Origin of the sequence: Asticcacaulis benevestitus DSM 16100 = ATCC BAA-896, assembly GCF_000376105.1 — a bacterium.
Classification (GTDB): domain Bacteria; phylum Pseudomonadota; class Alphaproteobacteria; order Caulobacterales; family Caulobacteraceae; genus Asticcacaulis; species Asticcacaulis benevestitus.
The window spans coordinates 573961-628796 of sequence record NZ_AQWM01000001.1 but is presented as its reverse complement, the minus strand read 5'-3'; the positions used below and the strand labels follow the sequence as shown (position 1 = coordinate 628796).

64 protein-coding genes and 1 tRNA gene (2 of these 65 only partly in view) are annotated in these 54836 nt (G+C 59.5%); 45 read left to right on the top strand and 20 right to left on the bottom strand.

What is annotated here, in order from left to right:
- Positions 1-708, top strand: the 3' portion of a protein-coding gene (gene dapA / locus B060_RS0103155) for a 4-hydroxy-tetrahydrodipicolinate synthase (RefSeq protein WP_018080297.1). The gene continues 222 nt to the left of window position 1, outside the view; only the last 708 of its 930 coding nucleotides appear in the window; its start codon lies off the left edge, out of view; the stop codon is at positions 706-708.
- Positions 708-1178: an SsrA-binding protein SmpB gene (smpB, locus tag B060_RS0103150; protein WP_018080296.1), complete on the top strand. Its 471-nt coding sequence runs from the start codon at positions 708-710 to the stop codon at positions 1176-1178. Before dapA ends, smpB begins: the two co-directional genes overlap by 1 nt.
- 2 nt (positions 1179-1180) lie before the next feature.
- On the opposite strand, the gene B060_RS0103145 is transcribed toward smpB, so the two are convergent.
- The 3 genes from B060_RS0103145 to B060_RS0103135 are packed head-to-tail and all read right to left on the bottom strand — an operon-like array spanning position 1181 to position 2923.
- Positions 1181-1501 (bottom strand): hypothetical protein, encoded by a 321-nt coding sequence (locus tag B060_RS0103145; protein WP_018080295.1) that lies wholly within the window; start codon positions 1499-1501, stop codon positions 1181-1183.
- Positions 1498-2277, bottom strand: coding sequence for an SDR family oxidoreductase (locus B060_RS0103140; protein WP_018080294.1), 780 nt, complete (start codon positions 2275-2277; stop codon positions 1498-1500). The genes B060_RS0103145 and B060_RS0103140 overlap by 4 nt, the downstream gene beginning before the upstream one ends.
- Before the next feature lie 55 nt (positions 2278-2332).
- Complete coding sequence (locus B060_RS0103135) at positions 2333-2923, bottom strand: LabA-like NYN domain-containing protein (RefSeq protein ID WP_018080293.1); 591 nt, start codon at positions 2921-2923, stop codon at positions 2333-2335.
- 33 nt (positions 2924-2956) lie between these two features.
- Here B060_RS0103135 and folK point away from each other — a divergent pair, with 33 nt between their 5' ends.
- Positions 2957-3484: a 2-amino-4-hydroxy-6-hydroxymethyldihydropteridine diphosphokinase gene (gene folK / locus B060_RS0103130; RefSeq protein WP_018080292.1), complete on the top strand. Its 528-nt coding sequence runs from the start codon at positions 2957-2959 to the stop codon at positions 3482-3484.
- Here folK and B060_RS23790 read toward each other — a convergent pair.
- Entirely contained in the window at positions 3460-4461 is a 1002-nt protein-coding gene (locus tag B060_RS23790) for a DMT family transporter (protein WP_155847625.1), read from the bottom strand. The genes folK and B060_RS23790 overlap by 25 nt on opposite strands.
- Before the next feature lie 286 nt (positions 4462-4747).
- Between B060_RS23790 and B060_RS0103115 the strand changes: the two genes are divergently transcribed.
- On the top strand, positions 4748-5194 hold the full coding sequence (locus tag B060_RS0103115) for a thermonuclease family protein (protein ID WP_236621566.1): 447 nt from the start codon (positions 4748-4750) through the stop codon (positions 5192-5194).
- A 67-nt stretch (positions 5195-5261) separates the two neighbouring features.
- On the opposite strand, the gene B060_RS0103110 is transcribed toward B060_RS0103115, so the two are convergent.
- The 3 genes from B060_RS0103110 to B060_RS27550 all read right to left on the bottom strand — a co-directional run bounded on the left by B060_RS0103110 (position 5262) and on the right by B060_RS27550 (position 7949).
- On the bottom strand, positions 5262-5723 hold the full coding sequence (locus B060_RS0103110) for a hypothetical protein (RefSeq protein ID WP_018080288.1): 462 nt from the start codon (positions 5721-5723) through the stop codon (positions 5262-5264).
- A gap of 91 nt (positions 5724-5814) precedes the next feature.
- Positions 5815-7491, bottom strand: a complete 1677-nt coding sequence (gene leuA, locus B060_RS0103105; RefSeq protein ID WP_018080287.1) for a 2-isopropylmalate synthase — start codon at positions 7489-7491, stop codon at positions 5815-5817.
- A gap of 242 nt (positions 7492-7733) precedes the next feature.
- Positions 7734-7949, bottom strand: a complete 216-nt coding sequence (locus B060_RS27550; protein ID WP_155847627.1) for a hypothetical protein — start codon at positions 7947-7949, stop codon at positions 7734-7736.
- On the opposite strand from B060_RS27550, the gene rpoZ reads away from it, so the two are divergent.
- Together rpoZ and B060_RS0103095 are read left to right on the top strand one after the other, a co-directional pair.
- Entirely contained in the window at positions 7948-8307 is a 360-nt protein-coding gene (rpoZ, locus tag B060_RS0103100) for a DNA-directed RNA polymerase subunit omega (RefSeq protein ID WP_018080286.1), read from the top strand. The two genes, B060_RS27550 and rpoZ, sit on opposite strands and share 2 nt — an antisense overlap.
- A gap of 153 nt (positions 8308-8460) precedes the next feature.
- Positions 8461-10722: a RelA/SpoT family protein gene (locus tag B060_RS0103095; protein ID WP_018080285.1), complete on the top strand. Its 2262-nt coding sequence runs from the start codon at positions 8461-8463 to the stop codon at positions 10720-10722.
- A gap of 31 nt (positions 10723-10753) precedes the next feature.
- On the opposite strand, the gene B060_RS25955 is transcribed toward B060_RS0103095, so the two are convergent.
- A complete protein-coding gene (locus B060_RS25955; RefSeq protein ID WP_018080284.1) occupies positions 10754-11764 on the bottom strand; it encodes an alpha/beta fold hydrolase in 1011 nt (336 codons plus the stop codon).
- Between the two features lie 200 nt (positions 11765-11964).
- Between B060_RS25955 and pyrE the strand changes: the two genes are divergently transcribed.
- From pyrE to parC, 10 genes are all read left to right on the top strand, one after another.
- Entirely contained in the window at positions 11965-12552 is a 588-nt protein-coding gene (pyrE, locus tag B060_RS0103085) for an orotate phosphoribosyltransferase (RefSeq protein ID WP_018080283.1), read from the top strand.
- A gap of 5 nt (positions 12553-12557) precedes the next feature.
- The gene (locus B060_RS0103080) at positions 12558-13322 is read left to right on the top strand and encodes a pyridoxine 5'-phosphate synthase (protein ID WP_018080282.1); all 765 of its coding nucleotides are present in this window, start codon (positions 12558-12560) and stop codon (positions 13320-13322) included.
- Positions 13319-13708, top strand: a complete 390-nt coding sequence (gene acpS / locus B060_RS0103075; RefSeq protein WP_018080281.1) for a holo-ACP synthase — start codon at positions 13319-13321, stop codon at positions 13706-13708. Before B060_RS0103080 ends, acpS begins: the two co-directional genes overlap by 4 nt.
- A 192-nt stretch (positions 13709-13900) precedes the next feature.
- A complete protein-coding gene (gene lepB / locus B060_RS0103070; RefSeq protein ID WP_018080280.1) occupies positions 13901-14779 on the top strand; it encodes a signal peptidase I in 879 nt (292 codons plus the stop codon).
- Positions 14780-14912: 133 nt separating this feature from the next.
- Positions 14913-15647 carry a ribonuclease III gene (gene rnc, locus B060_RS0103065; RefSeq protein ID WP_018080279.1) on the top strand — a complete coding sequence of 245 codons (735 nt, stop codon included), beginning with the start codon at positions 14913-14915 and terminating at the stop codon, positions 15645-15647.
- Entirely contained in the window at positions 15644-16684 is a 1041-nt protein-coding gene (gene era, locus B060_RS0103060) for a GTPase Era (protein WP_018080278.1), read from the top strand. The genes rnc and era overlap by 4 nt, the downstream gene beginning before the upstream one ends.
- 97 nt (positions 16685-16781) lie before the next feature.
- Positions 16782-17507, top strand: a complete 726-nt coding sequence (recO, locus tag B060_RS0103055) for a DNA repair protein RecO (protein ID WP_018080277.1) — start codon at positions 16782-16784, stop codon at positions 17505-17507.
- Between the two features lie 84 nt (positions 17508-17591).
- The gene (locus B060_RS0103050) at positions 17592-18056 is read left to right on the top strand and encodes a hypothetical protein (RefSeq protein ID WP_018080276.1); all 465 of its coding nucleotides are present in this window, start codon (positions 17592-17594) and stop codon (positions 18054-18056) included.
- Between the two features lie 102 nt (positions 18057-18158).
- Positions 18159-19100 carry a GGDEF domain-containing protein gene (locus tag B060_RS23780; RefSeq protein ID WP_081606783.1) on the top strand — a complete coding sequence of 314 codons (942 nt, stop codon included), beginning with the start codon at positions 18159-18161 and terminating at the stop codon, positions 19098-19100.
- A gap of 60 nt (positions 19101-19160) precedes the next feature.
- Positions 19161-21377, top strand: a complete 2217-nt coding sequence (gene parC, locus B060_RS0103040) for a DNA topoisomerase IV subunit A (protein WP_018080274.1) — start codon at positions 19161-19163, stop codon at positions 21375-21377.
- A 77-nt stretch (positions 21378-21454) separates the two neighbouring features.
- On the opposite strand, the gene B060_RS0103035 is transcribed toward parC, so the two are convergent.
- Positions 21455-22183, bottom strand: a complete 729-nt coding sequence (locus tag B060_RS0103035) for an arginyltransferase (RefSeq protein ID WP_018080273.1) — start codon at positions 22181-22183, stop codon at positions 21455-21457.
- A gap of 109 nt (positions 22184-22292) precedes the next feature.
- Positions 22293-23198: a flagellar motor protein MotB gene (locus tag B060_RS0103030; RefSeq protein ID WP_018080272.1), complete on the bottom strand. Its 906-nt coding sequence runs from the start codon at positions 23196-23198 to the stop codon at positions 22293-22295.
- Positions 23199-23367: 169 nt separating this feature from the next.
- On the opposite strand from B060_RS0103030, the gene B060_RS0103025 reads away from it, so the two are divergent.
- Both B060_RS0103025 and B060_RS0103020 read left to right on the top strand, forming a co-directional pair.
- Positions 23368-23853: a flavin reductase family protein gene (locus B060_RS0103025; RefSeq protein ID WP_018080271.1), complete on the top strand. Its 486-nt coding sequence runs from the start codon at positions 23368-23370 to the stop codon at positions 23851-23853.
- Entirely contained in the window at positions 23850-24716 is an 867-nt protein-coding gene (locus B060_RS0103020; protein ID WP_018080270.1) for an NAD(P)-dependent oxidoreductase, read from the top strand. The genes B060_RS0103025 and B060_RS0103020 overlap by 4 nt, the downstream gene beginning before the upstream one ends.
- 8 nt (positions 24717-24724) lie before the next feature.
- Here the strand turns inward: B060_RS0103020 and B060_RS0103015 are convergent, their stop codons facing one another.
- From B060_RS0103015 to B060_RS0103000, 4 genes are all read right to left on the bottom strand, one after another.
- A complete protein-coding gene (locus B060_RS0103015) occupies positions 24725-25660 on the bottom strand; it encodes a polysaccharide deacetylase family protein (RefSeq protein WP_018080269.1) in 936 nt (311 codons plus the stop codon).
- Positions 25661-25685: 25 nt separating this feature from the next.
- A complete protein-coding gene (locus tag B060_RS0103010) occupies positions 25686-26231 on the bottom strand; it encodes a hypothetical protein (RefSeq protein WP_031220330.1) in 546 nt (181 codons plus the stop codon).
- A gap of 2 nt (positions 26232-26233) precedes the next feature.
- The gene (gene hemB / locus B060_RS0103005) at positions 26234-27235 is read right to left on the bottom strand and encodes a porphobilinogen synthase (RefSeq protein WP_018080267.1); all 1002 of its coding nucleotides are present in this window, start codon (positions 27233-27235) and stop codon (positions 26234-26236) included.
- 186 nt (positions 27236-27421) lie between these two features.
- On the bottom strand, positions 27422-27967 hold the full coding sequence (locus B060_RS0103000; RefSeq protein WP_018080266.1) for a DUF1697 domain-containing protein: 546 nt from the start codon (positions 27965-27967) through the stop codon (positions 27422-27424).
- Positions 27968-28162: 195 nt separating this feature from the next.
- On the opposite strand from B060_RS0103000, the gene hemA reads away from it, so the two are divergent.
- From hemA to B060_RS0102935, 13 genes are all read left to right on the top strand, one after another.
- Positions 28163-29386 carry a 5-aminolevulinate synthase gene (gene hemA, locus B060_RS0102995; RefSeq protein WP_018080265.1) on the top strand — a complete coding sequence of 408 codons (1224 nt, stop codon included), beginning with the start codon at positions 28163-28165 and terminating at the stop codon, positions 29384-29386.
- Between the two features lie 115 nt (positions 29387-29501).
- Positions 29502-29702, top strand: coding sequence for a DUF6898 family protein (locus B060_RS0102990; RefSeq protein WP_018080264.1), 201 nt, complete (start codon positions 29502-29504; stop codon positions 29700-29702).
- A 121-nt stretch (positions 29703-29823) separates the two neighbouring features.
- Entirely contained in the window at positions 29824-31128 is a 1305-nt protein-coding gene (gene glyA, locus B060_RS0102985) for a serine hydroxymethyltransferase (RefSeq protein WP_018080263.1), read from the top strand.
- 13 nt (positions 31129-31141) lie between these two features.
- Positions 31142-31669: a transcriptional regulator NrdR gene (gene nrdR / locus B060_RS0102980; RefSeq protein ID WP_026172551.1), complete on the top strand. Its 528-nt coding sequence runs from the start codon at positions 31142-31144 to the stop codon at positions 31667-31669.
- 130 nt (positions 31670-31799) lie between these two features.
- Positions 31800-32447, top strand: coding sequence for a RibD family protein (locus B060_RS0102975; RefSeq protein WP_018080261.1), 648 nt, complete (start codon positions 31800-31802; stop codon positions 32445-32447).
- A gap of 237 nt (positions 32448-32684) precedes the next feature.
- Positions 32685-33275, top strand: coding sequence for a riboflavin synthase (locus tag B060_RS0102970; protein WP_026172550.1), 591 nt, complete (start codon positions 32685-32687; stop codon positions 33273-33275).
- A 5-nt stretch (positions 33276-33280) separates the two neighbouring features.
- On the top strand, positions 33281-34435 hold the full coding sequence (ribB, locus tag B060_RS0102965; RefSeq protein WP_018080259.1) for a 3,4-dihydroxy-2-butanone-4-phosphate synthase: 1155 nt from the start codon (positions 33281-33283) through the stop codon (positions 34433-34435).
- A 12-nt stretch (positions 34436-34447) separates the two neighbouring features.
- Entirely contained in the window at positions 34448-34915 is a 468-nt protein-coding gene (locus B060_RS0102960; protein WP_018080258.1) for a 6,7-dimethyl-8-ribityllumazine synthase, read from the top strand.
- Entirely contained in the window at positions 34912-35454 is a 543-nt protein-coding gene (gene nusB / locus B060_RS0102955) for a transcription antitermination factor NusB (protein ID WP_018080257.1), read from the top strand. Before B060_RS0102960 ends, nusB begins: the two co-directional genes overlap by 4 nt.
- Positions 35455-35627: 173 nt before the next feature.
- A complete protein-coding gene (thiL, locus tag B060_RS0102950; RefSeq protein WP_018080256.1) occupies positions 35628-36602 on the top strand; it encodes a thiamine-phosphate kinase in 975 nt (324 codons plus the stop codon).
- 46 nt (positions 36603-36648) lie between these two features.
- Positions 36649-37086, top strand: a complete 438-nt coding sequence (locus tag B060_RS0102945) for a hypothetical protein (RefSeq protein WP_018080255.1) — start codon at positions 36649-36651, stop codon at positions 37084-37086.
- Between the two features lie 279 nt (positions 37087-37365).
- Positions 37366-39528 carry a sodium-translocating pyrophosphatase gene (locus tag B060_RS0102940; protein WP_018080254.1) on the top strand — a complete coding sequence of 721 codons (2163 nt, stop codon included), beginning with the start codon at positions 37366-37368 and terminating at the stop codon, positions 39526-39528.
- Between the two features lie 105 nt (positions 39529-39633).
- Entirely contained in the window at positions 39634-40086 is a 453-nt protein-coding gene (locus B060_RS0102935) for a GNAT family N-acetyltransferase (RefSeq protein WP_018080253.1), read from the top strand.
- Between the two features lie 150 nt (positions 40087-40236).
- Here B060_RS0102935 and B060_RS0102930 read toward each other — a convergent pair whose 3' ends face one another.
- Complete coding sequence (locus tag B060_RS0102930; protein WP_018080252.1) at positions 40237-40749, bottom strand: outer membrane protein assembly factor BamE; 513 nt, start codon at positions 40747-40749, stop codon at positions 40237-40239.
- A gap of 182 nt (positions 40750-40931) precedes the next feature.
- Between B060_RS0102930 and B060_RS25950 the strand changes: the two genes are divergently transcribed.
- From B060_RS25950 to B060_RS25945, 8 genes are all read left to right on the top strand, one after another.
- Positions 40932-41597, top strand: coding sequence for a ubiquinol-cytochrome C chaperone family protein (locus B060_RS25950; RefSeq protein ID WP_018080251.1), 666 nt, complete (start codon positions 40932-40934; stop codon positions 41595-41597).
- Positions 41597-42154 (top strand): YceD family protein, encoded by a 558-nt coding sequence (locus B060_RS0102920; RefSeq protein ID WP_023447290.1) that lies wholly within the window; start codon positions 41597-41599, stop codon positions 42152-42154. The genes B060_RS25950 and B060_RS0102920 overlap by 1 nt, the downstream gene beginning before the upstream one ends.
- A gap of 166 nt (positions 42155-42320) precedes the next feature.
- Complete coding sequence (gene plsX / locus B060_RS0102915; RefSeq protein WP_461781715.1) at positions 42321-43457, top strand: phosphate acyltransferase PlsX; 1137 nt, start codon at positions 42321-42323, stop codon at positions 43455-43457.
- 3 nt (positions 43458-43460) lie between these two features.
- Positions 43461-44441, top strand: coding sequence for a beta-ketoacyl-ACP synthase III (locus tag B060_RS0102910; RefSeq protein WP_018080248.1), 981 nt, complete (start codon positions 43461-43463; stop codon positions 44439-44441).
- 264 nt (positions 44442-44705) lie between these two features.
- Positions 44706-45008, top strand: a complete 303-nt coding sequence (locus tag B060_RS0102905; RefSeq protein ID WP_018080247.1) for an integration host factor subunit alpha — start codon at positions 44706-44708, stop codon at positions 45006-45008.
- A 15-nt stretch (positions 45009-45023) separates the two neighbouring features.
- Complete coding sequence (locus tag B060_RS0102900; protein ID WP_031220336.1) at positions 45024-45536, top strand: MerR family transcriptional regulator; 513 nt, start codon at positions 45024-45026, stop codon at positions 45534-45536.
- 106 nt (positions 45537-45642) lie between these two features.
- Positions 45643-45719 (top strand) — tRNA-Pro (locus B060_RS0102895).
- Between the two features lie 255 nt (positions 45720-45974).
- Positions 45975-46748: a glycine-rich domain-containing protein gene (locus tag B060_RS25945; protein ID WP_018080245.1), complete on the top strand. Its 774-nt coding sequence runs from the start codon at positions 45975-45977 to the stop codon at positions 46746-46748.
- Here B060_RS25945 and B060_RS0102885 read toward each other — a convergent pair.
- From B060_RS0102885 to B060_RS0102870, 4 genes are read right to left on the bottom strand one after another with little or no spacing between them, the layout of a single operon-like run.
- Positions 46745-47104, bottom strand: coding sequence for a hypothetical protein (locus B060_RS0102885; RefSeq protein WP_018080244.1), 360 nt, complete (start codon positions 47102-47104; stop codon positions 46745-46747). The two genes, B060_RS25945 and B060_RS0102885, sit on opposite strands and share 4 nt — an antisense overlap.
- A gap of 34 nt (positions 47105-47138) precedes the next feature.
- Positions 47139-47744, bottom strand: a complete 606-nt coding sequence (locus B060_RS0102880) for a TMEM175 family protein (RefSeq protein WP_018080243.1) — start codon at positions 47742-47744, stop codon at positions 47139-47141.
- On the bottom strand, positions 47741-47977 hold the full coding sequence (locus B060_RS0102875; RefSeq protein WP_018080242.1) for a DUF2842 domain-containing protein: 237 nt from the start codon (positions 47975-47977) through the stop codon (positions 47741-47743). Before B060_RS0102875 ends, B060_RS0102880 begins: the two co-directional genes overlap by 4 nt.
- On the bottom strand, positions 47978-48235 hold the full coding sequence (locus tag B060_RS0102870; RefSeq protein ID WP_018080241.1) for a hypothetical protein: 258 nt from the start codon (positions 48233-48235) through the stop codon (positions 47978-47980).
- Between the two features lie 199 nt (positions 48236-48434).
- Between B060_RS0102870 and B060_RS0102865 the strand changes: the two genes are divergently transcribed.
- A complete protein-coding gene (locus tag B060_RS0102865) occupies positions 48435-49484 on the top strand; it encodes a COX15/CtaA family protein (protein ID WP_026172545.1) in 1050 nt (349 codons plus the stop codon).
- A gap of 184 nt (positions 49485-49668) precedes the next feature.
- Here the strand turns inward: B060_RS0102865 and B060_RS0102860 are convergent, their stop codons facing one another.
- Complete coding sequence (locus B060_RS0102860) at positions 49669-51108, bottom strand: alkaline phosphatase PhoX (protein WP_018080239.1); 1440 nt, start codon at positions 51106-51108, stop codon at positions 49669-49671.
- A gap of 226 nt (positions 51109-51334) precedes the next feature.
- On the opposite strand from B060_RS0102860, the gene rplM reads away from it, so the two are divergent.
- The 5 genes from rplM to proS all read left to right on the top strand — a co-directional run.
- Positions 51335-51808, top strand: coding sequence for a 50S ribosomal protein L13 (gene rplM / locus B060_RS0102855; RefSeq protein WP_018080238.1), 474 nt, complete (start codon positions 51335-51337; stop codon positions 51806-51808).
- 2 nt (positions 51809-51810) lie between these two features.
- Positions 51811-52299 (top strand): 30S ribosomal protein S9, encoded by a 489-nt coding sequence (rpsI, locus tag B060_RS0102850; RefSeq protein WP_018080237.1) that lies wholly within the window; start codon positions 51811-51813, stop codon positions 52297-52299.
- Positions 52300-52494: 195 nt separating this feature from the next.
- On the top strand, positions 52495-53451 hold the full coding sequence (argC, locus tag B060_RS0102845; protein ID WP_018080236.1) for an N-acetyl-gamma-glutamyl-phosphate reductase: 957 nt from the start codon (positions 52495-52497) through the stop codon (positions 53449-53451).
- 248 nt (positions 53452-53699) lie between these two features.
- Positions 53700-53954, top strand: a complete 255-nt coding sequence (locus tag B060_RS0102835; protein ID WP_018080234.1) for a DUF1467 family protein — start codon at positions 53700-53702, stop codon at positions 53952-53954.
- Positions 53955-54122: 168 nt separating this feature from the next.
- Positions 54123-54836, top strand: the 5' portion of a protein-coding gene (proS, locus tag B060_RS0102830; protein ID WP_018080233.1) for a proline--tRNA ligase. 600 nt of this gene lie beyond the right edge of the window; 714 of the gene's 1314 nt are visible here — the first part of the coding sequence; its start codon is at positions 54123-54125; its stop codon lies beyond the right edge, outside the window.

Genomic DNA, 54836 nt, shown 5'->3' with positions numbered 1-54836 from the left:
AAGGTGGCGGGGCGTATCAAGGTGATCGCCGGCGCCGGCTCGAACAATACCGCCGAGACGCTGGAACTGGCCCATCACGCCAAGGAGGTCGGCGCCGATGCCGTCCTGGTCGTCGCGCCCTATTATAACAAGCCGTCGCAGGAAGGCCTGTACCAGCACTTCAAGGCGCTGAATGACAATGTCCAGATTCCGGCCCTGCTGTACAATGTGCCAGGCCGCACCGTCGTGGATATGAGCAACGAGACCGTGGCGCGCCTCGCCAAACTGCCGAACATCGTCGGCATCAAGGACGCCACCGGCGATCTGGAACGCATCAGCCAGATGCGTCTGATGATTGAAGGCAGCTTCTCCTATATCTCCGGCGATGACCCGACCCTGCTCGGCTATCTGGCGCATGGCGGCCACGGCGTCATTTCGGTGACCTCGAACGTCGCGCCGGCGCAGGTGGTGGCCATGTATGAGGCGGTCGCCCAGAACGCTTATGAGACGGCGCTGCAGTGGCAGGACAAGCTGATCACCCTGCACAAGGTTTTGTTCGCCGATTCCTCGCCATCGCCCACCAAGTATGCCATGAGCCGCCTTGGTCTCTGCACCGATGAGGTGCGTCTGCCGATCGTCGCCTGTTCGCAAGCCGTGCGCCCGCTGGTTGATCAGGCACTGACTCTTGCCGGGGTGCCGCTGGCGGGACAGGAACGGGTCACCGCCTAATGGATGTCATCAGCACCTATAAGGTGATCGCCGATAACCGTCGGGCGAAGTTCGATTATTTCCTCGAACAGAATACCGAGGCGGGGATCGCCCTGACCGGCACCGAGGTCAAGGCGCTGCGTCAGGGACGGGCTAATATTGCTGAATCCTATGTCAGCATCGAGAATGGCGACGAACTGTGCCTGATCAATGCCGATATCCCGATTTACGGCCACGCCAACCGCTTTAACCATGAGCCGCGCCGACCGCGCAAACTGCTGCTCCATCGGAAAGAAATCAGCCGTTTCATGGTGGCCATCCAGCGTGAAGGCATGACGATCATCCCGACCAAGCTGTTCTTCAATGACAAGGGTCTGGTGAAGCTGGAAATCGCCCTCGCCAAGGGCAAGAAACTGCACGACAAACGTGAAGCCAGCGCCGACCGCGACTGGGCACGCGATAAGGCCCGTCTGATGCGGGATAAGGGGTAAGGTTATTCGCGAGAATAAAGTTTGATCTTATCATCGCGAATTTTATGTAGCCTGTCGCGGGTTGCTTGAAGTGTTTGCTCTAAAAAGTACCGCGCGCTTTTCGCATTTCCAAACCAGATGTCACTGATCGTTTTACGCAGCAAACTTTTGAGACTTATATCCTCGCGTACCAAGATAGTCTCAAGATAGACTTGCAATGCCTTCAAATTTTCTAGCCTGAGATCGGCAACATTGCCCGCGGTGGCATTTTCCAAGCTACCGTACTCCTCGAAAATATCTTGATGGAAAAGGCTGCAGTATTCGTCGAAAGCATCAGGCATCATAGCACACCCGGAAAAGCGCCGCCGTCGATCAGCAGGCTCTGTCCGGTGATATAACCGGCTTGAGCCGAGCATAAAAACGCGCAGGCCGCGCCAAATTCTGAGGGCTCGCCAAAGCGCTTAGCCGGAATACCTGCTTCGCTCTCGGCCTTGACCGTGGCGACATCTACCCCGCGATCAGCAGCCTTCTTGCTCAGACCGCTGGTCTGGCGCGCGGTATCGAACGAACCCGGCAGCAGGAAGTTGATCGTCACATTGGCGTGCGCCACGCTGCGCGCCACACCCGCCAGAAAGCCGGTCAGGCCAAGGCGGGCGCCGCTCGACAGATCAAGACCGCTCAGCGGCATTTTCACCGACCCCGAGGTGATGTTGACGATCCGGCCGAAACCACGCGCCACCATACCGTCGATCACCTTCTGCACCAGTTCGATTGGCGTCACCATATTGCCGGTCACGCCTTCCAGCATGGCGGCGCGGTCGATCTGGCGGAAATCGCGGTAGGGCGGGCCGCCATTGTTATTGACCAGAATATCGACCTGCGGCACCGCGCTTATCAGCGCGCTTTGCGTTGCCGCCAGACTGACATCACCGGCCACCGTGATGATGATAGCACCCGTCGCGGCGCGTATTTCCTCGGCCACCGCTTCCAGCTTGTCCGCGTCGCGGCCGTTGATCACCACCGTGCAGCCGGCTTTCGCCAGTTCGAGCGCGCAGGCCTTGCCCAGTCCCTGACTGGAGGCGCACACAAGCGCGTAACGTCCGCTGATACCGAGATCCATCGTCAAACCTTAGGGGTAAAAAGGGCGGGGAAGATGCGCCTGCGCCGATAAGCCATCAAATCGTGTCGTCGTCATCATCCTCGGTGCCGAGGAATTTCGGCGGATTGGCGTGGCTGGAACGTGGACGACCGACAACCGTAGCGAGATCGGCCAGATCGACGAAGGTATCGGCCTGCCGGCGCAGTTCGTCGGAGGTCATGGGCGGCGACGACTTGACGGTGGAAACGACGGTGACGCGCGCGCCCTTACGTTGTACGGACTCGATCAGGCGGCGGAAGTCACCATCGCCGGAGAACAGCACCAGATGGTCGGCGTGTTCGGCCATTTCCATCATGTCACAGGCGATTTCGATATCCATGTCACCGCGCCAGCGCTTGCGCCCTTGCGCGTCGGTATATTCCCGGGCCGATTTGGTGATCAGGGAGAAGCCGTTGTAATCGAGCCAGTCGACAAGCGGGCGGATCGGCGAGTAATCGTCGCCCTCGACCAGGGCGGTATAATAGTAGGCACGGATCAGAATACCGCGCTTTTTGAATTCATCGAGCAGCTTGCGATAGTCGATGTCGAAATTGAGCGCCTTGGCGGCCGAATAGAGGTTGGCACCATCAATAAAAAGCGCGATACGGTCGGTGGGATAAAAGCTCATAGTGAAATAATTCCACGAGAATGTGCGGTTAAAATGGCGGGAAGCGTCAGCAATACGGCGATTTTTATCGCCTATGGTTCAAACCTGTCGGCGGGTCAACAGACTGCATCGCAAGCTTTCGCGCGCCTTGTCAAGGATTTGGAAGCGCGTGGATTAATTGTGAACAAAATTTCACGTCTGTGGTCGTCGCAGGCCTGGCCGGATCCGAGTGATCCGCCCTATCTCAATGCCATCTTGCAAATTGCAACTGATCTGCAACCAAATGATTTAATGCAGCTTTTGCATGGCATCGAAGAAGATTCCGGGCGTGTGCGTGATGGTCGCCTGAACACGCCGCGCGTGCTGGATCTCGATTTAGTCGCCTATGGCGACCTGGTGCTGGAAGGCGAAAGCGGGCTGGTCCTGCCGCATCCGCGCGCCGCCGAGCGCGCCTTTGTCATGGGGCCGCTGGCCGAGATCGCACCGGACTGGGTGCACCCGATAAGGGGGCTGACGGCGCAAGACCTCTATGCAAGCGCCACCGTCGCCCGCGACGCTTATCCTTTGGATGTCGCGAGCTGAGCTTCCGCCTCGCGCCGCGTTGCACGCTGGTCGATCCAGATATAGAGACCGACCCCGGTCAGAACCAGCAGGGTGCCGATGAGATCCGACGGGCTGATGCGCTGGTTAAGGATCAGGGCGCTCATGGCCAGGGTGAAGATCGGATTGATGAAACTGATCACGGCATTGGCCTGTGACGAAATGCGGCTGAGCGCGAAATTGGTCAGGTAGCTCGGCAGGACGGTGGCGCCGATCGCCAGTCCGATCACCAGAGTGAGCAGCGGCGGCGTCATGTGTATGTCGCTGATCTTGTGCACCAGCAGGAAGTGCGTGCCGGTGGCGATGGCGGCGCCGCTCATCGCCCATGAGGTAAAGAGCGATGGTCCCATGCGCTTGATCAATGGCTTGGCCAGCAGCAGGTACATGGCAAACGCCACCGACGACACCATGCACCACAGGGCGCCGACCACGATGGCCGAGCCGTGCGCGTTCAGGTCGGTGATGAAGACCATCGCCAGCCCGGCATAGCTGATCGCAAACGCCCATACGGCCTTCAGGCGGAAAGGCTGCTTGAAGAACATGGCGCCGAACAGAATGACGAACAGGGGGTAGGTGAAGAGGATCAGGCGCTCGAATTGCGGCGACAGCGTTGTCAGGCTTTCGAAATCGGTATAGCTGGCCAGCCAGTAGCCAAGCGCGCCGACCAGCAGTGTGCGGATATACAATCCCGGCTGGCGGTCGATCGGCGGCAGGGTGTTGGTGCCCTTGGATTTGGCGCGCAGGAAGGTCAGGATGCCGAAGACGACGAAGAACGGCGTGGCAATCGACAGGCGCAGCGCCATCAGGGCCGAGGCGTCGATATCGTAGGCATAGGCCAGCTTGATCCAGATGCCCTTGCTGGCGAAAAGGAACGCGCCCAGCATGGCCAGGATATAGCCGCCCCAGGTCAATAACCATGGGGCTGAAAGCGGGCTTTTCGGTGCGGGCTGGTCGGACATCTGGGCCTTTGCGGGCGCCTTTGTGTCTCTCAAGCGCCCCGTGAAACGGGTAGGGGCGCGATCGTTCGGATCAGTCGCCTAGGAGGTCTTGCGCGAAGCGGACTTGACGCCAAGCGACTTGACGTTAAGCGATTGGCACGCCCAAATAAGCTTGGACATGATGTCAATGTGTGTGAGCGCGAAGGCGTTGGCGAAGTTGGTAATCATGGGCGGGCAAGTAGAGGGTTTGGACGTTTTGCGCAACCGTAAACACATGTTTCAGATGTCACGTTCGGTTACGCTCTGTTTGACCTTAAGTGTTCTGGCGTGGCCGGTGCTGGCGAAACCGCCGGTCGTGACCGGCAGCGCCTATGCCATTGATGGCGACACCCTGGTGATCAAACGCCGGCATGTGCGCCTGTTCGGGATAGATGCCTTCGAGCATGATCAGACCTGTGGCCGCTTTCGCTGCGGCGTCGAGGCGACGTCTGCTTTGCGTGGGTTGATGGAAGGCCGGATCATCACCTGTCGGCAGCAGGATCATGACCAGTACGGCCGTATAGTTGCGATTTGCAAGCTACCGTCAGGCCTTGACCTCGGGGCCGAGATGGTGCGGCGCGGACTGGCGGTCGATTACCGCAGTTTCACGCTCGACTACATGGATGAGGAGGCCGATGCCCGTGCGCATAAACGCGGCGCCTGGGCGCGCGGTTTCCAAAGCCCGGTGCAATATCGCCGGGAGCATCCGAGGTAGGAAAGCGTTGAACACGGAAAGGCACGGATGATGCGCAGCGGCATCCGTGCCTTTCCGTGTTAAATCCTTAAGCTTTCACCGCCCGGATCGCCTTGTTCCATAAGCCTTCGGGCACGGCTGGCGCGGTTTCGCCGAGCTGGCGCAGGTCTTCCAGAATGACGCTCAGGTGCGGTGCGCTGCCGGGCAGGTTGAGACGCAGGATTTCCAGCTTGCGCCGCAGGCTCGAATAGGCGTTGGCGGCGTTGAAATGGCTCTGCGAGCGTTCGCCCCAACGTTGAACCGCCTGCATGATCGAAATGACCGAGACGCCGCCGCCGAGCACAAACAGGGCGGCGTTAAGGGCATCGCTGTGCGGCAGGTAAAGATCCTTGTAGAGCACAGGCAAAGCCGCCAGCAGCGACACCAGAAACCCGCCGATCAGGGTCGAGGCCGTACTGAAGCGGTTGAGCGTATCCATGCGGTTGGTCGCTGACCAGTGGGCGTGGGCCGAGTGGCGCACGCGCGTCTCCGTCTCATGCAAAATACGCATGAAGTCGTCTGACACTTTATCGCTATCCCCCACGGACGCCCCCTCTTTTGTGATGTTAACTTAATCCCAAAAGAGGGCCGTGGGCAAGTCTCTACACCTTCAGGGCGTTGGCGGCCGAAAGCACAGCCTTGATGCTGGCCGTGGCGACATCGTGATCAATGCCGACGCCAAAGACCGTGCGGTCGCCGGCCCTGCACTCGACATAGGCCACCGCCTGGCTTTCGCTGCCGACATTGAGCGCGTGTTCGGCGTAATCGACCACTTCAAGGCCCAGATCATAGTGCGAATTGAGCCCGCGCACGGCGCTGGAGATCAGGCCATTGCCATGGCCAATGACCGAGGTCTCGATACCATCCTTGATGATCCTGCCCACGAAGGTGCGTGTGGCGCCGGAACGCACCGGCCCCTTATGGTCGTATTCGATCAGCTCGTAGGCCTGCGGGCCGGTCAGGTGGTAAGCCGCCTGGAAGGCGTCCCACAGATCCGTGCCGCTGACTTCCTTGGCCGAGGCGTCGGTGATGTCCTGAATCTTCTTCGAGAAGTCTACCTGAAAGGGGCGGGGTAGCTTCAGGCCATGATTTTGCTCAAGAATCCACGCTATCCCCCCCTTTCCGGACTGGGAGTTGACGCGGATCACGGCCTCGTAGCTTTCGCCGAGATCGGCCGGATCGATCGGCAGATAGGGCATTTCCCAGTAGCCGTCGTTACGCTTCTCGTGGGCCGCGAAGCCCTTCTTGATGGCGTCCTGGTGCGAGCCTGAGAAGGCGGTGAAGACCAGTTCGCCGGCGTAGGGGTGGCGCGGATGGACCGGGATATTGTTGCAGTGTTCGACCGTCTTCACGACCTCGCGCATGTGGGAGAAGTCGAGCTCCGGCGACACGCCCTGCGTATAGAGATTGAGTGCCAGGGTCACCAGATCGACATTGCCGGTGCGCTCGCCATTGCCGAACAGGCAGCCTTCGATGCGGTCGGCGCCGGCCAGCAGGGCCAGTTCGGCGGCGGCGGTGCCGGTGCCGCGGTCATTGTGCGGGTGCAGGCTGATGACCACGCTGTCGCGCTTGCTGATGTGGCGGCAGAACCATTCGATCTGGTCGGCATAGGTGTGCGGACCGGCGACCTCGACGGTGGCCGGCAGGTTGAGGATCAAAGGCTTTAATGGCGTCGGCTGCACAACTTCGATTACGGCGTTGCAGACCTCAAGCGCGAACTCGGGCTCGGTGGCGGTGAAGGTTTCCGGGCTGTACTCGAAGCCCCATTCGGTTTCCGGCTGCGCAGCGGCCTCGGCGACCAGCAGGCCCATGCCCTTGCGCGCCAGTGCCAGCACGTCCGGCTTGTCCATGTTGAACACGACGCGGCGGAAGAGGGGGCTCGTCGCATTGTAGAGGTGCACGATCGCCTTTTTGGCGCCGCGCAGGGCCTCGAACGAGCGCTTGATCAGGTCTTCGCGCGATTGCGTCAGCACCTGGATGGTGACGTCGTCGGGGATCAGGTTTTCCTCGATCAGCTTGCGCACGAAATCGAACTCGGTCTGCGATGCCGATGGGAAGCCGACCTCAATCTCCTTGAGACCCACGCTGAGCAGAAGCTTGAAGAACATCAGCTTCTTGTCGACATCCATCGGATCGGCCAGCGCCTGATTGCCATCGCGCAGATCGGTGGAGAGCCAGCGCGGCGCTTTCGTGGTCACCTTGTCCGGCCAGGTGCGGTCGGACATGTTGACGCCCAGGGAAAACGGACGGTACTTGGTGTCGGGATTGGTCAGCATCATGGGTGGAAACCCTTATAGGTCTTAAAGAGTGCGAGTGTGACGCGCGAAGGCTCGAAGCTTCAGGATACGAAGCCGGGGCGAATGCGCGGGAGAGATAGCAGATGGGAGAACATGATCAAAACCCGAAACGGGGATAAAGCCAAAAAAAGACGCAAACGACTTTCGCCTGACCGCAGTTAAGCGATCAGGGTGCCAATAAGGAGCGCGTTTAGGGCTTTGGACGTGATCATGGGCGGGTTCTGTCACGATTGACCGGCACGCGTCAATAAGGATTTGCGGGCAAACCGCCAGCCTTTAATGGCGACGCCTTGCGCTCGCACAACAAATTTCATGAATTTCTTGTCTTTTCCGGCGACACGCGCTATTGGCACCGGTTCATGACTTTTTTGTCCTCGCCCTATGGCCGCCTCATCCTGTGCAGGCCAAGCGAAGACGCTACTATATTGAGGTTCCTGCATGGCCCGCGTCACCGTCGAAGATTGCGTCGAAAAGATCGATAACCGCTTCAACCTCGTTCTGCTGGCCGCGCATCGCGCCCGCGCCATCTCGTCGGGTTCGTCGATTCTGGTCGACCGCGACAACGACAAGAACCCGGTTGTGAGTTTGCGCGAAATCGCCGATGGCGTCATCGAGCCGACCGTGCTGACCGAAAGCCTGATCGCTTCTCTGCAACGCGTTGACGAGCGCACCGAAGCCGAGGAAGAGGCCGAAACCCTCGCCCTGCTGGCCGATCCGTCGCACATGCAGATGTCGGAAAGCGAACTGATCCGCGCCCTGCAATCCGACCGTGATGGTGGTCAGGAAGAGCGCTACTAAGTCTTCCGTCTGCCAAACGCCGCCAAACTTATTATTTAAAAGGCTCAAGGGGATACCTTTGAGCCTTTTTACTTGTGTAAATCCGCGCTTGTGAGAAACTTTTTAACCCCTGATCCGTTTAGGATAAGGCGAAGCGTTATCGAAAGTAAGTGTATGTCGGCAGAAAGCGAGCAGGTTTTGGACAAGGCGGCATCGGTAGAGCCAGCGCCCTTAGCCACGCCCGAAGCGCCGAAGCCCGCAACCCATCGTCAGAAATTCCTGCGTCAGATCGAACTGATCGACCGCGTGGCCGCCTATGACCCGACGGTCGATGAAGCCATGCTCAACCGCGCCTATGTCTATGCCATGAAGATGCACGGCGCGCAGCTCCGCGCCTCGGGTGATCCGTACTTTGCCCACCCGATCGAGGTGGCCGGCATCCTGACCGACTACAAGCTCGATGCCGCCGCCATCGCCACCGCCCTGCTGCACGACACCATCGAAGACACGCCGGCGACCTATGAAGAGATCGCGTCGAAGTTCAGTGAGGAAATCGCCACCATGGTCGAGGGCGTCACCAAGCTGACGCGGCTCGAACTGCAATCGGAATACACCAAGTCGTCGGAAAACCTGCGCAAGTTCATCCTGGCCATCTCGAAGGATATCCGCGTCCTGCTGGTCAAGCTGGCCGACCGCCTGCACAATATGCGCACCCTGCATTTCGTGGCGCCGGAAAAGCGCGAACGCATTTCGCGCGAAACGCTGGAAGTCTATGCGCCGCTGGCCCGTTCGATCGGCTGCAACCGTTTCGCCACCGAGCTGGAAGACCTGGCCTTTTCGCACATCAATCCGCTGGCCCATCAGGCGATCATCCATCGCCTTGAGGAGATGCGGACCGAGAAGGGCTCGACCATCGCCGCCATCGCCCGCGATGTTGCCGCCAAGCTGGAAAAGCAGGGCATGTCCGCGCGTGTCATGGGGCGCGAAAAGTCGCCCTATTCGATCTGGAAAAAGCTGCAGCGCAAGTCGGTCGGGTTCAACCAGTTGTCGGATATCTTCGCCTTCCGCGTGGTGATGCAGAATACGGACGAGTGTTACCGGGCGCTTGGTATCATCCATCGCACCTGGCCGTGCGTGCAGGAGCGCTTCAAGGACTTTATCTCGACGCCGAAGTCCAACAATTACAAGTCTTTGCACACGACGGTGGTTGGCCATAAAGGCACGCGAATCGAACTTCAGATCCGCACCGAGGAGATGGACCGCGTGGCCGAAGAGGGCGTGGCGGCGCATTGGGGCTATAAGAATCAGGCCTATGGCTTCGATGAAGAGGCAGCGACGCGCGACGGCGGCCGCAACCCGATGAATTCTCTGCGCAATATCGTCAACATCGTTGAAAATGGTGGCGACAGCGAGGATTGGGTCGAGCACGCCAAGATGGAGATGTATCTCGATCAGGTGTTCGTCTTCTCCCCGAAGGGCCGGCTGATCTCGCTGCCGCGCGGCGCCATGCCGCTCGATTTCGCCTTTGCCGTCCATACCCAGGTCGGCGAAACGGCTATCGGCTGCCTGATCAATGGTGAGCACAAGCCCTTGCGCACCGTGCTGCAAAACGGCGATCAGGTCGAAATCCTGACCGGGTTGGAATCGCGCGTCAATCAGGACTGGTTCAGCCTGACCGTTACCGGCAAGGCGCGCTCGGCGATCCGCCGTCACCTGCGCCAGCGCGAGGCGGGCGACTTTATCAAGCTCGGCAAGACCGCTATCGAGCGCGCCGCCGCGCAGGTCGATAAGGCGTTGAAAGATATAAGCTGGCGGCCGGCGTTCGAGCGCTTCAACGTGACGAGCGAGGATGAATTGTTCGAGCTGTGCGGCCGCGGCAAGATCTTCCCGGCCAAGATTCTCGAAGCCATCTTCCCCGGCCTCAAGCTGCCGATGATGCTGACCACCGATAGCCTGACGCGCATCAAGGATGGCGGCGGCGGTGCGGCCTTCGTGCGGGGCTCGGCCCTGCATGAATCGCAGACTGTCATCTTCTCGAAGTGCTGCTATCCGGTGCCGGGTGACCGCATCGTCGGCTTTGTCGAAGGCGATGGCGTCCATGTCCACTCCATCGAATGTGAGCAACTTGAGGCTCTTGAGGCGCAGGACGAGAGCTGGATCGACCTGCACTGGACGCTGAACGCGGAAAAGAACACGCTGTCGGTGGCGCGTCTGCGCGTCAATATGCAGAACAAGCCGGGCGTGCTCGGTCAGGCCTGCACGCTGATCGGCGAGGCCAAGGGCAATATCGTCAATATCCGGATATCGAACAAACCGATGGACTTCCTCGATGTCGATTTCGATATCGAGGTGCTGGATGCTCGCCACATCACCAATATTTCGGCAGCGCTGCGCACCTCACCGATGATCGAAAGCGTCGACCGGGTGAGGGGATAGACGGTATTTCATAATACCTTCGATCACAGCTTCATCTTCGGGCACGCGCTTGCTGAACAACTTCATTGAACGCCTCAACCATTGCGTCGGGACGTTCTTCAAATATGAAATGGCTGGCGCCCTCTACAATGACATTCTTTCCTTGTGTGGAGTCGCGAGCCTGGTCTTCGTGTGCGTTAATCTTGGCGTTATAAAGTGTATCAGCGTCCACACCTTTCGGTCTGTCTTCAGTAAAGTGCGCTTTGTCAGAAGAGAGGATAACAAGCGGGATCGAGCCAAGACTATGCCGGTTGGCGTCAAGATCATTCGACGAAGTTTCATCCTTACTTTCGGTTTCGGATAACATGACTTCAAAACGGCTCTTGCTGAAATATATTTCCGTAAGCTTTGACCATACGGCTTTGGACAGATCATGTGGGCGCTTAGGAAGGCAAGGATCCTCGGCCCCCGGCAGAATAAATCCGGGAGTGAGCGGGCCGGCCTGGAGTTGTTTCAGGCAGCCACGGTAGAAGCTGAGATTTTCATCATTATAGCTTTTAGGATAGGGCAGGCGTTTATCGCCATGCTCGATGGCTGGGTCGACCAATAGAATGCCTGCAACGTCCTCGGTATGTTTGTAGGCAAACAGGCGCATGTTTATCCCGCCCAGCGAGTGCCCTACCAATATATAGGGTGGTTTAATAGCGGCACCCTTCAGTGCGTTTTCGAGATCGCCGACTTCCGCGGAGGCATCACGCGGTAAGGGGCCTGGATCGCTAAAGCCGTATCCGGCCCTGTCGAAAGTACAGACCCTGGTGACTTGAGCCAGATCGCGCTGGATGTCCCGCCATTCCAGACTCCATTGACTAAGACTGGAGTCTATCAGTGCCGTGGGACCGCCAGAACCAATACAGAAGATATTGAAACGCCGGCCATCCGGTAATTTTACTGCGTTCTGAGGCCGAAAATAGGCTTCCAGGGGCAAAGGCTCGGCTGCATGAGAGACCGTCGGTAAAACGAACAATAACAGAATTTGCAGACATGCGCATACAATTCGAAGCATAAGCCCCCCTCAGTCGTCGGCCGCGCTTCCGGCCCGTCTCCTAGATGCTCAATCTATACGTAACGCTTGTCAAACCTATTTGCTTGCCCTTTGAGATAAGGTTTAGAGTTTCGACGGTTTGAACAAAGCGCAGCGCAATTCTTCATCTTCCAATAGTCGACCGAACGCGCTAAACCGCTGGCATCAGACAAGGATTCCCCATGACCAGTGAAGACGTAATCAACGAGTTCCGCGCCGCCAACGCTTTGCGCGAAGGCCATTTTGTGCTGTCATCCGGCCTGCACAGCCCGATGTTCCTGCAGAAAAACCTCGTCTTCATGAACGCCGACCGTTGCGAACGCCTGTGCAAGGCCTTGGCCGACAAGATCACCGCTGCGGTAGGCTCCGTCGATCTCGCCATTTCGCCGGCCGTCGGCGGCATCATCCCCGGTTACGAAACCGCCCGTCACCTCAAGGTACCGTCGATGTATGTCGAACGCGAAGGCGGCGAGTTCCGCTTGCGCCGTGGCTTCCATATCGAGCCCGGCCAGAAGGTCGTGATGGTTGAGGATATCGTCACCACGGGCCTGTCGTCGCGCGAATGTATAGCCGCCATCAAGGCGGCCGGCGGCGATGTTGTGGCGGCGGCGTGCATCGTTGATCGCTCCGGCGGCAAGGTCGATGTCGGCGTGCCTTTGATCGCCCTCGCGTCGCTCGAAGTCCCGGCTTACCCCGCCGACAACCTGCCGCCAGAACTGGCCGCTATCCCGGTCGAAGACCCCGGTTCGCGCCGGCTGGCCAAGGCTTAAGGGCCATGCACGACCGTATCCGCTTAGGGCTCAATGTTGATCACGTCGCCACTGTGCGTAACGCGCGCGGCGGTCACGCGCCTGATCCGGTGCGTGCGGCCCAAATGGCGCTCAAGGCCGGCGTCGATGGCATCACGGCGCACCTGCGTGAAGATCGCCGCCATATCCTTGATAAGGACGTGTTCGCCATCAAAGAGGTGTGTGACACCTTCGGCCGGCCGCTCAATTTCGAGATGGCGGCGACCGAGGAAATGGTGGCCTTGGCGGTCGAGATGAAGCCGCACGCCGCCTGTCTGGTGCCGGAACGCCGCGAGGAACGCACCACCGAGGGCGGTCTTGATGTCGTCGGGCAACTGGAGACGGTTGGCGCGGCGGTTGCAAAATTCAATGCTCTGGGGATCCGGTCGTCGCTTTTCATCGCCACCGATCCGGCGCAGGTGAGGGCGGCCGCTCTGGTCAAGGCGCCGGTGATCGAGTTCCACACCGGCGCGCTTTGCGATTCTTTCCGCGAACAGGAAGACGTCATTTTTAACAATGAACTGAGCCGTTTACAGGCGGCGGTTCAACAGGCGCATGATCTCGGCATCGAGGTTCACGCCGGCCACGGCATTGATTTCGACACGGTCGGTTTTATTGCCAGGATACCGCATATCCGCGAACTGAACATCGGACACTTCCTGATCGGCGAGGCTATCTTTATCGGTCTCGAAGCTTCGCTGCACCGGATGCGAGACCTGATCGACGCCGCACACAAGGGTGTCCGGGAGTGATCGTCGGCATTGGGGTCGATCTGTGTGACGCCCGCCGCATCGAATCGTCGATGGAGCGCTTCACGGCGCGTTTTCTTGATCGCATCTATACCCCTGGCGAACAAAGCCACGCTCAGGCGGCGGCGCGTCCGGCCTTAAGTTTCGCCAAGCGCTTCGCCGCCAAGGAAGCTGTCGCCAAGGCGATGGGCACCGGCGTGCGTGGCTTTTTCTTCACCGACATCGAGGTCGTTTCCGGTCATCTCGGCAAACCGCACGTCATCCTGCACGGCGGCGCGGCGGAGTTGCTGCGCGGCTTGCTGCCGGAAGGCAAGACGGCGCATATCCATCTCTCCCTGAGCGACGAAGACCCTTACGCCACCGCCTATGCGGTTATCGAAGCTATTTAATAATCTTATCTGGGGCCGACCGGCCCCCGCGCAACTTTTTGCGCGAGCCTAGCGACGCCTTGCGTCGCCGCGGCGCTTGAGCGGAAACAATGCACTGAATAAAGCCTTGTGCTTGCCATAATCTGCGGTTAGGTGAATCCTGACATTACGGGAGCAGTCCCGCATTTTATCAGGGACTTTGGGGCCATCCTTATGACGAAACCGGAAAACGACAGCGCGAACGAGGCGATTGCCGCCGCGGCCAATACGGCTGCCAGAGTGGACGCGCATATCGAGGCTGAAGCCCACGCCGAGCCTGAAGAGGTGGTCGATACGCGCAACGCCAAGCAGGTTGCTATCGACGAAGCTAAGGAAATTTTCAGCGTCGTCGGTGTCGCCCTGCTGCTGGTGCTGATCCTGCGTACCTTCCTGTTCCAGCCCTTCACCATCCCGTCGGCGTCGATGGAGCCCAATCTCTATGAGGGCGATTACATTATCGTTTCCAAGTGGGATTACGGCATTTCCAAGTATTCCTTCCCGATCACACTGCCATTTATCGAGGGCCGCATCATGAACCACGCGCCGACGCGTGGCGATGTGGTGGTCTTCAAGCTGCCGCGTGACAACAAGACCGACTATATCAAGCGCGTCATCGGCCTGCCGGGCGATACCGTGCAGATGAAGCAGGACCAGCTCTATATCAACGGCAAGCCTGTGCCGGCTACCGATCTCGGGCCGGTCGAGGCCAAGGATTTCCCCGGCCGCTACGCAACCGCCTACAGCGAAGCCCTGCCGGATGGCCGCACCCACAAGATGCAGGACATGGTCAAGGATGGCCGCGCCGATGATACCGGTGAGTTCGTCGTGCCCGCCGGCAATTACTTCGTCATGGGCGACAACCGCGACAACTCGCTGGACAGCCGCTTCTCGCCGGAAGATCCTTATGAGCCGGGCGTCGGTTTCGTGCCGGAAGCCAATCTCGAAGGCCGCGCCGTGCTGGTCCTGATGTCGTGGAAAGAGGGCTCGTCGCTGTGGAAGCCCTGGACCTGGCTTAACTTCCACTGGAACCGCTTCTTCAAGCCTTTGCACTGATTAAGTGTAGCTCAAGCGCCGCATGGCTCACCTCGCATCAGCTCGGGCGGGCCATCGCCCTTGCCAAACGCTAAAGCGTTTGGAGATTTCATAGGCTCAACAACCTTTTGCCTTTGGCAAAGGGTTGTTGTACATGCAAGCGATGAATGCCCGCGTGCCCCCTTCCAAAGAGACCAATCTGCGTCTGAAAGCCATCGACGTCCTGCAAAGCAATCTCGGCTACACCTTTCGTGACGCCGCCCTGCTCGAACTGGCGTTGACGCACGCTTCGGTCGCCGAAGGCGCGCGCAAGATGGCCGATAACGAACGCCTCGAATTCCTGGGTGATCGTGTACTCGGCCTGATGATCGCCGAAGCCCTGATGGAAGCCCTGCCGGACGCCACCGAAGGTGAACTGTCACGCCGCTTTCATACGCTCGTCAGCCGCGAAACCTGCGCCGATATCGCCCGCACGCTCGAACTGGGCGCCGCCATCCGTCTGGCCGCCGGCGAAACCAAGAGCGGCGGCCGCACCAACCCGACCATCCTCGGCGATGCCTGCGAAGCCCTGATGGCCGCTGTCTATATCGATGGCGGCTATGAGGCCGTGCTCAAAACGTTCAAGCCCCTGTGGCTCAAGGCCCTGACCGAGAGTGGCAATGTTTCCCGCTCTAACCCCAAGTCCTTCCTGCAGGAATGGGCGGTCGCTCAGGGCATGGGCGCTCCTGTCTACAGCGTGGTCAGCCGCAAAGGGCCTGATCACGCCCCTGTCTTCACCATCGAGGTCCGAATCGACCACCTTCCCCCGCAATCGGCCACCGGCAAATCCCGTCAGGAGGCCGAAAAGGCCGCCGCGCTTGGCCTTATCGAACGAGAAAAACTCAATTGACCGAAATACCTCAAGCGACCCCGACTGAAAACACGACCTGCGGCTTCGTCGCCATTATCGGCGCGCCCAATGCCGGCAAGTCGACGCTCGTCAACCAACTGGTCGGCACCAAGGTGTCCATCGTGACCCAAAAGGTGCAGACGACGCGCTTCCCCGTGCGCGGGATCGCGCTGGTGGGGGATTGCCAGATAATTCTGGTCGATACGCCGGGTATCTTTAAGCCGCGTCGCCGCCTCGATCGCGCCATGGTCAAGTCGGCCTGGAGCGGCGCCGAAGATTCCGACTGCATCGTGCTGCTGGTCGATGCCGCCGCGCAACTGGCGGTCAAGGGCCAGACGCTGGCCTCGACCGCGCGACGCGCTTCCGGCTCCCCTTCGCCTCTTGGCGACGAAGTCGCGGCGCAAAGCGTCAAGGCGACCGGCGCGGATCACAAGGCGGTCGAAGACGTCGAAATGATCATCAAGGGCCTGAAAGACAATGGCGCCAAGGCCATTCTGGCGCTCAACAAGATCGACCTGATGAAGAGCGAGAACCTGCTGGCCATCGCTGACGATCTCTACAAGGAAGGCGTCTTCGAAGACGTCCTGATGATCTCGGCCGAGAAGGGCCATGGCGTCAAGGACCTGCGCGCCCTGCTGGCGGCCAAGATGCCGGCGAGCCCGTGGCTCTATCCGGCCGATCAGGCTGCCGATGCGCCGGTGCGTATCCTCGCCGCCGAAATCACCCGCGAAAAGCTGTTCCTGCGCGTCCACGAAGAACTGCCCTATGCCGCCGCGGTGGTTACCACCGACTTCACCGACAAGGCCGATGGTTCGGCGCGTATCGAACAAACCATCTTTGTCGAGCGTGACAGCCAGCGCTCGATTGTGCTGGGCAAGAACGGCCAGACCCTGAAATGGATCGGCATGAAGTCGCGCGAGGAACTGGGCAAGCTGCTCGATCGCCAGGTCCACCTGTTCCTGCATGTCAAGGTCGAGGAACGCTGGAGCGAGGACCGGGCGCTCTATGCGCAATTTGGTCTGGAATACGAATCCTGACGTCTTTGCGTCGGACAGAGTTGTAAGGTTTATCCACAGATGACACAGGTCTGTGCAATCTGCGTCATTTGTGGATAACCCTTCTTAAAGAATACGCATGGAATTTGAAGACGAAGCCATTGTTCTTACCGCGCGGTCTCATGGCGAGACCGGCGCTATTGTCCACGTCCTGACCGAGAACCACGGCATCTACGCCGCCCATATCGCTGGCGGAGCGTCGCGCCGCATCAAGCCGCTGCTGCAGGCCGGATCGAGCGTCGTCTTCGCCTATCGTGCCCGCCATGCCGATCAGCTTGGCGCCGCCACGCTGGAAGCCTCCGGCACATCGCCCGACCTGCTTGATGAACCGCTGGGGCTGCTCGGTCTGCAATGCGCCTGCATCATGACGCAGAAGGTGCTGCCGGAGCGCGAAGCCCAAACCGGCGCCTATCATGCCCTGTCAGGCCTGATCACGCTCTTTCCCTTCGAGGACATCTGGCCGGCGGTTTATGTGCGCTATGAGGCCGGTCTGCTGGAAGCCCTCGGCTATGGTCTCGACCTGAGCGCCTGCGCTGTCACCGGTGAGCATGACCAGCTTGTCTATGTCAGTCCGAAGTCGGGCAGGGCGGTCAGCCGCAAGGCCGGCGAGCCCTATAAGGACAAGCTGCTCGGCCTGCCGGGCTTCATGCTGTCGTCGCAAGGCGGGCTGGAGGCCGGGGATATTGCTCGCGGGCTGGCCTTGACCGGCTTCTTTCTGGAGCGTCACGTCTTCCATCCGCACAATCAGCCCTTGCCCGATATCCGGATGCGCCTGAAAGAGTCTCTGATAAACAGCGGCCTATAGCTCTCGGCGCCGACTCACATCAAAAACCGTTTGGTAACCGATATGTGTCATAACTCCGTTACATAGAGAGGTCGTGAATTTCATATGCTGCCCTACAGCGAACAGGAAGTGTTAGCCGCCAACGTCAATCCCTCCACGGGTTTGGCCACCGACTACCTGAATCTGTTCAATGAGGCGATCATGCTGTTTGAAATGGGCCTCGACATGCCAGACATGGCCGAGGAACTGGCCGACTGGAAAAAGCACAGCTACGTCGAACACTTCGAGAAATCTGGGTTCGAAATGAAGGACATCGTCATATCGGCCTATCACCATGCGCCGGCGGAATTGCGCTGCGATTTTGACGATGTTTGCGAACGCGCGCTTTCGGTCTTCGATTCCTCGATCGATATTCTGATGAGCTCAAATCTTGAAGACGAGGCGGCCCGCGCCGATCTGACCGAACGCCTGCGCGATATGAAGGCCCTGGTGATCGAGATGGATTCCCATATCCATGGCCGCGCCGACATGACCAAGAGCCTGCAAAGCGAAGTCGACGCCCTGTTCTAGCGCGTCTTCCTCTTCAATCCTTTTTCATCTCCTTTAATTATAAAATAACGCGGTTGTGGCAAAAATTGGCGTAACGACGTTTTTATTGAGTTTTGAGTACCCATGCCTAAGGCGAGTTCTTTTACGGATCACTCCACCGGTACAGAGCCAGAGACGATCGCTCATATCGGTGAGGGTATGCTGGCGGCCGGGATCGCTATGGCGCTTTTTACGCCCCGTGAAACCCTCCACTTCGCGACGCCGGGCTTCATAGAGCTTTATGACATTCAGCCGGGACAACAGAGCCTTGCCAGCATCCTGCGTCATTGCGCTGAAACCGGCGTCGGTCCGGTATTTGAGGCGGACGACATCGAACCCTGGCTGGTCAAGAACCGCGAGGAGCTCCGCCACGGCGGCAGCCTTCATTTTGAAGTGGCTATGCGTGACGGTCGCTGGGTATTGGGGACCAAAACCCAGCTCAGCGATGGCTGGATCGTGCTGGTGATTACAGATTTCACCGCGGTCAAACGTCGGGAATTCCGTCTTGAAAGTGATCGCGACGCCGCCCTTATCGCCGCTGAAACCGATCACCTGACCGGCATCTATAATCGTGGGGCCACCATGGTGCGTTTCGGCCGTCTGGTGGAACGCGCCACAAAAACGGGCGAAGTGTTCAGCGCGGTCCTGATCGATCTCGATATGTTCAAGGCGATCAATGATCAGCACGGCCATGATGGCGGTGACCAGGTTCTGGTGCATTTCGCCGCCTGCGCGACGCAGGCCTTGCGCGAACGCGATATTCTCGGCCGCGTTGGCGGTGAGGAGTTCCTGATCATTATGCCGGGCGCTACGCGCAAACAGGCCCATACGGTCATAGAGCGTCTTCAGGCGCATGTGCGCGACCAGCGCCTCATCCTGGGCGGTGCGACCCTGCGCTATACCTTTTCAGCCGGTATAGCCGAGTGGAAGCGGTCGAAAACGCTCGATGGCCTCTATCACGAGGCGGATCAGGCGCTCTATGCAGCCAAGCATGCCGGTCGCAACCAGGTGAAACTGGCCGGTTAGGCACAGGCTTGATTGGCGGGGGGACTTGTCTAAACCCCTTGTCCGTCCTAGGTTGCGACTATGAGTGACCTAGTGATTCCTGACGACGCCGGCGGGCGTATCCTTGACGAGCCGATGGGCGACGCCCTGTCGAAGCGCTACCTGGCCTATGCCCTGTCCACCATCATGCACCGGGCGCTGCCCGATGTGCGCGACGGCATGAAGCCTGTCCACCGCCGCATCATGTACGCCATGAGCACCATGCGCCTGTCGCCGGAAGCGGCGGCGCGCAAATGCGCCAAGGTGGTCGGCGAAGTCATGGGTAACTTCCACCCCCACGGCGACCAGTCGATCTATGACGCGCTGGTGCGTCTGGCGCAGGATTTCGCCCAGCGCTACCAACTGGTCGATGGCCAGGGTAATTTCGGCAATATCGACGGCGATAACGCCGCCGCCATGCGTTACACCGAATGCCGCCTGACCACCGCCGCCATGCTTCTGATCGAGGGCATCAACGAAGACGCCGTCGATTTCCGCGCGACCTATGACGATCAGGACGAAGAGCCGGTCGTGCTGCCGGCAGGCTTCCCCAACCTGCTTGCCAACGGCGCGACCGGAATCGCCGTCGGCATGGCCACCTCGATCCCGCCGCACAATGTCGGCGAACTGATCGATGCCTGCCGCAAGCTGCTGACCAAGCCCGACACCACCACCGAAGACCTGATGGAGTTCATCCCCGGTCCGGATTTCCCGACCGGCGGCATCTGCGTCGAATCCAAGGCGTCGATCCTCGAATCCTACAAGACGGGTCGTGGTTCCATCCGTACCCGCGCGCGTTACGAGATAGAGGATCTCGGCCGCGGAGGCTGGCGCATCATCGTGCGCGAAATCCCTTACTATGTGCAGAAATCGCGCCTGATCGAACAGCTGGCCGACCTGATCGAAAACAAGAAAGCGCCGCTACTCGGCGATGTCCGCGATGAATCGGACGAGGAAATCCGCCTGATCCTTGAGCCCAAGTCGCGCAATATCGAACCCGAAGTGCTGATGGAGAGCCTGTTCAAGATCTCTGATCTGGAAACGCGCTTCAGCGTCAACATGAACGTGCTCGACGCCACCGGCACGCCGCGCGTCATGGGGCTCAAAGACTGCCTGACTGCCTTCCTCGACCACCGCCGCGTCGTTCTGGTGCGCATGTCGAACTGGCGTCTCGATCGTATCGAAAAGCGCCTCCATCTGCTCGATGGTTTGATGATCGCCTTCCTCAATCTTGATGAGGTGATCCGCATTATCCGCGAGGAAGAGAAGCCGCGCGATGTCCTGATGGCGCGTTTCAACCTGACGGAACTGCAGGCCGATTACATCCTCGATACCCGCCTGCGTCAGTTGGCGCGGCTCGAGGAAATGACCATCAGCGACGAGCACAAGAAGCTCTCGGAAGAACGCGATGGCATCCGCACTCTGCTGGGATCGGAAAAGCTGCAATGGAAGCGCATCGACCAGCAACTGGCCGAGGTGCGCAAGAAAATGCCGTCGCCGCGCCGCACCACCTTTATGGATGCGCCGGTCGGCATCGAGATCTCCGCCATCGAATCCTATCTGCCGAAGGAGCCGATCACGGTCATACTGTCGCAGCGCGGCTGGATCAGAGCCACCAAGGGCAAGGTCGAGGATCCGTCCGAACTGAAGTTCAAGGAAGGCGATGACCTGGCCTATCTGGTGCCGGGCTTCACCACCGACAAGCTGCTGATCCTGACCTCCGATGGTCGTTTCCTGACGCTCGGCTGCGACAAGCTGCCATCGGGCCGTGGCAATGGCGAACCGCTGCGCCTTATGCTCGATATCGAGGAATCGGCTAAGATCGTCACCCTGTTCATGATGAAGACCGGCCAGAAGCGCCTGATGGTGTCGAAGAATGGCTATGGCTTCGTGATGAACGAGGAAGACGCCTTCGCCAACAAGCGCGCCGGCAAGCAGGTGCTCAACGCCGATGGCACCGAGGCCTTCGCGGCGCTGGCGGTTACCGGTGATCACGTTATGGTGTTGGGCGAGAACAACAAGCTGCTGGTCTATCCGGTCAGCGAACTGCCGGAAATGGCGCGCGGCAAGGGCGTCAAGCTGCAGGGCTACAAGGATGGCGGCGTCAAGGATATCGCCGTGTTCGACATGGCGTCAGGTGCCCAGTGGTATGACGGTTCCGGCAAGGCGCGCGATTTCAAGGACGTGAAGGACTATATCGGCAAGCGCGCCAGCGTGGGCCGTATCGCCCCACGTGGTCTGAGAAAGCTGCGTCTCTAACCTTATACCTCCCCGCTTGCCAGGGAGGGGGACCGCGCCCGCAGGGCGTGGTGGTGGGGTTTCTTACTTAACGAGCGTCACTTCACATCCGGGAAGATCGGTTGCCAGCCCTGATCGGTCAGGCCTTCCAGCGGCTGATAGCGCGCCTTGTAGTCCATCTTGGGGGAATCCTTTACCCAGTAGCCGAGATAGACATAATCATAACCGGCGCGGTTGGACTGATCGATATGATCGAGGATGATGTACCGGCCTAAGCTACGCGACATCATATCCGTATCGTAGAAGCTGTAGACCAGCGACAGGCCGTCATTGAGCGCATCGACCAGCACGCAGGCGACAAGCTGTTCGCCCAACCGGTATTCGATCATGTGGGTGCGGACCAGGGTATCCTCGACCATAGCGACAAGATCGGGCCAGCTCATATCCATCATGCCGCCATCGGGGTGGCGTGCCTTCAGATAGCGTTGCAGCAGGTCGAACTGTTCGCGGCTGGCCTCGGCCTCCACGAACGCCTTGCTGAGATCGGCATTGGCCTTGATCACGCGCTTGTCGGACTTCGACATCTCATAACGCTTGACCGGGATGCGCACACTCTGACAGGCGCGGCAGTTCTGGCAGGCGGGGCGATAGGCGATATTCTGTGAGCGCCGGAAACCGATGGCGGAAAGCTGGTCGTTGACGCTGATGGCCTCTAACGGCGGCAGGTGCACGAAGACCTTGCGCTCTTCCTGACCCGCCAGATAGGGGCAGGGGCCGGGAATGGTCAGATAATATCTGAGCTTTCTTCCTGGAAAGTGTTCGCTCATCTGCACTTACTCAATCTCACGACATAGCGGCTTGGGGCCGCTTCGGAATATACCGTCAGTATCAGTTGACCCTAATTGGCAGGGGTAATCAAGGCAAAAGACGAACGCCTTAGTTCTGCGGCAGTACCGGCGCCTCGCGCACCAGCACGATGGCGATGCGGCGATTGCCGGCCAGCGACGGATCGTCAGGATAGAGCGGCTCCTTGGCGGCCTTGCCGGAGACCTGCGCGATGCGGTCCTGATCGACGCCGGCGCCTTGCAGGACGGCGCGCGAAGCATCGGCGCGTCCGCTGGACAGCGACCAGTCACGCGGATTTTGCCCTGACTGCCCGACCGAGCCGCTGGTGTGGCCGGTGATCGAGACGCGGTTGGGAAGCTGGTTGATGACCTTGGCGACGGCGCGCAGCAACAGCTTGGCGCGGTCATTGGGCTGGATCGAGTTTTCGTTGAACATCGAGCGGCCTTCCTGATCGATCAACTGGATGCGCAGCCCCTCCGGTGTCTGGTCGACAAGGATATTCTTCGATAGCTCAGCCAGTTCCGGCATGTCCTGCAAGGCCTGGCGCAGACTTTCCGCTGCGCTCTGGAAGGCCATCTGCTCGCGCTTTTGCGAATCGGTTTCCTGATCGGTGTCAGCCGTGGTGCCGGCGGTGCCCTTACCGGTGTTTTCGGTCGCCTGACCGTCGCTGTCCTGGGTTTCCGGCGGCTTGGGCGCCATCTGCTCGATAAAGGACATGGTGCCTTCGTTCTTGTCGCCATCCTTGCCGAGCGCCTGCCCGCCGAGGATACCACCGGAACCCGAGGTCGATTGCGACACGTTGGCCGGGGCGAAGTAATCGGCCACGCCACGCTTTTGCTCCGGGCTGGTCGTGTTGATCAGCCACATCAGCAGGAAGAAGGCCATCATCGCCGTCACGAAGTCGGCATAGGCCACCTTCCAGGCGCCACCGTGGTGTCCGCCGCCGACGACCTTCTTGACTTTCTTGATGACGACGGGGGCGTCGCTTCTGGCCATAATGCTGCTCTCTTTTGAATCGTCTTTACTGTAGGTTCATTAACGTTAATAGCGTGTTGAGGATTGGCGACATGCGGCGAATTTCCGGACAAAAATGTGATCCGTCATTGCTTTGCCGGGCGGGCTCCTTTAGGCCATGAGGAGAGCCAATTCACAGTCGGAACCAGTTATGGATACCAAGGCCCTGCGGCAAGCCATGGGTGGATTCGCCACCGGCGTCTGCGTCATCACCGTGGCCGACCCTGATCACGAGGCGGGTCATGTCGTCGGCATGACGGCCAATTCGTTCAGTTCGGTGTCGCTCGACCCGCCGCTGGTGCAATGGTGCCTCGATCTCAAAGCCCATCGCTATGCGCTCTATTCGGCTGCGCAGGCCTTCGGCATCAATATCCTGAATGCCGATCACGAGGTGCTGTCGCGCCGTTTTGCCCGTGAAAATGCCCATATCTTACCGGAAGAGGGGCTGACCGACGCCGCCGATCCGCTGAAGCTCAACGGTGCTCTGGGCTTTTTCTCATGCGAACTCTACGAGGCGCGCCTGGTGGGCGATCACCTCGTGATCGTCGGTGAGGTCAAGCATTTTGAAAGTGATCCATCACAGTCCGGGCTGACCTTTTTCCGCGGCAAGTATGGACAGATTGGAGTTGCATCATGAAGCTGTGTTTTGCCGGTCTGGGCATTATGGGCGGGCCAATGGCGGGCCATCTGGTCAAGGCGGGTCACAAGGTCACCGGCTTTAACCGTACCCACCAGAAGGCGCTCGATTGGGCCAAAGCCTACAGCATGCACGCCGAGGCGGCGCTGGGCTCGGCCCTGGTCAGCGCAGAGGCCCTGATTTTGTGTGTCGGCCGCGATGAAGACGTGCGGGATGCCGTCCTCACCGCCTTGCCGAACATGAAGGCCGGTTCGCTGATCATCGATCACACCACCACTTCGGCTAAGGTGGCGCGTGAGATGGCGGCTGTATGTGCTGAAAAAGGCATAAGTTTTTATGATGCGCCGGTATCGGGCGGTCAGGCGGGCGCGGTCAATGGCCAGTTATCGATTATGGTCGGCGGCGACGAGTCGCGCTTTGCTGAAGTGGTCGAACTGACGAAGCCCTACACCAAGTCGATCACGCGTCTGGGCGAGGCCGGCGCTGGCCAGATGGCCAAGATGGCCAACCAGATCGCCATTGCCGGTGCGGTTCAGGGCGTGGCCGAGGCGCTGCATTTCACCAAATCCGCCGGTCTCGATCCGGAACTGGTGTTCAACGCCATTTCGGCTGGTGCTGCCGGTTCGTGGCAGATGTCGAACCGCTGGGCCACCATGGCGAAGGACGAATACGACTTCGGCTTCGCGGTCGACTGGATGCGCAAGGATTTAGGCATCGCGCTTGATGAGGCGCGGGCCAATGGCGCACATCTGGCCGTGGCGGCGCTGGTCGATCAGTTCTATTCGGAAGTGCAGGCCATGGGGGGCGCGCGCTGGGATACGTCCTCGCTGCACGCCCGCCTTGAGGCGCGCCGCAAGCCCTGATCGCGCGGCTATAATCCCAGAGCGTCCATACGGGCGGTCTCGTAAATCGAGTCTTCTCCAGGATATCTCAGTTCGCTGTCAAAGCGTCCGCCTGCCTTTGCGGCGGCCCACAGCAAGCTTTGTCCGGCCGGCAAGGTATCGTACTCGGTCTGCAAGTCGGCGCTTGCCAAGGCCGTGGAGGCGTCAACGAGCCGCCATCCTTTTTCGCGGAACATCCTGAGACCGTCCTCCAGAAACAGAGCGGTAGTCAGTCGATGATGGAGAAGAAGGGTGTGGTCGATCGACCTGCCGAGCACCCTCTGCGCCAGCCCGTCATAATACGTCGCCCGTTCCCAGATATGATCGAGCCAGTACGCCCGATACGGCGCTATGTCGCTATCTGGCGCCAGTTTCAACCGCGCCGCCAGACGCTGGTCAATATACCAGTCGGACGTATCGATGGTGACCGGCGCGTTCCGATAGCCATGTGCACGCAACAGGACGCGCATCCTGTCCCGTCCTTCGGCTGTCTTGCCTTCGGCCAGAAAGGGAAAGCGGAAAAGCTTTTGAAAGCCCGCATAAGGTGCAAGCAGAGATTCGCATTTCAGGATGTCAGCCATTTCGCCATCCGGATCCCTGCCGCTGAAATAGCTGTGCGAAAAACTGTGATTGCCAAGGCAGTGGCCTTCTGCTGACCAGGCGGAGAGCACCTGGGGGCTCTTATCGGCATCTATGTATTTGCCGGCCACAAAGCCGGCGGCCTTGAGTTTCTGCCGTCGCAGGGCCTGCCGGATGGCTTCATCCCTTTGCAGACCACTCAATCGCGCTGTGTCTGCGAGATTGAAGTCGTCAATGGTGATCGCGATGCCTGGGGCATTTGCCTTGGCGTTTGTCGGCGAACTGGCCATGGCAAGACCGCCGCCCAGAACGCCAAGAACGGTCCGTCTGTTCACATAAGGCAGCATCACCGGTTCCTCTGGGAACAAAAGCCTAGTTCAGCGTTGCCGAGGTGCGTTCGACATAGCGTTGCAGGGTGCGGCTATAGCTGTCATCGAACTGCACCAGCGTAATTTCCTCATAGGGACAATCGAGCGCTTCCTCGATCCAGTTGCCGCCGGGATCGACTGCCTTGAGATCGACGCTGTCCTTTTCGATCGAATCGATTTGACCGACATCGGCGTCGTCTTCCAGCGATACGACGACAAACTTGTTCTTGAATTTCAGCGACTTGAACAACTCTTCGTAACTGCCGAGCTTGACCCAGCTATAGCGCTTGGTGCGTTTGACGCTGTTGAAGTCGAGAATCCGGATCTGGGCGTCGTGAAATTCCGACACCTCACAGGCCTCGATGCTCTCCACCGGCGCGATCAGGGCGCCGACGTCCTGCCACTCGTGGATGGCCTGTAGCAGCACCAACTGCTTGCTCAAGCCGACGATAAAGCCCTCATGTTCGCCTTCCGGCAGCGACAGGCGCACATAGGTGTTCGCTGTCATGGCTTCATACAGTTCGGTGCGGATGTCTGAAGGTAGGGTCATGGTCATGCTTTCAGAAGTTCGGCCACATGCTTGGCGAAATAGGTGAGGATACCGGACGCGCCGGCGCGTTTGAAGGCCAGCAGGGTTTCCATGACGCCGCGGTCGTGGTCCATGTAGCCCTTTTCGACCGCTGCCTTGATCATCGCGTATTCGCCGCTGACCTGATAGACGAAGGTCGGCACCCTGAAGGTGTGGGAGACACGCTGGACGATATCGAGATAGGGCAGGCCGGGCTTGACCATCACCATGTCGGCGCCCTCGGAAATGTCGATGGCGACCTCGCGCAGGGCTTCCTCGGTATTGGCCGAATCCATCTGGTAGGTCTTCTTGTCGCCTTTCAGGGCTTTCACGCCGATCGCGTCACGGTAGGGGCCGTAGAAGGCCGAGGCGTACTTGGCGGCGTAGGACATGATCATCGTGTCCTGATGGCCGGCGGCTTCCAGCGCGGTGCGGATGGCGCCGATGCGGCCGTCCATCATGTCGGAAGGCGCCAGGATATCAGCGCCGCCGGCGGTGAGCGCCAGAGATTGCTGCACCAGCATGTCGATGGTGGAGTCGTTGTGAATCCGCCCGTCGATCAAGAGGCCGTCATGGCCGTGATCGGTATAGGGATCGAGCGCAATATCGACCAGCAGACCGATATCGGGCACGGCGGCCTTGATGGCGCGGCAGGCCTGCACGATCAGGCCTTCGGGGTCGATGGCGGCCTTGGCGTCCGGGCTGCGGATCTTTGCGCTGAGGTGAGGAAACAGCGCTATGACGTTGATTCCCAAGGCTTTTGCCTCGCGCGCTTCCTTCACCGCTTCAGCGATGCTCAGGCGGTGGACGCCCTGTAAGGAACCGATGGCGTCGCGCGCCTTGTCCTGATCGTGGACAAAGATCGGCCAGATCAGATCGGAGACATGCAGGCGGTTTTCCGCCACCAGATCGCGTATCCATGGCGCCTGGCGCAAACGCCGTGGGCGACCGGCAGGATAGGGGGCAAGGATCGGATTGAAGGTCATATGGCGTACTCTCAAATGATTGCCGACCTTTAGGCCGTTTGTAGTTCGGCTTCAAGCTTGGGAAAAGAAATCTCCTCCCCATCGTGATGGGGAGGTGGCGCATAGCGCCGGAGGGGCGCCCCTCCGTCATTTGCTGCGCAAATACCACCTCCCCACTGCGTAGGGAGGAGGGAGCGAACTCATGACTTACCCTTCCAAATCCGCCGCCATATCGCGCAAGGTCTCGACCGTATTGAGATTGCGGGCGGTCATATCAGCCTTCACCGCGCGGCCGATTTTCTCGACCATCTTCGAGCGACCTATGCCTTCCGGCGCATAGAGATACATCAGCTCATCGCTGATCTCATAGGCTTCGCTGTCGTCTTTTAGGCTGTCGAGCAGGTCACGATCAATCTTCGACGGCGGCGCCTTGAAGAAGAAAACGTGCTGCGCCTTGCCCTTGTGCTCATGGTCGCGGAACGGATTTTCCGCCAGCACCTTTTCCAGATGCGACAAGGTGATCAGGAAAACCGACGGTCGAAAGCCGAAATTGGTTTCGACCAGATCGCCGATCAGGGCTTCCAGCACAGCGTCACCTAAATCAGAGCGAAACACCACATTGCCACTGGCGATATAGGTTTTCACATCGCTTAAGCCCGCCGCCAGCATCAGCCGCGTCAGATCCTTCATCGGCAGCTTGTTGTTGCCGCCGACATTGATGCCGCGAAACAGGCCAATCCACACTTTCGACATCGGTCACCTCACATGCGACAATCTGCGCAAACCCGTCATAGCAAAAACTCTGGAAATTTGAACGAATATGTCTCAAGGTGAGTATCAATGCTGTCGTCAGGGTTATTTTAATCCCTGTGGACTTGAATGGGGACTGGCGAATCGTTATCTCGCCCGTCAGATTTGCGGTTCCGAGTGAGGCCGCCGGAGTGTGATATGGATTACAATGCCGCTTTCGAGGCCGCCGTCAACGCCGTTCGCGCCGAAGGGCGCTATCGCGTCTTTGCCAATCTGAAGCGTCATGCCGGTCAGTTTCCGCGCGCCACCTGGATCCGCGAAGACGGCAAGGAGCAGGACGTCACCGTCTGGTGCTCGAACGATTACCTCGGGCAGGGGCAAAATCCGGTGGTGATGCAGGCCATGCACGAGGCCATTGACGCGGTCGGTTCCGGTTCGGGCGGCACGCGCAATATTTCCGGCACCACCTTCTATCACAACCAGCTCGAAGCCGAACTTGCCGACCTGCACCACAAGCAGGCCGCCCTCGTTTTCACTTCGGGTTATGTCGCCAACGAAGCGACCCTGACCACGCTCTACAAGATCCTGCCGGGCCTGATCATCTTCTCCGATGAACTGAACCACGCCTCGATGATCCAGGGCATACGCAATGGCCGCGGCGAGCGCTATGTGTTCCGTCACAACGACCTCGATCATCTTGAAGAACTTTTGAAGGCCGCGCCCGCCGACGCCCCGAAGCTGATCGCGTTTGAGTCGGTCTATTCGATGGATGGCGATATCTCGAACGTACGCGGCACCGTGGCCCTGGCCAAACAGTATGGCGCGCTCACCTATATCGACGAAGTGCATGCGGTCGGCCTTTATGGCGAGCGCGGTGCTGGCGTAGCCGAGCGCGACGGCATCATGGGCGAGATCGACATCATCGAAGGCACGCTTGGCAAGGCGTTTGGCATGATGGGCGGCTATATTGCCGGCACCTCGGCCATGGTCGACGCCATCCGTCTGTGGGCTTCGGGCTTTATCTTCACCACCTCTTTGCCGCCCGCCGTGATGGCCGGCGCCGCCGCCTCGGTGAAGTATCTGAAAGAGCACAATGAAAAGCGCATTGCCCATCAGGAGCGCGCACAAAGCCTGCTGAAAAAGCTGCGCGCTGTCGGCATCGCCACCTTCCCGACGGAATCGCACATCGTGCCGGTGCTGGTCGGTAACGCCAAGCACTGCAAGATGGTGTCGGATATGCTGCTCAACGACTTTGGCATCTATGTCCAGCCGATCAACTACCCGACCGTGCCCAAGGGCACCGAGCGCCTGCGCTTCACGCCGTCACCGGACCACACCGACGAGATGATCGATCATCTGGTGGCCTCGATGGATAAGCTCTGGACGATGTGCAACGTCGCGCGCCTGCCGGCCGTGGCCTGACGTTGTTATACCTCCCTGGCTATGCCGGGGAGGGGGACCGCGCGAACCGCGCAGCGGTGAGATGTGGTGGTGGGGTTTCTTGCTTTCTTATACGGCTTGAGACACAATCCGCTTCATGTCCGAAGTCTTCATCGAAATGCAGCGCAATGGCGCCTATCTGAAGGTCACCGCCATTGACCCGCAGACCGGCACGGAAGCCTCAGCCATGGGGCCGGCCAATGATCCGGGCGGCGTCAAGCGCCTGGCTATCCTCAAGCTGCAGAACAAACTCAAAGGCAATACGCCTGCGCCTGACGGTCGTGGCAAGCTGGTGTGACCGTGTCTGATTGGGGGCTTTTGGCGGGCGAAAAGCTTAAAAACCTTGCCTCACCCTGTCGATAAGCGTAAACGCTCCCCATATTCCCTCCATCCCTTTCTCCAGCACAGGAATCGCTCCCTTGAACGCACCCGCGAACCCCGGCTCCTTCATCCCGCAAGGCTATTTCCACGACAATCTGGCGACCGCCGATTCCGAAGTCATGGCCGCCATAACCGGCGAACTGCATCGCCAGCAGGACCAGATCGAACTGATCGCCTCGGAAAACATCGTCTCCAAGGCCGTTCTGGAAGCGCAAGGGTCGGTGCTCACCAACAAGTACGCCGAGGGCTATCCCGGCCGTCGCTACTACGGTGGTTGCGAATACGCCGATGACGTCGAGCGTCTCGCCATCGAACGCGCCAAGAAGCTGTTCAACTGTGCCTTCGCCAACGTCCAGCCGCACTCCGGTGCGCAGGCCAATCAGGCCGTCTTCTTCTCGCTGCTCCAGCCGGGCGACACCTATATGGGTATGGATCTGGCCTGTGGCGGTCACCTGACGCACGGTTCGCCCGCCAACCAGTCGGGCAAGTGGTTCAATGTTGTGCCTTACGGCGTGACGCGCGACACCAACCTGATCGACATGGATCAGGTCAATGACCTGGCCCAGCAGCACAAGCCGAAGCTGATCATCGCCGGCGCCTCCAACTATCCGCGCCACATCGATTTCAAGCGCTTCCGTGAAATCGCCGATTCGGTCGGTGCCTATCTGTTCGTTGACATGGCCCACTATGCCGGCCTGGTTGCTGGCGGCATGTATCCCGATCCGCTGCCGCACGCCCACGTCGTCACCACCACCACGCACAAGACCCTGCGCGGCCCGCGCGGCGGCCTGATCCTGTCGAACGACGAAGCGCTCGGCAAGAAGATCAACTCGTCGGTCTTCCCCGGTCTGCAAGGCGGCCCCCTGATGCACGTCATCGCCGGTAAGGCCGTGGCCTTCGGTGAAGCCCTGCAGCCTGAGTTCAAGCTCTACGCCCAGCAGGTCGTCGCCAATGCGCGCGCCCTGGCCGCCACGCTCGTTGAGCGCGGTCTGGCCATCGTCACCGGCGGCACCGACAGCCACGTCATGTCGGTCGATCTGCGCCCCAAGGGCCAGAACGGCAAGGACACCGAGGCTGCCCTCGAAGCCGCCTTCATCACCTGCAACAAGAACGGTATCCCGTTCGATGACAAGCCCTTCACCATCACCTCGGGCGTTCGCCTCGGCACCCCTGCCGGCACCACCCGCGGCTTCAAGGAAGCGGAATTCATCATCATCGGCAATCTGATCGCCGATGTGGTGGACGGCATGGCCGCCAACGAAGGCAAGCCTGATCTCGCTGTTCAGGAAAAGGTGCGCGCTTCGGTTAAGGCTCTCGCGCAACAGTTCCCGATATATAGCTGATCGGTAACACATAATGCGCTGTCCCTTTTGCGGAAATCTTGAGACCCAGGTGAAGGATTCCCGTCCTTCCGAAGACGGCGCGGCCATCCGCCGCCGCCGGTCCTGTTCGGAATGCGGCGGGCGCTTCACCACCTTTGAGCGCGTGCAACTGCGCGATCTCATGGTGGTCAAACGCTCGGGACGGCGCACGCCCTTCGATCGCACGAAGCTGGAGCGTTCGGTCGCCATTGCCATGCGCAAGCGGCCGGTCGATCAGGAACGCACCGACCGCATGGTGTCGGGCATCGTCCGTCAGCTTGAGAGCATGGGCGAGACCGACATCACCTCCGATACGGTCGGCGGCCTGGTCATGGAGGCGCTGAAATCGCTCGATGTCGTGGCCTATGTCCGTTACGCCTCGGTCTATCGTGACTTCCGCGAGACCTCCGATTTCGCCAAGTTCCTCGGCGACGAAGGCCTGAGCAACGAGGTGATCGACGATCCGCGCGACATCAAGCAAGGGCTGGGCGAGCAGGATATTTCCCCGTCCGACGATGCTTGATCGCTATGGCAAACCATAGACAATCAAGCTTTTCTTTTGCGTTCAAGCGCCACGCGGGCTTACGCGTAAAAGTACGCGGCGGCCCCTCGGCCTTGCCGAATTTCCATATCGAAATTCGGAGTGATCGTTGATGCGCCCGCAAATCACCCTCAAGCTGGCCACCACGCTCGACGGACGCATTGCGACGGCGAACGGTCAAAGCAAGTGGATCACGGGTGAGGAGGCGCGCCGCGTCGTCCATGAACTGCGCGCCGGCCATGATGGTGTGCTGGTAGGGATCGAGACAGCGCTGAAGGACGATCCCGAACTGACGGTGCGGCTGGCGGGCTATGAAGGCTATCAGCCGGCGCGCATCATCCTCGATTCGCGTTCGCGGCTGCCTATGACGTCCAAACTGGTCCAGACCGCGCGTGTCATCCCCACCTATGTTGTGACGACGCAGGCTATCAGCGGCGAGATGCAGTCGCTCGGCGTTCGCGCCATAAAGGTGCCCTCCAAACATCAGCGCGTCGATCTTGAACTGGCGCTGGAAGCGATCGCTGCGGCCGGTATCGAGCGCCTGTTCGTCGAAGGTGGCGGCGTGGTGGCGACGGCTTTTCTGCGCGCGGGTTTCGTGGATCGCCTTGAATGGTTCCGTTCGGCCACCATCTTGGGCGGAGACGCCCGTCCCGTGATCGGTCACCTCAATATTGACGATCTGAACCAGATGGTGCGTTTCACCCGTCTGGGCGTTCAATCGGTCGGTGATGATCTGTGGGAAACCTATGAGTTAAGTTAAGAGAAAGTTGGTCCGCAGATAAGCCAGATAAGCACAGATAATCGGAGTTTGAGCATCGGTCCGGGATACACTTGATACTTTTGTCGATGGTCGCAAAGCGACCATCAATTTGTTGATTAAGCGCAAAGGTTTCCGCACACTCGAACCATCTGTGCTTATCTGGCTTATCTGGCCTATCTGTGGATAGACCTTCTTGAGAAATATCAGCCTGAACCGGCGGTAAGGGATATAAAACAAGTGTTTACGGGCATTATTTCAAGCATGGGCACAGTCAGCGCCCTGATCAGGTCGGACGCCGGCATGCGCCTGACCATGGCGGTCGATTTCGAGCTCGATGACGTCGATATCGGCGCCTCGATCAGCCATGCCGGCTGCTGCCTGACCGTGGTGTCGAAGCAGGGCCGCAGCTATGATCTCGATGTCTCCAACGAAACCCTGAACCTGACGAATCTCGGCGCCTGGAAAGAGGGCTCGAAAGTCAATATTGAGCGGGCTCTCAAGATCGGCGACGAACTGGGCGGCCATATCGTTTCCGGCCATGTCGACGGTCTGGCGAAGCTGGTCAGCGTGACGCAGGATGGCGACAGCTACCGTCTGAAGATCGAAGCGCCCGCGCCGCTGCATCGCTTTATCGCGCCCAAGGGCTCGGTCGCGCTTGATGGCATTTCGCTGACCGTTAATGAGGTTGAGGGTAACATCTTCGGCGTCAACATCATCCCCCACACCTGGCTGCACACGACCTTATCGAAAACAAGCGCGGGCGACAGTATCAACCTTGAGGTTGATCGCTTAGCGCGCTATGCCGCCCGTTGGTTTGAGACAGAGTAATCAAAATGAGCCTGAACAAGATCACCAATGACCTGGGTATGGACCCGGACAACGGCTACGACAGCCCGATCTCCTCCATTGAGGATATTCTCGAGGATGCCCGCAACGGCCGCCCCTATATCCTGGTCGATGCCGAGGATCGTGAAAACGAAGGCGATGTGGTCATCCCCGCCCAGATGGCGACGCCCGATATCATCAACTTCATGGCGCGTTTCGCCCGTGGCCTGGTGTGTCTGTCGATCACCGGTGACCGCGCCAAAACCCTGCGTCTGCCGCCGATGGTGCACGACAACGGCGCGCGCAACGGCACGGCCTTCACCGTCTCGATCGAGGCCAAGGATGGCATCTCGACCGGCATTTCGCCGAAGGATCGCGCCCATACCATCGCCGTCGCCATCGATCCGAGTAAGGATTCTGGCGATATCGTCAGCCCCGGTCACGTCTTCCCGCTGGTGGCGCGCGAAGGCGGCGTGCTGGTGCGAGCCGGCCATACAGAAGCGGCCGTCGATATCTCGCGCATGGCGGGCCTCTATCCCGCCGGCGTGATCTGCGAAATTATCAATGATGACGGCACCATGGCGCGCCTGCCGGACCTGATCGTTTTCGCCCAGACCCACGGCATGAAGATTGGCACCATCGCTGACCTGATCGCCTATCGTCGCCGCACCGAGCGCTTTGTTGAGCGCGTGCTGGAGCGTCCGTTCGATTCGGAGTGGGGCGGCCAGTTCCGCCTCTATGTCTACCGCAACAAGCTCGATGGCGCCGAACATCTGGCGCTGGTCAAGCACCTGCCGCAGCCCAACAAGCCGACGCTCGTGCGCATGCACCAGCTCGATGTCGCCTCCGATGTCCTGGGCGGCGCCGGCGCCTCCATGCGTGCCGGTCATGTGCAGAAAGCCATGCAGATCCTGGCCGATCACAACGGTCCGGCGGTCATGGTCATGCTGCGTGATCCCGATCCGAAGGTGCTCTCCAGCCGCTTCGGCGCCAATGAAGAGACCGATCAAAGTCCGCGCGGTTTGCGTGATTATGGCGTTGGTGCGCAAATCCTGTTAGACCTTGGTGTGCGAGATATGATAGCGCTCAGCGGAACACGTCCGAAACCAGCCGCTTTGGAAGGCTATGGCCTCTCCATCACCGACTGGCAAAACCTAGATTAAAGAGAACCCCCTTTGACCCTTGAAACACCGCTTCGCATCCTGATCGTCGAAAGCCGCTTCTACGACGACATCGCCGACGAGCTTCTGGCGGGCGCTAAAGGCGCCCTGAGCGCGATGGGCGCCGAATACGATGTGGTGACCGTTCCCGGCGCTTTCGAGATCCCCGCCGCCATCGCCATGGCCGAAGAGGCCGCGCATCGTCCGATGGGCCGTGCCTATGATGGCTATGTCGCGCTTGGCTGCGTAATCCGCGGCGACACCACCCATTACGACTATGTCTGCAACGAATCGGCGCGCGGCCTGATGGAGCTCTCCTACAAGCAGCGACTGGCGATTGGTTACGGCATCCTCACCGTTGAGGACGAGGATCAGGCCTGGGTGCGTGCCCGCCGTTCGGAAGGCGACAAGGGCGGCACTGTCGCCAAGGTGTGCCTGACCATGATCGGTCTGCGCAAGACCCTGATGGATGGCAGCCAATGAGCGAGCACGATTCGGGCGCGGCCCCTCAGCCGACCAGCCTCAAGGCCGTCATCGAGCACCTGAATTCCAAGGAAACCGAGACCCGGTCCCTGTCGAACAAGGACAAGCGCGCCCGTACTGTGGCGCGTCTGGTTCTGGTTCAGGCGCTGTATCAGATGGAAATCACCGGCACCGGCGTTGAGACCGTGGTCAAGGAATTCACCGATTTCCGTTTTGATGGCGATCTCGAAGGCGAGCCGATGGCCGCCGCCGATGAAGCCTTCTTCGCCGAGGGCGCCCGCGCCATCGTCAAGGAACAGGGCATCATCGATCCCTTGATCATCAATCGTCTGGCGTCCGGCTGGCGCATCGAGCGCCTTGATACGACGGTGCGCGCCATCCTGCGCGCCGGCACCTGGGAGCTTAAATACCGCAAGGATATCGGCCTTGAGGTGATCATCAACGAGTATGTCGAGATCGCCCGCGCCTTCTTCGGCGAAACCGAGGCGCGCTTTGTCAATGGCGCGCTCGATGGTATCGCTGCGGACGTGCGCAAGTAACGCTCTGAGTGGCCAAAAATTCCACTGATTTCCTCATCTCTCCATGACCATGGGGAGATGGGAAATTTTGTGCAATATGTGGATTTACCTGCCTTTTCTGGGGCATTCACATTTAATTTTGTCGTCTTTTTCCCCGATTCGTTGCAAAACGGTCAGCCTTGAGGATGAGCCGGATGAGCGAACACGACGAATTTTCCATCATTGATCAGCTTTTCAAACCGCTGGCGGGCCTGAGCCGCGAGGCGAGGGGGCTGATTGATGATGTCGCTGTCATCGCCGGCGATTCCACGCAGGATCTGGTGATCAATACCGATGCCCTGGTGGCCGGCGTCCATTTTTTCGAGCACGATCCGCTCGATCTGGTGGCGCGCAAGCTGATGCGCGTCAATCTCTCCGATATCGTCGCCAAGGGCGCCAAACCCTATGGCTATCAGCTTATGACGGCCTGGCCGCGCGGCACGTCTTACTCTGAAAAAGCCGATTTCGTCCGCGGTCTCAAGACCGAGCAGGACCGCTTTGGTGTCGATCTGTTTGGTGGCGACACCGTCTCGACCTATGGGCCGCTGGTCGTTTCCATGACGATGTTTGGACGCGTGCCGGCGGGCAGGGCGCTGTCGCGCCTCGGCGCAAGAGCCGGCGACAAGGTGCTGATCAGCGGCTATATAGGGCAGGGCTATCTCGGGCTGAAAGCCTTGCAGGGCCAGCTCATGGGCCTGTCGCACGCCGACGTCAACGAAGTCATCAGCGCCTATCACCTGCCGGAAATCCGTGCCGATCTGGCGCCGGTCATTCTTGAACACGCGCGCAGTTCGATGGATGTGTCGGACGGTCTGCTGGCGGACGCCGATCATCTGGCGCGCGCCAACAACCTGATGATCCGGCTTGATCTCAACACAGTGCCGACCTCGCTGTCCGCCCGCGCCGCCATCGCTTCGGGCCTTAGTCCGGTCGATCTGGTGACCGGCGGCGATGACTACCAGATCCTCTGCACCGCCGATGAGGCCGGCGCGAAAGCCCTGATCATGGCCGGTTTCTACGAGATCGGTATGTGTCTGGGCGTTTCCGAAGATACCCCGGCCGGCGCGGAACTCTGGGCCGATGATCGCCGGCTTGATGCGGTGGCCAAGGGCTACACCCATCCGCTGTAAGCATCCTGTTCAGCCGTTATCAACCATTGTGCGGCATGATGGCGGCATGACAACATCGCCTGACCGCCGCCATCTCCTTGTCTCCGCTCTTGCCGGTGCCGCCGCCTTGTGCGCCGCGCCGGTCATGGCCAGCGAGGGCAAGAAGGACGCCAAGGAAGCCGGCGCCGCCTCGGTCCAGCTTGGCGCCATCGCCATCCCGATCACCGAAAACGGCAAGCTTTCCAACTACATCTTCCTCAATGTCCGCATCAACCTGACGATCAAGGCCGATGAAGCCAAGCTGCGCGAGAAGGAACCCTATTTCCGTGACGCTTTGGTGCGCATGTCGTCGAAGGTATCGTTCGGACAGCCGGGCAAGGACTACCTGCTCGACGAGCCGCGCTTCAAACAGGTGATGATGGCCGAATGGAGCAAGATTACCGGCCCCGGCATGATCAAGTCGATCGACGTTCTGGCGCAAAACCCCAAACGCCATCCGCTCTAGCGTCTTTCGGCCTGCGGTTGTGCTGCGCTGCGGCCAATCTAACATCCTGAATCTATGAACTATAAGTATTCGACCCTTTGCGATGCAGCATTCGCAGGGCGAAAACCCTTGAAATATAATGGGTTGTCTTTTGATCAGGCCTTGAAACTCAGTTAAACATTTGGCAATCTCCATGTCTGCCAGAATGCAAGTCCCTGAAATCTGGACTGTTTTCTGGCGCATAAACGGGCGCGGCATTCCCTGCACACGCCTTAAATATAAAGACACAGGGGTTACATTATGAATATTGCTTTGATGCTCGCGATCGTGGCTGGCATACTTGGCCTGTTGTATGGCATCGTCCAGACCTTCGGTCTGCTGAAAGCCAATGCGGGCAGTGCGCGTATGCAGGAAATCGCCGCAGCGATTCAGGAAGGTGCCGCGGCCTACCTCAAGCGTCAGTACACCACCATCGCCATCGTGGGCGTCGTGATCTTCGTTCTGGCCTTCGTCTTTCTCGGTCACCTGTCGGCCATCGGCTTCCTGATCGGTTCGGTGCTTTCGGGCGCGGCGGGTTATGCCGGTATGCTGATCTCAGTGCGCGCTAACGTCCGGACCGCGCAGGCCGCCTCGGAAAGCCTGGCCAAGGGTCTGAAGCTGGCCTTCAATGCCGGCGCCATCACTGGCCTGTTCGTGGCCGGCGGCGCCTTACTCGGCGTGTCGGGTTATTATGCCTACCTGACCGAAGTTCTGAAGCTTGGGGCTCATGACCGCGATCTGATCAATGCCCTTGTTTCCCTCGGCTTCGGCGCTTCGCTGATCTCGATTTTCGCCCGTCTCGGCGGCGGCATCTTCACCAAGGGCGCCGATGTCGGCGGCGATATGGTCGGCAAGGTCGAGGCCGGTATTCCCGAAGACGACCCCCGTAACCCCGCCACCATCGCCGATAATGTCGGCGACAATGTCGGCGATTGCGCCGGCATGGCGGCCGACCTGTTCGAGACCTACGCGGTGACCACGGTCGCCACCATGGTGCTGGCGGCCATCTTCTTCGGTGACAGCCCTTACGTCGGCATGATGATGCTGCTGCCGCTGGTCATCTGCGGCGTTTGTATCGTCACCTCGATCATCGGCACCTATTTTGTCCGCCTCGGCAAGGACAACAACATCATGAACGCCCTCTACAAGGGCCTCATCGCCACCGGTCTTTTGTCGATCGTCGCCATCGCGGCGGTGATCAAGTATCTGCCGGGCCTCGGCTTCGATACGGTCTTTTCGTATGTTTCGGCTGGCACCACCTTTACCTTCACCGGCATGACGCTGTTCTATTGCGGTCTCGTCGGTCTGGCGGTGACGGCGGGCTTTATCGTGGTGACGGAATACTACACCGCCACGGGCAAGCGGCCGGTCGTCTCGATCGCACAGGCCTCGGTCACCGGTCACGGCACCAACGTCATCCAGGGCCTCGCGGTCTCGATGGAAGCCACGGCCGTGCCGGCGCTGATCATCGTAGCCGGCATCATCGGCTGTTACCTGCTGGCAGGCCTGTTCGGGATTGCTATCGCCACCACCACCATGCTGGCGCTCGCCGGCATGATCGTGGCGCTCGATGCCTTTGGTCCGGTGACGGATAATGCCGGCGGCATCGCTGAAATGGCCGGTCTGCCACCGGAAGTGCGTCACACCACCGATGCGCTCGACGCTGTGGGTAACACCACCAAGGCCGTTACCAAGGGTTATGCCATCGGTTCGGCGGGCCTTGGCGCCCTGGTGCTTTTCGCAGCCTATACCTCCGATCTGAAATACTTTGCCGAACACGCCCTGCCGGGTTCGTTCTTCGAGGGCATGGGCAACCTGACCTTCTCGCTGTCGAGCCCTTGGGTCGTCGTCGGCCTCCTGATCGGCGGTCTCTTGCCGTATCTCTTCGGCGGCATGGGCATGACGGCGGTGGGGCGCGCGGCGCAGGCCGTGGTCGAGGAGGTGCGCAAGCAGTTCCGCGAAGATCCGGGCATCATGGCGGGCACGTCCAAGCCCAACTATGGCCGCGCGGTCGATATGCTGACCAAGGCGGCCATCCGCGAAATGGTGGTGCCGTCCTTGCTGCCGGTGCTGTCGCCGATCGTTCTGTTCGTCATCGTCTACTTCATCGGTGGCGCTGTGCCGGCGTTTGAATCGCTCGGCGCCATGCTTCTGGGCGTGATCGTCACCGGCTTCTTCGTGGCCGTGTCGATGACATCGGGCGGCGGTGCCTGGGATAACGCCAAGAAGTCGTTCGAGGACGGCTTCGTCGATAAGGACGGCGTGCGTCACCTCAAGGGCTCGGAGGCGCACAAGGCCTCGGTGACCGGCGATACGGTCGGCGATCCTTACAAGGATACGGCCGGTCCGGCGGTCAACCCGATGATCAAGATCACCAATATCGTGGCCTTGCTGATGCTGGCAGTGATTGCGCGCGGTGCTTGAATATATAGCCCCCGTCGGCAACGGCGGGGGCTATATTATGTATGAAAGAAAGATAAGGTATCCACAGATAAGCCAGATTAGCACAGATATTGTACACCGAGTGACATGAATATTCGATTTTCCGACCGCGAAGATATGCCGCAACTGCTGAAACTGTATCGACATCTCAACCCTGATGATAAAGAAACGACAGTTGAGGTCGCCTTTAAAAACTGGGAACGGCTGAAGCTTTACCCCGGCAGCAATATTCTCATCGGATGCTTAGATGCGGATATTGTAGCGACCTGTACGTTAGTCGTGATCCCGAATCTAACACGCGCTGGCGCACCTTATGCTTTAATAGAAAATGTCGTTACCCATTCTGCCCATCGCAACAAGGGGTATGGCAAAGCCGTCCTCAAAGACGCGACTGAGGCGGCTTGGCGTGCTGGGTGTTACAAAGTCATGTTGCTTACAGGCTCAAAACAGCCGGCCGTACTGAAATTTTATCAGGATGCGGGTTTTGAACAGAACAAAACCGGTTTCCAGATGAGAAGATTACCCCCACGTGCCTCTTAGGGCAGAAGTTTCACGTTCATCGTGCCTTTAAGTTCAAAGGACATCTGCGCTTATCTGGCTTATCTGTGGATAACTATCCTCGCTTGCATACGAAAAAGCCCGCCAGGAACAAACCGGGCGGGCTTTTAATATCAGGTATGAGACCTGCGACTATTCCTGGCGGCGACGGTTGCCGGGGTTGGAATCCTGGCTGCTGTCGATACGCTGGTGACCGACGGTGCCGAGGATCTGCTCAAGCGCGGTCAGCGAACGACCGCGGGTAGGGGTCTTGTTCGGGTTTGGCGTCAGGGTGCGGCCATCGGAGAGCGCCAGGGTCTTCACGGCGGCGACCGTCTGCGTCGCGTTGTCGAAGTTGACCACCGTGACCGAGCGCGCGGTGACGCGTGATTGCTTGTAGGTCATCTTCATCGAGGTCTGGTCGATATAGTACCATTCCGACGGGTTGTAGATCGAGGTCTGCGACGGCGCGCCGAGCTTATCGAGCACGGTCGCTTGGGTATCGCCGACCTTGATATCAACCGAAGGCTTGGCGTCGTGCGACAGATAACCATGGTGCGTCATGGTGGGGGCGCAGGCCGTACCCGTCAGGCTCAGGGCCGTGGCGGCAACCAGAGCAAGGCTTGTCTGAACTGAGAGCCATTTTCTCGGCAGAAGGGGGCGCATGAATATCCTGTTTAGTAAACGAACGCATTTGACCTATAGGGATTTTAGGCTTACGGCAAGCTTAAGGCCTAAACATGGCCATGAACAGTGAAATTTTTACCGGATCGTGACGGCTAAAATTCAGGACTAGGCGCCTGTTTTACCGTAGCTTTGCACCGGCAGGCACAGGGCGGAAAAACCTCATGCGACCCTTACTGGACAAGCTGAAAACCTTCTTCAAACCACGTGGTGTCAAGCTGATCGGTGACCGGCTTTACGTCGCGTGCGTGGCGCAATCGCGCCTGCCGGCTTTCTATACCGATTACGGCGTTGATGATGCGATCGGTGCGCGTTTCGAGCTTCTGACCTTCCATGTCGGGCTGGTTGTGACGCGGCTGAAATCTTTCGATCCGGCCGATCCGCGCCATGAACAGGCGAAGGAGACGGCGCAGAAACTGTTCGATTCCTTTTTGCTGGCGCTCGATTCGACTCTGCGCGAACAAGGCGTCGGTGATCTCAGCGTGCCGAAGAAGATGAAGAAACTCGGCCTTGTCATCTATACGCGCATGAAGCGCTGGGATGATATGTGGCGCGATCATTCAGGCATTGGCGCCGAAGCCGATTACGCCGCCCGCACGATTTTCGCCGGTTCGGACTATGACGATGAGGACGCGGGGGAGGAACCCGACGCCGGACTCATCTCTGCCCTCACGCTTGAACGGGCGCAGGCCTTCGCTATCTATGCACGGGCGGTGCAGGACTCTTTCCGCATCGATGATGCCTTAAGCGGTGATATAGTGTGGCCAAAGCCGGCGCCGCTTGGTAACGAGGCGCGGATAAGAGAATCTGTCCTGAGCGGAGGTGTATGATGGACGAGCAACAAAAAGACGACCGCCAGAAGGATGAAGGCCTGTGGGAGCACCGCGTGCGCTTCGATCATGCGCTGCGTGGCCTGAAGGTCGACCTGACAGCCGATGCGGCGCAGCGTGAGGCGATCGCCAGGGCCTTTGGCATGATCGCGCTCGAGTCGCTGAGCGCCCATATCGAGACTCGCGCCGCCCCAAGCGACAAGCCTGTGGTCGAGGTGCGCATCACCCTGCAAGGCGAGGTGACGCAGGAGTGCGGCGTGACGCTGGAGCCTTTCACCCATGCCCTTTCCGGTGAGCTCGACATCACCTGCATGGAAAAGCAGCGCGTCACGCATGAGGTCGCCGAGGTGGGCGCCCGTGAGTTTACACTCGATGATCTCGACGAGCCTGACGTGATCGAAAACGGTCAGATCGATCTGGGGCAATACGTCATCGAAGCGCTCGGTGAAGGCTATGATCCGTTTGCGCGCAAGCCGGGCGCGGTGTTTGAAGAGCCGGAAATCGAGGCCGAGCCGTCACCGTTTGCGGTGCTCTCCAAACTGAAACGTGATGAATAGGCTCGTGCCTTGCCGTGCGCGTCATGATATATCTTGCATAGTTGCGAAGTCGCGCTATCGTCCGCGGTTTGTTTTCAGCGCCCGGCAAGGGCGTGAAACCCCAAGCGTAACGAAGTCCAGTGAGGTCAGATTAAAGTCCGTGCCGACACCTACAGAACCTCAACCCCTGCCACGAGCGCCTGAAAACGCACTGGTTATTGCCATTGACGCCATGGGCGGCGACCACGGTCCGGCCGTGACCGTATGTGGCGCCGCGCTCCTGCTCGATGAGCGCGCCGACCTGTTTTTCCAGCTTCACGGCGACGAAGCCCGAATCAATGCCGAACTGGCGCGTCTGCCCAAGCTCAAGGAGCGCTCGGTCGTGATTCACACCGATCAGGCCGTGGCCATGGACGAAAAGCCGGCCCAGGCTATTCGCCGCCGCAACACCAGCCTGGCCAACGCCATTCACGCCGTCAAATCGGGTGAGGCGAAGGCGGTCATCTCGGCCGGTAATACCGGCGCGCTGATGGCGCTGTCGAAGATGATCCTCAAGATGCTGACCGACGATCTGGAGCGTCCGGCCATCGGTTGTTCGTGGCCCAATAAAAAGGGCTTCGGTACGGTGCTCGATGTCGGCGCCAATGTGACCTCGGATGCGCACCAGTTGATCGAATTTGCCCTGATGGGCGCGGCCTTCCATCGCGCCGTGCGCGGCGTTGAAAAGCCGTCTATCGGCCTGCTCAATGTTGGCTCGGAAGACGTCAAGGGCCACGAAGAGGTCCGCGAAGCCCACAAGCTGCTGCGTGAAAATGCCCTGGGCCTTAATTATCATGGCTTTGTCGAGGGCACTGACCTGTGTGAAGGCACGGTCGATGTGGTCGTCACCGATGGCTTCACCGGCAATGTGGCGCTGAAAACTGCCGAGGGCGCAGCGCGTTTCATCAAGGATCTGCTGAAGGACGCCTTCAAATCGTCGCCGCTAGCCATGCTGGGCGCGCTTCTGGCGGCGCCGGCGCTCAAGGCCATGGCCAAGCGCATCGATCCTGGCACCGGCAATGGTGGTCCGCTACTGGGTTTGCGCGGCATCGTCATCAAGAGCCATGGCGGCGCCGATGCGCGCGCCTTCTCGAACGCCATCCGCGTGGGTGTCTCTCTGGCCGCCAGCGGTTATGAGCGCGATATCACCTTGTCTCTGGCACAGTTCTCGCAGAGCCTGGCCGAGCAAGAGGCTTTATCTCTTGCCGCAACATCATCGGATACAACTATAAAAGACTTGCCGCTTGCCGGTCATCTGGAAGTCGCGGGTAACAAGGTAAACTAGGACATGCGTGTGTTAAGATCGGCGGTCACCGGCGTCGGCGGCTTCCTGCCCGAACAAGTGATCACCAACGAAGATTTCGCCAAAACGGTCGATACATCGGATGCCTGGATCGTCGAGCGGACGGGCATTCGCCAGCGCCACAAGGTTGATCCCGGCATGAAGACGTCGGACATGGCGGTCGAAGCGGCGAAGGTCGCTCTGGCGGCGGCGGGCAGGGACGTAAGCGACGTTGACCTGATCATCGTGGCCACCACCACGCCCGACATGCCGTTTCCCTCCACGGCCTCTATTGTCCAGCACAAGCTTGGCGCCCCGACCTGTCCGGCCTTCGATGTTCAGGCGGTCTGTTCGGGCTTCGTCTATGCCCTCAGCGTCGCCGATGGTTTCGTGGCGCGTGGCCTGTCGAAATGCGTGCTGGTCATTGGTGCCGAGGCCATGAGCCAGCTCCTCGACTATTCCGACCGCGGCACCTGCATCCTGTTCGGCGACGGCGCCGGCGCGGTGCTGGTCGAGCCGGTCGAAGGCACGGGTAACAACACCGACAAGGGTATTCTGGGCTTCGATCTGCGCTGCGATGGCTCGAAGGTCGATCTTCTTTATGTCGATGGCGGCACGTTTGAGTCTGAAAACCGCATCGGTAAGATTCGCATGCAGGGCAATCAGGTCTTCAAGCAGGCGGTGCAGAAGATATCGCAAGCCGTTGAAGCGGCTGTAGAAAAATCCAATCTGTCGATCGCCGATATCGACTGGTTCATTCCGCATCAGGCCAATCAGCGCATCCTCAAAGGGGTGGCTGAGCGTCTCGGCCTCGATGAGGCAAAGGTGGTCTCGACGGTGGCGCAGCACGCCAATACGTCGGCAGCCTCGATCCCGCTGGCCTGGTATACGGCGGTGCAGGACGGGCGGGTCAAGCCGGGTGATCTGGTGCTGATCGAAGCGCTGGGCGGTGGTCTGACCTGGGGCGCAGCGGCCATTCGTCTGTAGGAAGATCGTTTGTCCACAGATCGTACAGATTAAGGGGCGCTTTGCGCCCGATCGAACAAAGTCGCGCTTTGCTGACGTTAACAGTCTGAAAAATCTGTGTAATCTGTGTAATCTGTGGATGCCTCCCTTATCTTTCTTCCATCAATTCCCCTGTCTGACGTTTTTTGTCCGAAGTTATCTATAACCCTTTGACGCAAACGACAATTTGCGTCATTGTATACGCTTGTACGGGTTGTAATCCTTCAAGCTACGGGGCTTAGACACATGAAATCGCAGACCTTGACGCGGGCTGAACTGTTTGAAGACGTGCATAACGAACTCGGTTTGCCACGTCAGGAATGCGCCGCCATCGTCGAGCGGACGCTCGATCTGGTGGTCGAAGCGCTCGAACGCGGCGACACGGTCAAGCTGTCCGGTTTCGGCGTCTTCCAGGTGCGTGAGAAAAACGCCCGCGTAGGCCGCAACCCCAAGACCGGCAAGCCCGCAGCCATTGATCCGCGCAAGGTCATCTCCTTCCGTGCCTCGCAGATCGTCAAGGCGCGTGTTGACGCCGGCACCCACGAGTAACAAGGTAGCGTGCAGGTGAACAAAGGGCCTTTAGCCTTACGGACTATTTCCGAGACCGCCGACGCTTTGGGGGTGCCGCAGCATGTGTTGCGCTTCTGGGAAACCAAGTTCACCTTCATCCGCCCGACCAAGCGCGCCGGTGGCCGTCGTTTTTACCGTCCGCAGGATGTTGATCTGCTGCAGGGCGTGAAAACGCTGCTCTATGATCGCGGCTACACCATCCGTGGCGTGCAGAAACTGTTCAAGGACGAAGGCCAGAAGGCGATTCTCAATCCTTCCGGCGGCGTCTATACGGGCGGCGATTCCGACGTGATCGAAACCGAGCAGGGGCTTGTGTCGCGCGATGAGATCGCGGCCGAGGATGCTGCCGGCGTGGCGCAGCCGGTGTTTGACTGGGGCAATGCCGCGAATGTGCCGGCGCCGGCCATGTCGACCGAAATGCGTGACGGCTTTCTGAACATCGCCAAGGCTTTGGAGGCGGCGCAGGCCTCGCTTGGCCGTCATATCGGCAAGACATCGAGACGGTAGGATAAAATTCTGGGAAAAGTGCCGTTTGGGGATTGCGGGGGCCGATTTTCGCCTCTATAAGCCGCCTCTCTTAAGGGCGACACTGGCTGTTTTCCTTATGTTTTGGCGGAGCGTGGCGCAGCCTGGTAGCGCACTTGACTGGGGGTCAAGGGGTCGCAGGTTCGAATCCTGTCGCTCCGACCATTTAAATAAATAAGACGTCCCCGGCGGGGGGCGTCTTTTTTATTTAAGGTCTTCGCGCCAGGCTTCAAACCGTGAAAGGTTCGGCACGACCCGAAAGGCTAAGCATCGTTAAAGTGATGCGCATCTATCCTGTCGCTCCCAGAAAGACTCGTCGCGCAGCGACTCCGTCCTGCCTTCCGACACTAATCCCTGTCACCGAAGCGTCATGATCAAATGATACTATCTCCTCAAGACCAACAAAACAGAGGAGACTTAATGATAACAGACACGGCCCTTTGGCAGGCCATAAACGCCTACGAGATCGACGCGGCCGACGCTGCGTTACCCTTTAGCCGCCGGCTGGCGCGGGATAATGACTGGTCCCACAGCTTCGCTCTTGCGGCCATCGCCGACTACAAGCGTTTCATCTATCTGATCTGCACATCCGGCACGGTGCTTACGCCCTCGGAAGAGATCGACGCCGTCTGGCACCTCCACCTTCTCTACACGCGGGACTACTGGGATCGCTTTTGCGAGCAAACCCTCGGCCGCAAGATCCACCACGGCCCGACCAAGGGCGGGGCTGTAGAAGCCGACACCTACCTGACCGGCTACCGGCGCACCCTGAGCCTTTATGAAGAGGTGTTCGGGCCACCGCCACCGGCCTTATGGCCCGATGCGGCGACACGGTTCAGTCCGCCACCTCGCAAGTCTGTCGGTAGATCCACCCACATCATCCTGCCCAAGCGGCAGGTTTTTTTATGCCTGACAGCCGGTCTGCCGCTGCTGCTGGCAGGGTGCAAACTGGAAGGGATGCACCTGCCGCTCAAGGTCGATGGGTTCTATGTCTGGCTGTTTATATGGATCGTCATTTTTGTCTGGTCGGTGAACGCCAGGAGTAAACGTCGCGGCAAGCGCAACAACAACCACAGCAGCGGGTGCGGCGGTGGCGGATGCTCCAGCAGCGGGGACTCTGGTGGCGACTCTGGTGGTGCATCCGGATGCAGCGGTTCTGGAGGTGGCTGTGGAGGTGGCTGTGGCGGCGACTAGACGGGCGGCGGTTGCGGCATAAGCGCCTCGAACGTCTCCAGATCGCCCCTCATAAGCGCCTTGGCCGCGCGTTCCAGTGTCAGGGCCGGTGAGCGAAACACCACCTTGCGTGGCGTGTCCGCCCTGACCTCCGCACATGCGGGGGCTTTGGCAGGTTCTTTGGCCGGTTCTTTGGATGAGGCTTTCGCCGGCGCTGGCTCACCGGACGCCGCGCTGACCGCCTTGCCGATGGCGATCAGGGCCTTGGCGGCGCGTTCGGCTTCGAGATAGGTCGAGGGGGCGTCGATCCGCTCATAGGCGTCGAGAAGCTCGGTGGCGAGGCGGTGCAGGCGCGCGGTGATATCTGTCTGTTCCATGGCCAAAGCATAGATGGCGTCCGGAGAGCGGGAATTAATCGTGTTCGATGCGGCGATCGGGGATCAGCCAGATCAGCGCCACCAGCACATAGCAGGCGATACCGGCAAAGCTGTTGAGGAAGGTCAGACCGATTCCGACAATATAGAGCGCGGTCGAGATCAGGCCCTTGATATCATTGCCGATCGCTTGCGAGATCAGGCTGTCGCGGCCATTGACCGCCTTCAGCACGCGCACAAGGATATAGTAGGCGATGCTCGGCATGAGCAGGGACAGGCCGTAGGTCGCGGTGGGGATAGTGGCGAAATCGCTCTCGCCCATCCAGCTTGTGGTGAAGGGGATAATCGACAGCCAGAACAGAAGATTCAGGTTGGCCCACAGGGCGCCGCCGCTGATTTTGCTGACCGTATGCAGCAGGTGGTGGTGGTTGTTCCAGTAGATGCCGATATAGATGAAGCTGAGGGCATAGAGCAGGAAGGTGTGGAGCACGCCGGCCAGCGCCGCCCAGTCGTGGCCTTCGGGTGTATGCAGTTCCAGCACCATGATGGTGATGATGATGGCGAGAACACCGTCGCTGAAGGCTTCCAGGCGCGTCTTGGTCAGGGGGCGCAAGGTTTTGGCTGTGACGGGCGTATCGCTCATTTCTTCTTCTTTTTCTTGTAGTTTTCCGACCATGAGATCAGCGGAATGATCGGCAGCCCCCACAACGTGCCGGCCAGGGCGAAAAAGACCAAAGCGGTGATCTTGCCGCCGTGCAGGAAGCCGGCAATCGCCGTCACGATCACCACGTAGACGGCCAGAAAGACGACAATGCCGATGCAGGCGATCAGGCGGCGCTGCGGCAGGCTCAGGCCCTTGACCGGTTCATGCTCCATCTAGCGGCGCTCAAGCATACGGGTGAGGTGGAAAAAGCCGAGCAGGACCGAGCTGCCGACCAGCGACACCATCAGGATCGAGAAAAAGTGATCGTCGAGTTTTTCTGAGGTCTGGACGAAAAAATTGAGCAGGATGGCGCCGAAAATGGCGACGAACAGATTGATAGGAAAGCTGAAACGGCTTTTGCTCATGGCGTTGGCGATCCATCCGACCAGAAAGCCGGCCAGTGTCGCCAGGATATAATTCTCTGCCGTCATGGCGAGTCCCGTCCTTCTTCTCTGTGGCCAGCATCTTTCTTTGGCCTTTTTTATCCGGCAAAGCGCTTGAATTCGTACACCCGGTATGGGCAAATTGAACTTAAGGGCGAAGCTGTCGATGATCCTCTAGTTACAGTCAATCGACGGTAACGGCAAGGATTTGCGCGATGGCCGGAACTCTAAAAAACGAGACTATAGAATGAGGCGTAAGGTGCGACTTCCCCTTAGGTCGCCGCTGGTGGCGACGTGGTTATTTGTAGCGGCTTTCCTGATCGTGGCGCTGGTCTTTGTCGGCGGGGCCACACGCCTGACCGAATCGGGTCTGTCGATTACCGAGTGGAAGCCGATCTCAGGCGTTATCCCGCCGATGAACGATCAGTCGTGGGCGGCCGAGTTCGAGAACTACAAGAAGATACCGCAGTTCAGCCAGATCAATCCGCACATGCAGGTGGCCGACTTCAGGGGCATCTACTGGTGGGAATGGGCGCACCGTTTGCTGGCGCGGCTGGTCGGCGTCGTCTATCTGCTCGGTTTTGTGGCTTTTCTGGTGATGAGAGAGATTCCGGCGCGCCTGATCTGGCGCTGCGGGGCCTTGCTGGGGCTTATTGTGGTGCAGGGCGCCGTCGGCTGGTGGATGGTCTATAGCGGGCTGTCCGGCCGTGTTGAGGTGGCGCCCGAACGCCTGATGACGCATCTGAGTCTGGCGCTTTTGGCGCTGAGTTGCACCGTGTGGACCGGGTTTGAAGCGCTGGAAGGCCAAAAGCGCGGTCGCGGCGCGCCCGATGGCTGGAAAGTCGCCACCGGCGTCCTGCTGGGGCTGGTTTTCTTGCAATGTATGCTCGGCGCCCTGGTGGCGGGTAATAATGCCGGCCTGATCTATAACGACTGGCCGCTGATGAACGGCCACATCTTCCCGCCGGTCGACTGGGCCAAGGGGGTGGGCTACAGCTTCCTGCACGATCAGGGACTGGTGCAGTTCACCCACCGTATCAACGCCTATATCCTGCTGATCTTCGCTACGGCCTTCGCTTTGGTGATCTCGCGCAAGAGCAATGCCGACGATCTCAAGACGCTGGCGGCCGTGGTGGCGACGAGCGTGTGGATACAGGCAGCACTCGGCATCATCACCCTGGTGACCGTGGTGTCGATTGGCTTTGCCCTGTCGCACCAGTTGGTGGCGGTGATCCTGCTGATACTGGCGGTGGCGCTGACGTGGAAAGTGTTCCGCGCCGACCGGTCGTTCCGGTAGGCACAAGTAGGTGATCCTCCCCTGCAAAGCGGGGGAGCGGGGCGGCCAGTGCCGTGTCGCCGCGTAGTCGGCGACGGAGGGGGCTTTAGTGGCTTTGGGGTTGCCCCCTCCGTCAGCGACACCAGCCCTTCGGGCTTCGCGCTGACATCTCCCTCGTACGCTGCGCTACAGGGGAGGATGAAGGTTAAGCTATGGCCCGATCCGAAAACTGCTTCCATGGCCCTGTGATGGCGACGGTGACGCCATTGCCCTGAATATTGGCGAACAGGGTCGAGCCGTCCGGCGAGAAGGTGACGCCCGCCCATTCCGAATGACCGCCGTCAACATTGCGCGCGAAGGTGGTCACCTTGCCTTCCGGCGTGACAATACGCAGGTGGTTGAACAGGATGTCGGAATAGCGGTCTTCGCAGACATAGAGATGGCCCCACGGCGAGGTGGTCAGGTTGTCGGCATAATCGAGCACGCGCAGATCGCCGGATTCGACGAACAGTTCGATCTGGCCGGGCTGATCCTTTTCGCGGTCGGTGCCTTCATAGGGGCTGGGGATATAACGCATAAGCTGGCCATAGGCTTTGGCGCCGCCCGAGGTGCAGGCAAAGAACATTTCGTTATTGCCGAAATGGATGCCTTCGCCGCGTGAGAAGCGCGCCGCGCCTTTGAGATAGGCCTGGGTGCGCAAAGAATCGTCCGGGCTCTCGACGTCGACGAGGTCGATCCAGACGGCGGCGAAGCGATCGCCGGGCTTCCACAGTTGCGAATACTTGTTGCTGGTGGTGGCGCGCGGCACGTCGCGGAAAGCCAGCGCCTGCAGGCGGCCGCCCTTGTGCAGGTAGCGCAGGTCGTTGGGCAGGTAACGGTAGAAGGCGCCGTCCGACATATCCTCGGTCATGTAGACGATGCCGGTGCGCGGATCGATGCAGACGGCTTCGTGGTTGAAGCGGCCCATGGTCTTGATCGGCACGGGTGCGGCGAGGCCTTTATAACCAGACGGCACCTCAAAGACGTAGCCGTGGTCCTTTTTCACGCCATCGCCGGCGGCTTGCGTCGTTTCCTCGCAACTCAGCCATGAGCCCCACGGCGTTGAACCTCCGGCGCAGTTGGTCGAGGTGCCGGTGAGCGACAGGTAGTGGCTCTCCAGACGCTGGCTCTTCAGGTCGTAGATCAGCGTCGTTGTGCCGCCGCTGAGCGGGATGCCGTCGCTGGCGTGGTCATACAGACGCGAACGGTCGATCTTGTCGATCAGTTGATACTTGTCACCCAGCGGCCCAACGCCGAGCACCGTGTGCTTGATCTCGTGGTTGCGCACGAGGACGACCTTGTCCGGCGACAGGTGCGGGAAAGCGGCCATGCCGTCATGCAGGGCAGGGACGTGGAAGCCGTCATCCATCACATCGCCAAAGGTCGAGAAGGTGGTGTAGGAAAAGCCGGCCGGCAGTTCGATAAAGCCCTTCGGATCGGGCTGCAGCGCACCATAGCCCTCGATCTCGCTGAGATAGCCCGGATCGGCCGAAGGCTCGACACGCACAGCGCCATTGGCGCGCTGGCCAAGGCCGGCGAAGGCGACTGAGGTGGCTACGGTACTGGCGAGCGCGCCATTGAGCAAAAACCGGCGGGAGAGCTGCATGTTGACCTCTTGTATATGCTATGGCGTGTCCATGACATGTCTCTATAAAGCTATTATGACGTATTTTCATGCGGTAAATTAATACCGTTGTCAATTTACTCAATAAAAACAATGTCATGCTGGCAATTTTTATGAAAATAATGCGTTGACAGGGTGGGGCGCCTTCTGTAAATACCGCGCCTCTTCTCCGTTCCAACTCTTGGTGCGGAAACAAAAGGATTTTATCATGTTGACCTCCACGACAGCGGCATTGAAGCCCGCGGATGTCGAGAAGAAGTGGATCGTGATCGACGCAGAGGACGCCGTACTCGGCCGTCTGGCCTCGTACATCGCCATGCGTCTTCGCGGCAAGCACCTGCCTACCTACACGCCGCACACCGATTCCGGCGACTACATCATCGTTATCAATGCTGAGAAGGTTCACCTGACCGGCAAAAAAGAAAACGAGATCTTCTACTGGCACACCGGTCACCCCGGCGGCGTCAAGCAACGCACGCTCGGCCAACTGCTGAACGGCAAGTATCCTGAGCGCGTGCTGACGAAAGCCGTCGAGCGCATGATGCCGAAGGAAAGCCCGCTGGCCCGTGGTCAGATGACCAACCTGCGTATCTACGCCGGCACCGCCCATCCTCACGAAGCGCAGCAGCCGGAAGTCGTTGACTTCAAGTCGCTGAACGCCAAGAACGCCCGGAGAGCCTAATCATGTCCGACATCCAAGCTCCCGCCCAAGGCCTTGAAGCCCTCGCTTCGCTGTCGTCGAACCCGGTCGAGGCGCCTGCCGCCCGCGTCCAGATCCTCGACAAGTACGGCCGCGCCTATGCCACCGGCAAGCGCAAGAACGCCATCGCCCGCGTCTGGATCAAGCCAGGTTCCGGCAAGTGGATCATCAATGACCGCGAACAGGAAGTGTATTTCGCACGTCCGGTTCTGCGCATGATGATCGCTCAGCCGCTCAACCTGACGGACCGCGCCACGCAGTTCGACATCTTCGTGACCGTCGTCGGTTCGGGCCTTTCCGGCCAGGCCGGCGCCATCCGTCACGCCCTGTCGAAGGCCTTGACCTATTATGAGCCCGCTCTGCGCGGCACTCTGAAGGCTGCTGGCTTCCTGACCCGTGACTCGCGCGTCGTAGAGCGTAAGAAGTACGGCCGTGCCAAGGCACGTAAGAGCTTCCAGTTCTCGAAGCGTTAATCGCACGAGCCACAAACTCATGCGGAAAAGCGCTTCGGGCAACCGAAGCGCTTTTTCTTTGTCTGTTTTCAAAGTAAGACACCCCACGACGCCTACCTGTACCTCCCTGGCTATGCCACGGAGGGGGACCGCGCCTGAAAGGCGCGGTGGTGGGGTATCTTGCTTTCGTTCTTTCGTCCTTTTCAGGAGCGTCCTATGTCTCATAAAGTGTTTATCGACGGCGAGGCCGGCACCACGGGTCTGCAAATCCGTGAGCGGCTGGAGAAGCGTTCCGACATCGAACTGATCCGCCTCAGCGATGATAAGCGCAAGGACGCCGGCGCCCGCAAGGAGGCGCTCAACAGCGCCGACGCCGTGATCCTGTGTCTGCCCGATGAGGCCGCGATTGAAGCCGTGTCCATGATTGACAATCCGGATGTACGCGTCATCGACGCCTCGACCGCTTTCCGCACGGACGCGGCCTGGACCTATGGCTTTCCCGAACTGAACGACGGCCAACGTGCCGAGATTGCTGCCTCCAAGCGCATCAGCAATCCCGGCTGTCACGCCACGGGCTTTATCGCCCTGACGAATCCGCTGGTTGAAGCCGGCATCATTCCGTCCTTCTTCCCCATCACCGCCACCTCGCTTACGGGCTATAGCGGCGGCGGCAAATCCATGATTGCCGAATTCGAGGGCGCGCCAGAGCACGGCCAAGATCGGGGCAAGGGCCATGAGCGGCTTTACGCCACCGGCCTGGCGCACAAGCACCTGCCGGAAATGACGCTTTATTCCGGTCTGGAGTCGCCGCCGATCTTCACGCCGATCGTCGCCAATTTCCCGCAAGGCCTGATCGTTCAGGTGCCTTTACACCTGTGGGCGCTGCCGGATGAGCCGGATATCGATGCGATCCGCAACCTGCTGACGGCGCATTATCTCGGCGAACAGTTCGTGCGCGTGGCGAACGCGGAAGAAAGCGAAGAGGCCGGCGCGGTGCACGGCGCCATGCTGGCCAACACCAACCAGCTTCTCATCCATGTGTTCGGCAATCCGGATCAGGACACGGCCAATCTGGTGGCGGTGTTCGATAACCTCGGCAAGGGGGCGTCCGGCGCCGCTGTACAAAACCTCAATCTGGTATTAGGTGTGGAAGAAGGGTTAGGCCTCGTCTGACTCCTAAGGAGCTGAGCGACGCCAATGTTTAAAAATCGAACCGTCATATTGATCTGTGCCACAGGCATGACCGTATTGCTGGGGTTCACGGCAGCGGTGCTTTGGAAGGCTCCGGCTGAACCGGCCAATACGCATAGTTCAGCCGTTCCCTGGCTTATATTCACCATTTTCGCCGTCGTTTACATGAACGCAAAGCGCCGTAAAATGGACTCAAAAATTCCGGACGCAGATACAGATGAGGATAAGGCATGAACCCGATTACCTGGGCCGCCATCTATATCATGATCTGGTGGGTGACTTTCTTCGCCATCCTGCCGTTGTGGAACCGCACCCCCACCGAAGACGGCGGCGAAACCATCAAAGGCCATGATACCGGCGCGCCGATCACCCACAATCTGGGGAAAAAGGTGCGGATCAACAGCCTGGTGGCGCTGGTCGTTTGGGTCATCGTCCTGCTGCTGATGTACGTGATTCATATCCCGCTGCCGGAAATTCCCGGTTAGTTTTGCCCCTGATCCAAAAATCGCCGCAATGCCTGCGCAAAACGCTTCACGCATAAGGCGTTACATTCTTTTCTGTCCACCTCATGTATATCCAAAAAGTGCCTTCCACTTTTAGGCATGAGGTTCTACTGTTCGCGCCACTTCGCTCAATAATAACGGATTCTCCTCATGCGCCTGTCGCGCTTTTTCCTGCCCCTTCTCAAAGAAAACCCCGCTGAGGCCCAGATCGTCTCGCACCGCCTGATGCTGCGCACCGGCATGATCCGTCAGGAGGCTGCCGGCATCTATGCGTGGCTGCCGCTCGGCCTCAGGGTGCTGAAGAAGATCGAAAAGATCGTCGAAGAGGAAATGGTGCGGGCAGGGGCGATTCAACTGTTGATGCCGACCCTGCAACTGGCCGACCTGTGGCGTGAATCCGGCCGCTACGAAGACTACGGTCAGGAAATGCTGCGCATCAAGGACCGCCACGAGCGCGAGATGCTCTACGGCCCGACCAATGAGGAAATGGTCACGGAAATCTTCCGCGGCACGGTGCGTTCCTACAAGGACCTGCCGCTCAACCTGTTCCATATCCAGTGGAAATTCCGCGACGAGCAGCGTCCGCGTTTCGGCGTGATGCGCGGCCGCGAATTCCTCATGAAGGACGCCTATTCGTTCGACGTTGATGAGGCGGCGGCGCGCAAGTCTTACAACCGTATGTTTGCGGCCTATCTCAACCTGTTTTCGCGCATGGGCCTGAAGGCCGTGCCGATGCGTGCCGACACCGGTCCGATCGGCGGCGATCTCAGCCACGAATTCATCATTCTGGCCGATACCGGTGAAAGCGCTGTCTTCTGCCACAAGGATCTGGTGGATATGCCGGCGCCCGGTCCCGATGTGGAC

What these genes read in the sequence shown, in the direction of transcription:
- B060_RS27550 (WP_155847627.1), bottom strand. Translation starts at nt 7,949, where the DNA reads ATGCAGGAACCTCAATATAGTAGCGTCTTCGCTTGGCCTGCACAGGAT.
- folK (WP_018080292.1), top strand. Translation starts at nt 2,957, where the DNA reads ATGGCGGGAAGCGTCAGCAATACGGCGATTTTTATCGCCTATGGTTCA.
- B060_RS0103025 (WP_018080271.1), top strand. Translation starts at nt 23,368, where the DNA reads ATGGATACCAAGGCCCTGCGGCAAGCCATGGGTGGATTCGCCACCGGC.
- B060_RS0103000 (WP_018080266.1), bottom strand. Translation starts at nt 27,967, where the DNA reads ATGTCGAAAGTGTGGATTGGCCTGTTTCGCGGCATCAATGTCGGCGGC.
- B060_RS0102875 (WP_018080242.1), bottom strand. Translation starts at nt 47,977, where the DNA reads ATGGAGCATGAACCGGTCAAGGGCCTGAGCCTGCCGCAGCGCCGCCTG.
- ribB (WP_018080259.1), top strand. Translation starts at nt 33,281, where the DNA reads ATGAGCCTGAACAAGATCACCAATGACCTGGGTATGGACCCGGACAAC.
- B060_RS0102930 (WP_018080252.1), bottom strand. Translation starts at nt 40,749, where the DNA reads ATGCGCCCCCTTCTGCCGAGAAAATGGCTCTCAGTTCAGACAAGCCTT.
- rpoZ (WP_018080286.1), top strand. Translation starts at nt 7,948, where the DNA reads ATGGCCCGCGTCACCGTCGAAGATTGCGTCGAAAAGATCGATAACCGC.
- smpB (WP_018080296.1), top strand. Translation starts at nt 708, where the DNA reads ATGGATGTCATCAGCACCTATAAGGTGATCGCCGATAACCGTCGGGCG.
- B060_RS0102885 (WP_018080244.1), bottom strand. Translation starts at nt 47,104, where the DNA reads ATGGAACAGACAGATATCACCGCGCGCCTGCACCGCCTCGCCACCGAG.
- B060_RS0103030 (WP_018080272.1), bottom strand. Translation starts at nt 23,198, where the DNA reads ATGGCCAGAAGCGACGCCCCCGTCGTCATCAAGAAAGTCAAGAAGGTC.
- leuA (WP_018080287.1), bottom strand. Translation starts at nt 7,491, where the DNA reads ATGATGCTGACCAATCCCGACACCAAGTACCGTCCGTTTTCCCTGGGC.
- nusB (WP_018080257.1), top strand. Translation starts at nt 34,912, where the DNA reads ATGAGCGAGCACGATTCGGGCGCGGCCCCTCAGCCGACCAGCCTCAAG.
- parC (WP_018080274.1), top strand. Translation starts at nt 19,161, where the DNA reads ATGAGTGACCTAGTGATTCCTGACGACGCCGGCGGGCGTATCCTTGAC.
- pyrE (WP_018080283.1), top strand. Translation starts at nt 11,965, where the DNA reads ATGACCAGTGAAGACGTAATCAACGAGTTCCGCGCCGCCAACGCTTTG.
- B060_RS23780 (WP_081606783.1), top strand. Translation starts at nt 18,159, where the DNA reads ATGCCTAAGGCGAGTTCTTTTACGGATCACTCCACCGGTACAGAGCCA.
- B060_RS0103135 (WP_018080293.1), bottom strand. Translation starts at nt 2,923, where the DNA reads ATGAGCTTTTATCCCACCGACCGTATCGCGCTTTTTATTGATGGTGCC.
- B060_RS0102880 (WP_018080243.1), bottom strand. Translation starts at nt 47,744, where the DNA reads ATGAGCGATACGCCCGTCACAGCCAAAACCTTGCGCCCCCTGACCAAG.
- nrdR (WP_026172551.1), top strand. Translation starts at nt 31,142, where the DNA reads ATGCGCTGTCCCTTTTGCGGAAATCTTGAGACCCAGGTGAAGGATTCC.
- B060_RS0102940 (WP_018080254.1), top strand. Translation starts at nt 37,366, where the DNA reads ATGAATATTGCTTTGATGCTCGCGATCGTGGCTGGCATACTTGGCCTG.
- B060_RS0103015 (WP_018080269.1), bottom strand. Translation starts at nt 25,660, where the DNA reads ATGCTGCCTTATGTGAACAGACGGACCGTTCTTGGCGTTCTGGGCGGC.
- B060_RS0102905 (WP_018080247.1), top strand. Translation starts at nt 44,706, where the DNA reads ATGAAATCGCAGACCTTGACGCGGGCTGAACTGTTTGAAGACGTGCAT.
- B060_RS0103010 (WP_031220330.1), bottom strand. Translation starts at nt 26,231, where the DNA reads ATGACCCTACCTTCAGACATCCGCACCGAACTGTATGAAGCCATGACA.
- rplM (WP_018080238.1), top strand. Translation starts at nt 51,335, where the DNA reads ATGTTGACCTCCACGACAGCGGCATTGAAGCCCGCGGATGTCGAGAAG.
- B060_RS0103110 (WP_018080288.1), bottom strand. Translation starts at nt 5,723, where the DNA reads ATGCGTATTTTGCATGAGACGGAGACGCGCGTGCGCCACTCGGCCCAC.
- B060_RS25945 (WP_018080245.1), top strand. Translation starts at nt 45,975, where the DNA reads ATGATAACAGACACGGCCCTTTGGCAGGCCATAAACGCCTACGAGATC.
- rpsI (WP_018080237.1), top strand. Translation starts at nt 51,811, where the DNA reads ATGTCCGACATCCAAGCTCCCGCCCAAGGCCTTGAAGCCCTCGCTTCG.
- B060_RS0102910 (WP_018080248.1), top strand. Translation starts at nt 43,461, where the DNA reads ATGCGTGTGTTAAGATCGGCGGTCACCGGCGTCGGCGGCTTCCTGCCC.
- B060_RS0102935 (WP_018080253.1), top strand. Translation starts at nt 39,634, where the DNA reads ATGAATATTCGATTTTCCGACCGCGAAGATATGCCGCAACTGCTGAAA.
- B060_RS0103145 (WP_018080295.1), bottom strand. Translation starts at nt 1,501, where the DNA reads ATGATGCCTGATGCTTTCGACGAATACTGCAGCCTTTTCCATCAAGAT.
- lepB (WP_018080280.1), top strand. Translation starts at nt 13,901, where the DNA reads ATGACGAAACCGGAAAACGACAGCGCGAACGAGGCGATTGCCGCCGCG.
- B060_RS23790 (WP_155847625.1), bottom strand. Translation starts at nt 4,461, where the DNA reads ATGTCCGACCAGCCCGCACCGAAAAGCCCGCTTTCAGCCCCATGGTTA.
- recO (WP_018080277.1), top strand. Translation starts at nt 16,782, where the DNA reads ATGGAATTTGAAGACGAAGCCATTGTTCTTACCGCGCGGTCTCATGGC.
- B060_RS0103080 (WP_018080282.1), top strand. Translation starts at nt 12,558, where the DNA reads ATGCACGACCGTATCCGCTTAGGGCTCAATGTTGATCACGTCGCCACT.
- B060_RS0103095 (WP_018080285.1), top strand. Translation starts at nt 8,461, where the DNA reads ATGTCGGCAGAAAGCGAGCAGGTTTTGGACAAGGCGGCATCGGTAGAG.
- B060_RS0103020 (WP_018080270.1), top strand. Translation starts at nt 23,850, where the DNA reads ATGAAGCTGTGTTTTGCCGGTCTGGGCATTATGGGCGGGCCAATGGCG.
- B060_RS0102835 (WP_018080234.1), top strand. Translation starts at nt 53,700, where the DNA reads ATGAACCCGATTACCTGGGCCGCCATCTATATCATGATCTGGTGGGTG.
- B060_RS25950 (WP_018080251.1), top strand. Translation starts at nt 40,932, where the DNA reads ATGCGACCCTTACTGGACAAGCTGAAAACCTTCTTCAAACCACGTGGT.
- B060_RS0103140 (WP_018080294.1), bottom strand. Translation starts at nt 2,277, where the DNA reads ATGGATCTCGGTATCAGCGGACGTTACGCGCTTGTGTGCGCCTCCAGT.
- B060_RS0103050 (WP_018080276.1), top strand. Translation starts at nt 17,592, where the DNA reads ATGCTGCCCTACAGCGAACAGGAAGTGTTAGCCGCCAACGTCAATCCC.
- rnc (WP_018080279.1), top strand. Translation starts at nt 14,913, where the DNA reads ATGCAAGCGATGAATGCCCGCGTGCCCCCTTCCAAAGAGACCAATCTG.
- B060_RS25955 (WP_018080284.1), bottom strand. Translation starts at nt 11,764, where the DNA reads ATGCTTCGAATTGTATGCGCATGTCTGCAAATTCTGTTATTGTTCGTT.
- B060_RS0102920 (WP_023447290.1), top strand. Translation starts at nt 41,597, where the DNA reads ATGGACGAGCAACAAAAAGACGACCGCCAGAAGGATGAAGGCCTGTGG.
- thiL (WP_018080256.1), top strand. Translation starts at nt 35,628, where the DNA reads ATGAGCGAACACGACGAATTTTCCATCATTGATCAGCTTTTCAAACCG.
- hemB (WP_018080267.1), bottom strand. Translation starts at nt 27,235, where the DNA reads ATGACCTTCAATCCGATCCTTGCCCCCTATCCTGCCGGTCGCCCACGG.
- B060_RS0102860 (WP_018080239.1), bottom strand. Translation starts at nt 51,108, where the DNA reads ATGCAGCTCTCCCGCCGGTTTTTGCTCAATGGCGCGCTCGCCAGTACC.
- B060_RS0102865 (WP_026172545.1), top strand. Translation starts at nt 48,435, where the DNA reads ATGAGGCGTAAGGTGCGACTTCCCCTTAGGTCGCCGCTGGTGGCGACG.
- B060_RS0102945 (WP_018080255.1), top strand. Translation starts at nt 36,649, where the DNA reads ATGACAACATCGCCTGACCGCCGCCATCTCCTTGTCTCCGCTCTTGCC.
- hemA (WP_018080265.1), top strand. Translation starts at nt 28,163, where the DNA reads ATGGATTACAATGCCGCTTTCGAGGCCGCCGTCAACGCCGTTCGCGCC.
- B060_RS0103035 (WP_018080273.1), bottom strand. Translation starts at nt 22,183, where the DNA reads ATGAGCGAACACTTTCCAGGAAGAAAGCTCAGATATTATCTGACCATT.
- argC (WP_018080236.1), top strand. Translation starts at nt 52,495, where the DNA reads ATGTCTCATAAAGTGTTTATCGACGGCGAGGCCGGCACCACGGGTCTG.
- B060_RS0102990 (WP_018080264.1), top strand. Translation starts at nt 29,502, where the DNA reads ATGTCCGAAGTCTTCATCGAAATGCAGCGCAATGGCGCCTATCTGAAG.
- B060_RS0102870 (WP_018080241.1), bottom strand. Translation starts at nt 48,235, where the DNA reads ATGACGGCAGAGAATTATATCCTGGCGACACTGGCCGGCTTTCTGGTC.
- B060_RS0102975 (WP_018080261.1), top strand. Translation starts at nt 31,800, where the DNA reads ATGCGCCCGCAAATCACCCTCAAGCTGGCCACCACGCTCGACGGACGC.